General features: G+C 71.2%; 48 protein-coding genes (1 of these 48 running past the window's edge). 36 read left to right on the top strand and 12 right to left on the bottom strand.

Features of this window, described 5'->3' with window-relative positions:
• The 3 genes from ppc to AC07PU_RS35675 all read left to right on the top strand — a co-directional run.
• On the top strand, positions 1 to 2078 hold the 3' portion of the coding sequence (gene ppc, locus AC07PU_RS35685; protein WP_093348623.1) for a phosphoenolpyruvate carboxylase. Its footprint begins 769 nt before the window's first position; the window shows 2078 of its 2847 coding nt (coding positions 770-2847); its start codon lies off the left edge, out of view; it ends in the stop codon at positions 2076 to 2078.
• Between the two features lie 10 nt (positions 2079 to 2088).
• A complete protein-coding gene (locus tag AC07PU_RS35680) occupies positions 2089 to 2493 on the top strand; it encodes a GFA family protein (RefSeq protein ID WP_495322850.1) in 405 nt (134 codons plus the stop codon).
• 211 nt (positions 2494 to 2704) lie between these two features.
• The gene (locus tag AC07PU_RS35675) at positions 2705 to 3928 is read left to right on the top strand and encodes an MFS transporter (protein WP_495322849.1); all 1224 of its coding nucleotides are present in this window, start codon (positions 2705 to 2707) and stop codon (positions 3926 to 3928) included.
• 15 nt (positions 3929 to 3943) lie between these two features.
• Here AC07PU_RS35675 and AC07PU_RS35670 read toward each other — a convergent pair whose 3' ends face one another.
• Positions 3944 to 4909: a LysR family transcriptional regulator gene (locus AC07PU_RS35670; RefSeq protein ID WP_495322848.1), complete on the bottom strand. Its 966-nt coding sequence runs from the start codon at positions 4907 to 4909 to the stop codon at positions 3944 to 3946.
• Between the two features lie 48 nt (positions 4910 to 4957).
• Between AC07PU_RS35670 and AC07PU_RS35665 the strand changes: the two genes are divergently transcribed.
• Together AC07PU_RS35665 and AC07PU_RS35660 are read left to right on the top strand one after the other, a co-directional pair.
• Positions 4958 to 5488 carry a GNAT family N-acetyltransferase gene (locus AC07PU_RS35665; protein WP_495322846.1) on the top strand — a complete coding sequence of 177 codons (531 nt, stop codon included), beginning with the start codon at positions 4958 to 4960 and terminating at the stop codon, positions 5486 to 5488.
• Positions 5488 to 6732, top strand: a complete 1245-nt coding sequence (locus AC07PU_RS35660; RefSeq protein ID WP_495322845.1) for an MFS transporter — start codon at positions 5488 to 5490, stop codon at positions 6730 to 6732. Before AC07PU_RS35665 ends, AC07PU_RS35660 begins: the two co-directional genes overlap by 1 nt.
• A gap of 6 nt (positions 6733 to 6738) precedes the next feature.
• On the opposite strand, the gene AC07PU_RS35655 is transcribed toward AC07PU_RS35660, so the two are convergent.
• From AC07PU_RS35655 to AC07PU_RS35645, 3 genes are read right to left on the bottom strand one after another with little or no spacing between them, the layout of a single operon-like run.
• Positions 6739 to 7131, bottom strand: coding sequence for a tautomerase (locus tag AC07PU_RS35655; protein ID WP_296792649.1), 393 nt, complete (start codon positions 7129 to 7131; stop codon positions 6739 to 6741).
• Position 7132: 1 nt separating this feature from the next.
• Positions 7133 to 8470, bottom strand: coding sequence for an amidase (locus AC07PU_RS35650; RefSeq protein WP_495322844.1), 1338 nt, complete (start codon positions 8468 to 8470; stop codon positions 7133 to 7135).
• On the bottom strand, positions 8467 to 9420 hold the full coding sequence (locus AC07PU_RS35645; protein WP_495322843.1) for a nitrilase family protein: 954 nt from the start codon (positions 9418 to 9420) through the stop codon (positions 8467 to 8469). The genes AC07PU_RS35650 and AC07PU_RS35645 overlap by 4 nt, the downstream gene beginning before the upstream one ends.
• A 210-nt stretch (positions 9421 to 9630) precedes the next feature.
• On the opposite strand from AC07PU_RS35645, the gene AC07PU_RS35640 reads away from it, so the two are divergent.
• A complete protein-coding gene (locus AC07PU_RS35640; RefSeq protein WP_093348600.1) occupies positions 9631 to 10122 on the top strand; it encodes a winged helix-turn-helix transcriptional regulator in 492 nt (163 codons plus the stop codon).
• A gap of 4 nt (positions 10123 to 10126) precedes the next feature.
• Here AC07PU_RS35640 and AC07PU_RS35635 read toward each other — a convergent pair whose 3' ends face one another.
• The 3 genes from AC07PU_RS35635 to AC07PU_RS35625 are packed head-to-tail and all read right to left on the bottom strand — an operon-like array spanning position 10127 to position 13234.
• Positions 10127 to 11404, bottom strand: a complete 1278-nt coding sequence (locus tag AC07PU_RS35635) for an AI-2E family transporter (RefSeq protein ID WP_296792660.1) — start codon at positions 11402 to 11404, stop codon at positions 10127 to 10129.
• Positions 11401 to 12141 carry a LytR/AlgR family response regulator transcription factor gene (locus tag AC07PU_RS35630; RefSeq protein WP_057592325.1) on the bottom strand — a complete coding sequence of 247 codons (741 nt, stop codon included), beginning with the start codon at positions 12139 to 12141 and terminating at the stop codon, positions 11401 to 11403. Before AC07PU_RS35630 ends, AC07PU_RS35635 begins: the two co-directional genes overlap by 4 nt.
• 28 nt (positions 12142 to 12169) lie before the next feature.
• Complete coding sequence (locus tag AC07PU_RS35625; protein ID WP_495322888.1) at positions 12170 to 13234, bottom strand: sensor histidine kinase; 1065 nt, start codon at positions 13232 to 13234, stop codon at positions 12170 to 12172.
• Between the two features lie 50 nt (positions 13235 to 13284).
• Here AC07PU_RS35625 and argH point away from each other — a divergent pair, with 50 nt between their 5' ends.
• The 5 genes from argH (at position 13285) to AC07PU_RS35600 (ending at position 22327) form a co-directional block, all read left to right on the top strand.
• On the top strand, positions 13285 to 14682 hold the full coding sequence (gene argH / locus AC07PU_RS35620; protein WP_093348594.1) for an argininosuccinate lyase: 1398 nt from the start codon (positions 13285 to 13287) through the stop codon (positions 14680 to 14682).
• A 42-nt stretch (positions 14683 to 14724) separates the two neighbouring features.
• On the top strand, positions 14725 to 16218 hold the full coding sequence (locus tag AC07PU_RS35615; protein ID WP_495322842.1) for a rhomboid family intramembrane serine protease: 1494 nt from the start codon (positions 14725 to 14727) through the stop codon (positions 16216 to 16218).
• Positions 16219 to 16457: 239 nt separating this feature from the next.
• A complete protein-coding gene (locus AC07PU_RS35610) occupies positions 16458 to 17693 on the top strand; it encodes an efflux RND transporter periplasmic adaptor subunit (protein ID WP_296780014.1) in 1236 nt (411 codons plus the stop codon).
• A 9-nt stretch (positions 17694 to 17702) separates the two neighbouring features.
• A complete protein-coding gene (locus AC07PU_RS35605) occupies positions 17703 to 20876 on the top strand; it encodes an efflux RND transporter permease subunit (protein WP_495322841.1) in 3174 nt (1057 codons plus the stop codon).
• Positions 20876 to 22327, top strand: a complete 1452-nt coding sequence (locus tag AC07PU_RS35600) for an efflux transporter outer membrane subunit (RefSeq protein WP_495322840.1) — start codon at positions 20876 to 20878, stop codon at positions 22325 to 22327. The genes AC07PU_RS35605 and AC07PU_RS35600 overlap by 1 nt, the downstream gene beginning before the upstream one ends.
• A 6-nt stretch (positions 22328 to 22333) precedes the next feature.
• Here the strand turns inward: AC07PU_RS35600 and AC07PU_RS35595 are convergent, their stop codons facing one another.
• From AC07PU_RS35595 to AC07PU_RS35585, 3 genes are all read right to left on the bottom strand, one after another.
• Positions 22334 to 23671: a hypothetical protein gene (locus AC07PU_RS35595; protein WP_093348581.1), complete on the bottom strand. Its 1338-nt coding sequence runs from the start codon at positions 23669 to 23671 to the stop codon at positions 22334 to 22336.
• Between the two features lie 10 nt (positions 23672 to 23681).
• Entirely contained in the window at positions 23682 to 24221 is a 540-nt protein-coding gene (locus AC07PU_RS35590) for a hypothetical protein (RefSeq protein ID WP_495322839.1), read from the bottom strand.
• Between the two features lie 158 nt (positions 24222 to 24379).
• Positions 24380 to 24937 carry a DUF3455 domain-containing protein gene (locus AC07PU_RS35585; RefSeq protein WP_093348576.1) on the bottom strand — a complete coding sequence of 186 codons (558 nt, stop codon included), beginning with the start codon at positions 24935 to 24937 and terminating at the stop codon, positions 24380 to 24382.
• Positions 24938 to 25135: 198 nt separating this feature from the next.
• On the opposite strand from AC07PU_RS35585, the gene AC07PU_RS35580 reads away from it, so the two are divergent.
• The 9 genes from AC07PU_RS35580 (at position 25136) to AC07PU_RS35540 (ending at position 34187) form a co-directional block, all read left to right on the top strand.
• On the top strand, positions 25136 to 25711 hold the full coding sequence (locus AC07PU_RS35580; RefSeq protein ID WP_256222759.1) for an RNA polymerase sigma factor: 576 nt from the start codon (positions 25136 to 25138) through the stop codon (positions 25709 to 25711).
• A 22-nt stretch (positions 25712 to 25733) separates the two neighbouring features.
• Entirely contained in the window at positions 25734 to 26492 is a 759-nt protein-coding gene (locus tag AC07PU_RS35575; RefSeq protein WP_296792684.1) for an anti-sigma factor, read from the top strand.
• Positions 26493 to 26580: 88 nt separating this feature from the next.
• A complete protein-coding gene (locus AC07PU_RS35570) occupies positions 26581 to 27321 on the top strand; it encodes an SGNH/GDSL hydrolase family protein (protein WP_495322838.1) in 741 nt (246 codons plus the stop codon).
• A gap of 208 nt (positions 27322 to 27529) precedes the next feature.
• Positions 27530 to 29572 carry a type VI secretion system Vgr family protein gene (locus AC07PU_RS35565; protein WP_495322837.1) on the top strand — a complete coding sequence of 681 codons (2043 nt, stop codon included), beginning with the start codon at positions 27530 to 27532 and terminating at the stop codon, positions 29570 to 29572.
• Between the two features lie 2 nt (positions 29573 to 29574).
• On the top strand, positions 29575 to 31224 hold the full coding sequence (locus AC07PU_RS35560; RefSeq protein ID WP_495322836.1) for a DUF4150 domain-containing protein: 1650 nt from the start codon (positions 29575 to 29577) through the stop codon (positions 31222 to 31224).
• A 25-nt stretch (positions 31225 to 31249) separates the two neighbouring features.
• On the top strand, positions 31250 to 32242 hold the full coding sequence (locus AC07PU_RS35555; protein ID WP_495322835.1) for a beta propeller repeat protein: 993 nt from the start codon (positions 31250 to 31252) through the stop codon (positions 32240 to 32242).
• Between the two features lie 6 nt (positions 32243 to 32248).
• On the top strand, positions 32249 to 32782 hold the full coding sequence (locus AC07PU_RS35550) for a hypothetical protein (protein WP_495322834.1): 534 nt from the start codon (positions 32249 to 32251) through the stop codon (positions 32780 to 32782).
• The gene (locus AC07PU_RS35545; protein WP_495322833.1) at positions 32779 to 33075 is read left to right on the top strand and encodes a sulfurtransferase TusA family protein; all 297 of its coding nucleotides are present in this window, start codon (positions 32779 to 32781) and stop codon (positions 33073 to 33075) included. The genes AC07PU_RS35550 and AC07PU_RS35545 overlap by 4 nt, the downstream gene beginning before the upstream one ends.
• 2 nt (positions 33076 to 33077) lie before the next feature.
• A complete protein-coding gene (locus AC07PU_RS35540) occupies positions 33078 to 34187 on the top strand; it encodes a DUF2169 family type VI secretion system accessory protein (RefSeq protein ID WP_495322832.1) in 1110 nt (369 codons plus the stop codon).
• Here the strand turns inward: AC07PU_RS35540 and opgC are convergent.
• Positions 34184 to 35326: an OpgC domain-containing protein gene (gene opgC / locus AC07PU_RS35535; RefSeq protein WP_431511908.1), complete on the bottom strand. Its 1143-nt coding sequence runs from the start codon at positions 35324 to 35326 to the stop codon at positions 34184 to 34186. The genes AC07PU_RS35540 and opgC overlap by 4 nt on opposite strands.
• Positions 35327 to 35510: 184 nt before the next feature.
• Here opgC and AC07PU_RS35530 point away from each other — a divergent pair, with 184 nt between their 5' ends.
• The 5 genes from AC07PU_RS35530 (at position 35511) to AC07PU_RS35510 (ending at position 43759) form a co-directional block, all read left to right on the top strand.
• The gene (locus AC07PU_RS35530) at positions 35511 to 41528 is read left to right on the top strand and encodes an alpha-2-macroglobulin family protein (RefSeq protein WP_495322831.1); all 6018 of its coding nucleotides are present in this window, start codon (positions 35511 to 35513) and stop codon (positions 41526 to 41528) included.
• Between the two features lie 104 nt (positions 41529 to 41632).
• Positions 41633 to 42394, top strand: a complete 762-nt coding sequence (locus tag AC07PU_RS35525) for a putative DNA-mimic protein (RefSeq protein WP_057596396.1) — start codon at positions 41633 to 41635, stop codon at positions 42392 to 42394.
• Between the two features lie 70 nt (positions 42395 to 42464).
• On the top strand, positions 42465 to 42812 hold the full coding sequence (locus AC07PU_RS35520; RefSeq protein ID WP_495322830.1) for an NIPSNAP family protein: 348 nt from the start codon (positions 42465 to 42467) through the stop codon (positions 42810 to 42812).
• 139 nt (positions 42813 to 42951) lie between these two features.
• A complete protein-coding gene (locus AC07PU_RS35515) occupies positions 42952 to 43314 on the top strand; it encodes a nuclear transport factor 2 family protein (protein WP_057596403.1) in 363 nt (120 codons plus the stop codon).
• 4 nt (positions 43315 to 43318) lie between these two features.
• Positions 43319 to 43759 (top strand): GNAT family N-acetyltransferase, encoded by a 441-nt coding sequence (locus AC07PU_RS35510; protein ID WP_495322829.1) that lies wholly within the window; start codon positions 43319 to 43321, stop codon positions 43757 to 43759.
• A gap of 6 nt (positions 43760 to 43765) precedes the next feature.
• Here the strand turns inward: AC07PU_RS35510 and AC07PU_RS35505 are convergent, their stop codons facing one another.
• Positions 43766 to 44794, bottom strand: a complete 1029-nt coding sequence (locus AC07PU_RS35505; protein ID WP_495322828.1) for a LacI family DNA-binding transcriptional regulator — start codon at positions 44792 to 44794, stop codon at positions 43766 to 43768.
• Between the two features lie 69 nt (positions 44795 to 44863).
• On the opposite strand from AC07PU_RS35505, the gene AC07PU_RS35500 reads away from it, so the two are divergent.
• The 11 genes from AC07PU_RS35500 (at position 44864) to AC07PU_RS35450 (ending at position 56258) form a co-directional block, all read left to right on the top strand.
• Positions 44864 to 45685: an SDR family NAD(P)-dependent oxidoreductase gene (locus AC07PU_RS35500; protein WP_495322827.1), complete on the top strand. Its 822-nt coding sequence runs from the start codon at positions 44864 to 44866 to the stop codon at positions 45683 to 45685.
• A 40-nt stretch (positions 45686 to 45725) separates the two neighbouring features.
• Entirely contained in the window at positions 45726 to 46703 is a 978-nt protein-coding gene (locus AC07PU_RS35495) for a tripartite tricarboxylate transporter substrate binding protein (RefSeq protein WP_256222758.1), read from the top strand.
• A 4-nt stretch (positions 46704 to 46707) separates the two neighbouring features.
• On the top strand, positions 46708 to 48264 hold the full coding sequence (locus AC07PU_RS35490; protein ID WP_495322826.1) for a class I adenylate-forming enzyme family protein: 1557 nt from the start codon (positions 46708 to 46710) through the stop codon (positions 48262 to 48264).
• Positions 48261 to 48995, top strand: coding sequence for an SDR family oxidoreductase (locus tag AC07PU_RS35485; protein WP_495322825.1), 735 nt, complete (start codon positions 48261 to 48263; stop codon positions 48993 to 48995). Before AC07PU_RS35490 ends, AC07PU_RS35485 begins: the two co-directional genes overlap by 4 nt.
• Positions 48996 to 49005: 10 nt before the next feature.
• Positions 49006 to 49791 carry a citryl-CoA lyase gene (locus AC07PU_RS35480; RefSeq protein ID WP_495322824.1) on the top strand — a complete coding sequence of 262 codons (786 nt, stop codon included), beginning with the start codon at positions 49006 to 49008 and terminating at the stop codon, positions 49789 to 49791.
• Between the two features lie 102 nt (positions 49792 to 49893).
• A complete protein-coding gene (locus AC07PU_RS35475; RefSeq protein ID WP_495322823.1) occupies positions 49894 to 50997 on the top strand; it encodes a serine hydrolase domain-containing protein in 1104 nt (367 codons plus the stop codon).
• Positions 50998 to 51062: 65 nt separating this feature from the next.
• Positions 51063 to 51980: a LysR family transcriptional regulator gene (locus AC07PU_RS35470; RefSeq protein ID WP_208512148.1), complete on the top strand. Its 918-nt coding sequence runs from the start codon at positions 51063 to 51065 to the stop codon at positions 51978 to 51980.
• Between the two features lie 144 nt (positions 51981 to 52124).
• Positions 52125 to 52808 carry a hypothetical protein gene (locus tag AC07PU_RS35465; RefSeq protein WP_495322822.1) on the top strand — a complete coding sequence of 228 codons (684 nt, stop codon included), beginning with the start codon at positions 52125 to 52127 and terminating at the stop codon, positions 52806 to 52808.
• Between the two features lie 41 nt (positions 52809 to 52849).
• Entirely contained in the window at positions 52850 to 54166 is a 1317-nt protein-coding gene (locus tag AC07PU_RS35460) for an MFS transporter (RefSeq protein ID WP_093348525.1), read from the top strand.
• Between the two features lie 4 nt (positions 54167 to 54170).
• Positions 54171 to 54893 (top strand): DUF2848 domain-containing protein, encoded by a 723-nt coding sequence (locus AC07PU_RS35455; protein ID WP_495322821.1) that lies wholly within the window; start codon positions 54171 to 54173, stop codon positions 54891 to 54893.
• A gap of 18 nt (positions 54894 to 54911) precedes the next feature.
• Positions 54912 to 56258, top strand: a complete 1347-nt coding sequence (locus AC07PU_RS35450) for an amidase (protein ID WP_495322820.1) — start codon at positions 54912 to 54914, stop codon at positions 56256 to 56258.
• Positions 56259 to 56363 lie beyond the last annotated feature (105 nt).

Below are 56363 nucleotides of genomic sequence, written 5' to 3'. Positions count from 1 at the left end.
TGGCGCAGGGCGGCCAGACGCCCTCGGTCGCGACCTTCCTGCGCATGGGCCAGTGGATCGGCGGCGACCGCGACGGCAACCCCAACGTGACGGCCGAGACCCTCGAGTACGCGCTGCGCCGGCAGGCCGAACTGGCGCTGCGCCACTACCTCACCGAGGTGCACTACCTGGGCGGCGAGCTCTCGCTGTCGGCCACCCTGATCGACGTGTCGGTCGAGATGCAGGCGCTGGCCGAGCGTTCGCCCGACACCAGCGAGCACCGCAAGGACGAGCCCTACCGCCGCGCGCTGACCGGCGTGTACTCGCGGCTCGCGGCCACGCTGCGCGAACTCACGGGCGGCGAGGCCGCGCGCCACGCGGTGGCGCCGCAGAACCCCTACGCCTCGGCTGAGGAGTTCCTGGCCGACCTGCGCACCATCGACGACTCGCTCGGCGAGAAGCACAGCAGCCTGCTGGCCGCGCCGCGCCTGAAGCCGCTGATCCGCGCGGTCGAGGTGTTCGGCTTCCATCTCGCCACGGTCGACCTGCGCCAGAGCTCCGACAAGCACGAGGCCGTGATCGCCGAGCTGCTGGCCACCGCGCGCATCGAGCCCGCCTATGCCTCGCTGGCCGAGGAGGCCAAGCAGACGCTGCTGCTCAAGCTGCTCGACGACGCGCGCCCGCTGCGCGTGCCCGATGCCGACTACTCGCCGCTCGCCCGCAGCGAGCTCGCGATCTTCGCGGCCGCGCGCGTGGCCCGCGCGCGCTACGGCAACGCGGCGATCCGCCACTACATCATCAGCCACACCGAGACCGTGAGCGACCTGCTCGAGGCGCTGCTGCTGCAGAAGGAAGTGGGCCTGCTGCGCGGCGCGATGGACAAGGACGCCACCTGCGACCTGATCGTGGTGCCGCTGTTCGAGACCATCGAGGACCTGCGCAATGCCGCGCCGATCGTGCGCGCCTTCTATGCGCTGCCGAACATCCAGGCGCTGATCGAGCGCTCGGGCGCCGAGCAGGACGTGATGCTCGGCTACAGCGACAGCAACAAGGACGGCGGCATCTTCACGAGCAACTGGGAGCTGTACCGCGCCGGCATCGCGCTGGTGGCGCTGTTCGACGAGCTCAACAAGAAGAAGGCCAACCCCATCCGCCTGCGCATGTTCCATGGCCGTGGCGGCACGGTGGGACGCGGCGGCGGCCCGAGCTACCAGGCGATCCTCGCGCAGCCCCCGGGCACGGTGCGCGGCCAGATCCGCCTGACCGAGCAGGGCGAGGTCATCGGCTCGAAGTACGCCAACCGCGAGATCGGCCGGCGCAACCTCGAGACCCTGGTGGCCGCCACGCTCGAGGCCACGCTGCTGCCGCAGGGCAAGTCGGCGCCCGCCACCTTCCTGTCGGCGGCCGGCGAACTCTCGAGCGCGAGCATGGCCGCCTACCGCAAGCTGGTCTACGAGACCCCGGGCTTCGGCGAGTACTTCTTCAGCGCCACGCCGATCCGCGAGATCGCCGAGCTCAACATCGGCTCGCGCCCCGCCTCGCGCAACCCCAGCCACAAGATCGACGACCTGCGCGCCGTGCCCTGGAGCTTCAGCTGGGGCCAGTGCCGCCTCACCATCCCGGGCTGGTTCGGCTTCGGCGCGGGCGTGGAGCAGTTCCTCGCGGCCGCCGGCAATGCCGCGGGCCGCAAGGAGCGCCAGGCGCTGCTGCAGCGCATGTACGCGCAGTGGCCCTTCTTCCGCACGCTGCTGTCGAACATGGACATGGTGCTCGCCAAGAGCGACCTCGCGCTGGCCTCGCGCTATGCCGAACTGGTGAGCGACCGCAAGCTGCGCCAGAAGGTGTTCTCGATGATCGATGCCGAATGGCACCGCACCTCGGATGCGCTCACGCTGATCACCGGCGCCAAGCAGCGGCTCGAGGGCAATGCCGAGATGCAGCGCTCGGTGCGCCACCGCTTCCCCTACATCGACCCGCTGCACCACCTGCAGGTCGAGCTGATGCGGCGCTACCGCGCGGGCGACGGCGGCGAGCGGCTGCAGCGCGGCATCCACATCTCGATCAACGGCGTGGCCGCGGGCCTGCGCAACACCGGCTGAGGCGGCGCGCATGCAAGGCTCCTGTCTCTGCGGCGCCGTGGCCTACGAGGCCGCGAAGCTCGCGGGCCCGATCGGCCACTGCCACTGCCGGACCTGCCGCAAGGCGCATTCGGCCGCCTTCGCGAGCACGGCCCGCGTGGACCGCGCCGACTTCCGCTGGCTGCGCGGCCAGGACGACGCGCTCGCGGCCTTCGAGTCGACGCCCGGCAAGCTGCGCCACTTCTGCCGCCGCTGCGGCAGCCACCTCGTGGCCGAGTGGGTGGCCCAGCCGCAGGTGATCCTGCGCGTGGGCTCGCTCGACGACGATCCCGGCGTGCGGCCCAGCCAGCACATCTGGCGCTCGCACGACGTGCCATGGATGGCCTGCGGCGAGGACCTCCCCTCGTTCGCCGAGGCCGCGCCGCCCAAGCCCTGAGCGCGCCCTTGCCGTCGATGGACGGCAGGGCGCCGCTCCCGGGCACCTGCGTGCGGCCGAAAGCACGCAAACCCCTCGATTGTTCGCCCTGGGGAAACTGACAACTGCCGCGCGCCCCCTTTGTCGCGGGCGCCCCGGCGACCACACTGCGAAGCCCTTTGCAACAAGCATCGACCGCCGTGCCGGCCGATGCCCACCGGACTTCCTTCCCATGATGAACGCTCCCAGCGGCGCCCCCTGCATCGACGCGCTGCCGCCCGATTCCGCGAAGACCTCGCGCTCGACCTGGCTCGCGGTCGGCTCGCTCTCGGTCGGTTCCTTCGCCATGGTCTCGACCGAGTTCATGCCGATCGGCCTGCTCACCGACATCGCCAGCACGCTCAACGTCTCGAACGGCACCGCGGGCCTGATGATCACCATGCCCGGCATCCTCGCGGCCTTCGCGGGACCGGGCCTGATCGTGGCCTCGGGCCGGCTCGACCGCCGCACCCTGCTGATCGGGCTCACCGTGGCGCTGATCGCCTCGAACCTGCTCGCGGCCTTCGCGCCCAACTTCGCCACCATGCTGATCGCGCGGCTGATCCTCGGCCTGTGCGTGGGCGGCTTCTGGACCTTCGCGCCGCCGGCCGCCACGCAACTGGTGCCGCCGGCCCAGCAGGCGCGCGCGATGTCGCTGGTGCTGGCCGGCGTGTCGGCCGCCACCGTGCTCGGCGTGCCGGCCGGTGCCTTCCTCGGCACCACCTTCGGCTGGCGCGCCTCCTTCGCCGCCACCGGCGCGCTGGCCGGGGCCGTGCTGCTGGTGCAGCTGTGGCTGCTGCCACCGCTGCCCTCGGCACGCGCCATCGGCGCGCGCGACCTGCTGATCCCGCTGACGCGGCGCATGGCGCAGGTCGGCCTGCTCGCGGTGCTGTTCTTCATCGCCGGCCACTTCGCCGCCTACACCTACCTCAAGCCGCTGCTGCAGCAGGTCTTCGGCCTCGACCCCAACGGCGTGACCACGCTGCTGCTGGTCTACGGCGCCGTAGGCTTCTTCGGCACCTTCCTCGGCGGCAGCATGGTGGCGCGCAGCGTGCGCGGCACCACCCTGCTGGCCGCGCTGCTGCTGGCCACGGCGCTGATCCTGTCGACGCTGCTCGGCACCGGCATGGTGGCCGGCGCGGTGGTGGTCGTGATCTGGGGCGTGGCCTTCGGCCTGATCCCGGTGGCGCTCACGGGCTGGATGCTCGAGGCCGTGCCCGATGCGCCCGAGGCCGGCCAGGCGCTGCTGGTCAGCGGCTTCCAGGTGGCGATCGCCTCGGGCGCGCTGCTCGGCGGCCGCGTGGTCGACGGCTGGGGCATCTCGAGCACCATGGTGATGAGCGGCGGACTGGTGCTGATCGCGGCGCTGATCGTGGTCACGCTGGGCCGTGCGCGCGGCGCCGCCGTGGCGGCCTGAGCGGCAGCTTCTGCTTCAACGGCCGGGACGCCCGCGTGGCGCGCCCGGCCTTTTGCTTTCGGCCCCGGCCCGCGCGATCGCATCGAGCACCACGCGCAGGCCCTTGCCCACCGGCTTGTCGCGCCGCAGCACGATCGCCAAAGTGCGCGACATGGGCGGCACCAGCCGGCTGATCTTCAGCTCGGGATGGGCGCCACGGCCACGCATCGCCATGCCCGGCACGATGGCGTAGCCCAGCCCCGCGGCCACCATCTCCTTCATCGCCTCGACGCTGCCGAGCTCCATCACCGGCTGCGGCTGCAGCCCTTCGGCCGCGAACCAGCGGTCGACCAGCCGGCGCGTGTTGGCCGCGGGTTCGAACAGCACCAGCGGCAGCGGCGCCAGGTCGGCCGGTCCCACGCGCGCCTTCAGCGGCGCGAGGTCGGCGCGGCCGATGGCCACGAACTCGTCGTCGAGCACCGGCGTCACCTCGAGCGAACGCCCCGTGGCCGGCAAGGTGACGAGCGCGAGATCGATGCTGTTCTCCTCCACCTTGCGCACGCAGTCGTCGGTGTTGCCGGTGCTCACCACCACGCTGAGCGCGGGGTACTGCTCGCGCAGCGCGCGCAGCAGCGGCGGCAGCAGGTGCAGGCAGGCGGTGGCGCCGGTGCCCAGCCGCACGCGGCCCGCGACCGCGCTCGCATGGTCGGCCAGCGCCTCGATCGCGTTCTCGACCGCCGCATCGATGTGCTGCGCATGCCGCAGCAGCTCGCTGCCGGCCGCCGTGGCCCGCGCGTGCCGGCCCACACGCTCCACCAGCCGCACCGCGAGGCGGCGCTCGAGCTGGCGCACCTGCAGGCTCACCGCGGGCTGGCTCAGGCCCAGGCGTTCGGCCGCGGCCGAGAAGCTGCCGGTCTCGACCACCAGGCCGAAGGCGCGCAGCTGGTCGAGGTTGAGCGAGCGCTGCACAGGCTTTTCCAAAGTTTTTCTCATGGCTTGCATAGGTGATCGAAGCTTCATTTATCGAAAGCCGCGCGTCAAGATCGCGCCATGCCTTCCTCCGACCTTTCTCCCTCTTCCGCCGCGTTCGAGATCGCCGACGCCGAGCCCCATCACCTGGACCAGATCCAGGCCATCTACAGCCACTACGTGCTGCACGACCTCTGCTCCTTCGAGGAGCAGGTGCCGACCGTGGCGCAGATGCTGTCGCGCCGCCTCGAGGTGCTGCGCCTGGGCCTGCCCTACCTGGTCGCGCTGCGCGAGGGCCGCGTGGTCGGCTATGCCTATGCCGGCGCCTATCGCGCGCGCTCCGCCTACCGCCACACGGTCGAGGACTCGATCTACGTCGCGCAGGGCGAACACGGCCGCGGCATCGGCAAGGCGCTGCTCGCGGCACTGATCGAGCGCTGCGCCGCGCGGGGCCTGCGCCAGATGGTCGCTGTGGTCGGCCACAGCGGCAACGCGGGCTCGACGCGGCTGCATGAGAGCCTGGGTTTCGAACGGGTCGGCGTGCTGCGCGACGTGGGCTTCAAGTTCGGCCGCTGGGTCGACACTGTGCTGATGCAGCGCGCACTGGCCTGATGGCGGCGCCGGCCACCCTGCCTGCGCCGGGCTGGCTCGCGATGCTCTGCGCGAGCCGGCTGCTGCAGGCCATGATCGTCACGGCCTATGCCGGCGTGCTGCCCTTCACCATGGTCGACTGGCAGATGAGCGCCGCGCAGGCCGGCTCGACCCAGAGCGCCTGGCACGTGGGCTACATGAGTTCGCTGTTCGCCGTGGGCCTGCTCGCGGACCGCTTCGGCGCGCACCGCGTGTTCCTGCTCGGCAGCGCGGTCAGCGCGATCGCGGCGCTGGGCTTCGCGCTGTTCGCGAGCGGCCATCGCTCGGCGCTGCTGCTGTACGGGCTCGCGGGGCTGTGCGCCGGTGCCTCGTACACGCCGGGGCTGCAGCTGCTCGCGCGCAATGCCGAACCCGCCGTGCGCGGCCGCGCGATGGGGCTGTTCCTCGGCGCCTCGTCGCTCGGCTATGCGCTCTCGCTCGCGGTGGTGGCCGCGCTCGCGAGCCTCGCGCACTGGCGCCACGGCCTGATCGCGGCCGCGCTGTGCACCGCGATGGGCGCGCTGCTCACCGTGCCGGCACTGCGCCGCATGCAACTGCCCACGGCACCGCCACAGGCCACGCGCGAGAGCACGCTGCGCGCGCTGGCCGAGACGGTGCGCGACAAGCCCGCGATGGCCGGCAACTGGGCCTATGCCTTCCATTGCTGGGAGCTGATGGCGCTGTGGGCCTGGCTGCCCGCCTACCTCGTGGCCGCGTCGGGCGATGTGCCCGCGGCGTGGAAGGGCGCGGGCATCGCGCTCGCGGCGCTGGCGCACCTGGTCAGCGTGTTCGGCAGCATCGCGGGCGGTGCCGCCTCCGACCGCTGGGGCCGCGCGCGCGTGATGATGGTCGCCACCCTCGCGAGCCTGTGCATGTCCTTCGCCTTCGGCTGGATGTGGAGCTGGCCGCTGTGGCTGCTGGCGGCGGCGGCCGCGCTCTACAACCTGTTCGCCATCGCCGATTCCTCGGTCTACTCGACCGCGCTGGCCGACGTGGTGGCACCGCATCGCCTGGGCGTGGCCTATTCGGTGCGCTCGGTGATGGGCTTCGGCGCGGGCGCGATCAGCCCCTGGGTGTTCGGCCTCGCGCTCGACTGGGGCCAGGCGCGCTTCGGCGCGGGCAGCACCCACGGCTGGGTGGCGGCGTGGACCACGGTCGGGCTCGGCGCGCTGCTCGGGCCGCTGATGATCGCGCGCTTCGCGCGGCTGGCCAGGCCACCGCGCTGAGCGTCCTCAGCCGCCCTCGCCCTGCGCCCACTCGGGGCTGTAGCCACCCAATGTCGGGTGGTACATCTCGTCGCCCGCATGCTGGGTGAACTCGACGTTGAGCCGGTCCTCGCGCAGCCCGAGGATCTCCGCGCAGTCGCGGCACAGCGCCTTCGCGACCGCGAGCCGCAATTCGGCCGAGCGGCCGCGCCGGATGTCGCACATCAGCACCGACACTTCCACCGGCTCGCCATCGACCATGCGCCACACGCCGCCCTCGCCCGCCTCGCGCACCGCGACGCTGATGCGCCGGATGTCCACGCTCATCATCGCGGCATAGGTTTCGCAGAGGCGCTGGGCAAGGCGCCGCTTGTCGGTGGCCGCATGGCGGCCATTCACGTCGAGTTGCAGATAGGGCATGTCAGGCGCCTCCTTCGAGGGTGGCGGCGAGGCGGAACAGCGCGGCCTCCCTGCCGGCCGCGGCCACCAGTTGCAGCGCGATCGGCAGGCCGTCGATGCGGCCCACGGGCACGCTGACCGCGGGCAGCCCGACCAGGTTCCACGGGCTCGTGAGCGACAGCAGCGCGGCGCGCACCTCGACGGCCGCGCCATCGATGCGGGGCATTCTTTCGCCGATGGTGGGTGCGAGCATCGGCACGGTCGGCAGCGCCAGCACCTCGTGCCGCCGCAGCAGGTCGGCCACGGCGCGCGCCACGGCCTCGCGCTGCGCGAGCGCGCGCACATAGCGCCAGGCCGGGATCGCCTCGCCGCGGCGCAGGCGCTGCAGCACCTCGGCATCGATGGCCTCGTCGCCGCGCGCCACGTCCTCCGCATGCACCGCGAAGGCCTCGCTGGCCTGCAGCGTGGAGAAGATCTCGAACAGTTCGTGCGCCTGCGGCAGTTGCGCGGGCAGGTCCACCTCGTCGACCGGCAGGCCGGCGGCACCGAGGCGTTCGCGCACGGCGCGCGCGATGCGCGGGTCGGTGCGCGCGAGCAGCGAAGGAACGATCCAGCCGATGCGCGCCGCGGGCGCCACGGCCGCATCGAGTGGCGCCAGGCAGCCATAGGCCAGCGCCACGTCCTCGGCGTTGCGCGCGAACAGCCCCACGTGGTCGAGCGACGCGGCCAGCGGCCGCACGCCCTCGCACGAGATCGCGCCCCAGGCCGGCTTGAAGCCCGCCACGCCGCACAGCGCCGCCGGCACGCGCACCGACCCCGCGGTGTCGGTGCCGAGCGCCAGCGGCACCATGCCCGCGGCCACCGCGACCGCGCTGCCGCCGCTGCTGCCGCCCGACATGCGCGCGGGCGCATGCGGATTGCGCGCCGCGCCCTGCACCGAGCGGTCGCCGGTGGCGCCGTAGGCGAACTCGTGCAGCGTGGTCTTGCCGACCGGCACCGCGCCGGCCGCGCGCAACTGCCGCACGCAGGCCGCGTCGTCGCGCGCCACGTGCTCGAGGTACAGCGCCGAGCCCTGCGTGGTGGGCTGGCCCGCGATGTCGATCAGGTCCTTGATCGCCACCGGCATGCCGTGCAGCGGGCCGCGGTCGATGCCTTGCCGCAGCTCGTCGTCGGCACGCAGCGCGGCGGCGCGCGCGCCCTGCGCATCCACGCGCACGAAGGCATTGAGCCGCGGGTTCCGAGACTCGATCGCGGCCAGCGAGGCCTCGATCAACTGCGCCGAGGTGCGGCGGCCCGCGCGCAGGTCGTTCGCGAGCGCGGCGATCGTCTGCCGCGCGAAAAAGCCGAAGGTCTCGCTCATCGCGGCAGCGCCCGCGCACCGACGTAGCCGAGCAGCGGGTCGTAGAGGTCGGTGCGGCGGTCGCGGTGCAGGTCGTTGAGCGGCGTCCAGATCGGTGCCGAGCGCGCCGCGCCGATGTCGACGTCGGCGTAGAGGATGGTGTCCTCGTCGGGGCCCGCGATGCGGCCGATCGGCCAGCCGTTGGTGCCCGCGATCAGCGAGTTGCCCATGAAACCCGCGCCGCGCTCGGTGCCGATGCGGTCGGCCGTCGCGATGAAGATGCCGTTGGCATGGGCCGCCGTCATCGTGAGGTAGGCCGCCATGCAGGTGCCGCTGGCGTCGTACAGCGGCGGCGGCGTCCAGACCCAGTTGGTGGGCGCGCAGACGATGTCGGCGCCCAGCTGCGCGAGGATGCGCGGCACCTCGGGGAACCAGATGTCCCAGCACACCAGCAGGCCGATGCGGCCGATCTTCGTCTCGAACACCGGATAGCCCTCGTCGCCGGGCGTGAACCACAGCTTCTCGTTGTTCCACAGGTGGGTCTTGCGGTAGCGGCCGATGTAGCCCTCGGGCCCGACCAGCACCGCGGTGTCGAACAGCTGCAACCCGTCCTGCTCGACCAGGCAACCGACGATGTAGATGCAGTGCTTGGCCGCATACGACACCCAGCCCTGCACCGCGGCCCCGCCGGGCACGGGCTCGGCATGGGCATAGGCCTCGGCGCGGCCGCTGAAGCAGTAGCCGGTGGTCGCGAGCTCGGGCAGCACCACGAGTTGCGCACCGTTGGCGACCGCGGCATCGAGCCGCTGGTAGATCGCCGCGCTGTTGCGCGCGAGGTTCTCCACGCCGACCTGCGGGTCGAACTGGACCACGGCCACGCGCACGGGGCTGGCGCGCAGGCCGGGAATGGCATCGGCGCCGCGGACGATGTCGGCGGCGGGGGACGGTTGCGTATCGGATGAAGTGGTCATGGATGGCTTTCTGCGCGCTGGCAAAGGGAGGGATCGAATCGGCTATCTGGTTTTTATTTGAAACCTGATTGATCCTAAGCAGATCGGTTTTTATTTGCAACCTGATGGGCCGGACAGCCCCGCCGCGCCGCAAGGTCTTGCGACAGCGCGCATGCAGGCAGCGCCGAAATGGTTTAATCCTGCAACCACATCCACCCGCAACGCATCGCCATGGCCCGCCGCAAAAGCCTCAAGGAAGACGCCTGTCCCATGGCGCGCACGCTCGACATCCTGGGCGACCGCTGGTCGCTGCTGATCGTGCGCGACGCCTTCGACGGCATGAAGCGCTTCGGCGAGTTCCAGCAGAGCCTGGGCGTGGCGAAGAACATCCTCGCGGACCGCCTGAAGAACCTGGTGAACGAGGGCGTGCTGAGCCAGGCGCCGGCCTCCGACGGCTCGCTCTACCAGGAGTACCTGCTGACGCCCAGGGGCGAGGGGCTTTTCCCGGTGGTGGTGGGGCTGCGCCACTGGGGCGAGCAGCACCTCTATGCCAAGGGCGAGCCGCACTCGGTGCTGGTCGAGCGCGAGAGCGGCAAACCGGTGAAGCGCATCGATCTGCGCACGCACGACGGCAAGCCGCTGGCGCCGGCGGCGACCTTCGTGAAGAAGCTGCCCGAGAAGCCGGCGCCGAGCGGCCGGCCGGCCTTCAAGTCGGCGGGCTGAGCCGCTACTCGCCCAGCAATTCGCCGATCGGCTGCAGGTCCTCGACCCGGTCGCAGATGGCCTTGATCACCATGGTGATCGGGATGCCCAGCAGCAGTCCCCAGACGCCCCAGAGCCAACCCCAGAAGATCACGCCGACGAACACCGCGACCGGGTTCATGCGGCTGGTGCGGCTGGTGAGCCAGGGCATCAGCAGGTTGCCGACCAGGGTGTGGATCAGCAGCGAGGTGCCGGCCACCAGGATGCCCATCTCGAGGGTATTGAACTGCAGGAAGGCCACCAGGCCCGCGGCCGAGAGCACGATCACCGAGCCGATGTAGGGGATGAGGTTGGTGACCCCGGCCACGATGCCCCAGACGGCCGCGTTCTGCAGCCCGAGGGCCCAGAAGGCCAGGCCGGTGGCGACGCCCACGAGCACGCTGGTGAAGATCTGCACCAGCAGGTAGCGCTCGATGTTGCGCGTGATGTCGTCGAGCACGTGCACGGTGATCTTCTTCTTCTCGAGGCTGGAGCCCGAGATCTTGATCAGCTTGCGCCGGAAGGTGGAGCCCGAACAGAGCGCGAAGTAGGTGAGGAAGGCCACCAGCGTGAGCTGCCCGGCCGCGCCGAGCAGGCCGACGGTGCCGGTCCAGAGGTAGTCGCGCACGTTGAACGGCGGCCGCTCGATCACCACGCGCGCGACGCCGCGGCGGGCCAGCGCGCGCGAGTTCTCCTCGGCTGCGCGCTCGAGCTGCGAGGCCGCCTGCTGCACGCTGTCGAGCGTGCCGCCGGTGCTCTTGTCGGTGCGCGTGGCCTGGCGCAGCTTCTGCGCCGCGGCCGGCAGCGAATCGAGCAGGGACGAGGCGCTGCCCGAGAGCGAATAGCCGGTCCAGCCGATGGCGCCGCACAGGCCGAGCAGGATGACGGCGGCACCGATCCAGCGCGGCAGCCACCAGCGCTCGAGCCGGTCGACCAGCGGCGACAGCGCATAGCTCAGCAGCAGGCTCAGCATCAGCGGGATGAACACCGACTGCGCCCACTGCAGCGCGAACACGCTGGCCAGCACCGCGAGCACCACCAGCGAGAAGCTGCGCACGTCGACCGGCACGCGCAGCACCGGCAGGTCGCGCTCGGCGTCGGCCTCGGACTTCGGCGCGGGCGGCGGCTCGGGGCGCAGCGCGGGCGCGGGAACGGCGGCGGCCGTCACCGGTTCCTCGGGCGCCGGCGCCAGCTCGGGCGCGGGCACCTCCTCCTGCGCGGGCGGCGGCCGCGGTGCGTCGTCCTCGCGCGCCTTGTCGTTCATCGTGCGTCCTTGATGACCTCGCGCACCGCCGCCAGCTGCCGGCGCGATACCGCGACCAGCTCGGGCACGGTCGACAGGCGCAGCGCCCAGCCTTCGGCGTCCTCGCCATCGTCGTAGCGCTCGAGCGCGCGGATCGCGCTGCGCGCCACCAGCGCATTGCGGTGCACGCGCAGGAAGCGCTGGGGATAGCGCTCCTCGAAATCGTTGAGCGAGCCGTCGAGGATGTGGCTGCGCGCGGCCGTGCGCACCGTGAGGTACTTGTACTCGGACTTCAGGTAGACGATCTCCGCCAGCGGCACGCGCTCGGCGCGGCCGCGGTCCTGGATCAGCACGCTCTCCTGCGCCACCTTGTCGCTGGCACGCTCCTTGAGATAGCGCTCGGCCTTCTGCAGCGCCTGCTGCAGCCGCTCGGCGCGCACGGGCTTGGTGAGGTAGTCGACCGCGTCGAGCTCGAAGGCGGTGACGGCATGCGCCGCATGGGCGGTCACGAACACCACGGCCGGCGCGTCGGCGCGCTCGCGCAGCGCGCGCGCCACCTCGATGCCGTCGATGCCGGGCATGTGCACGTCGAGCAGCACCACGTCGAGCTTCATCGAGGCCAGCTGCGCCTGCGCCTCGGCGCCCTGCGCGGCCTCGGCCACCACCTCGGCCGCGGGCGCGCTGCAGTCGCGCAGCAGGGTGCGCAGCCGCGAGCGGGCCAGCGCTTCATCGTCGACGATCAATGTCCTCAGGCTCATTCATGTCCCCCCACGCAATGGCATGCGTTCATGATTCGGCGGGTATCGCGATGCGCACCCGGTAGCTCTTCTGATCCATGCCGGCGCTGAACTGCATGCGCATGTCGTGCAGCAGCCGCAGCCGGTCCCTCACGTTCGCCAGCGCGATGCCGTGGCCGCGCGGCAGCGGTTCGTCGGCCCAGCGCAGCGGCGGCAGGCTGTTGACCACCTCGATCACCACCATCGAGCCGCGCCGCTCGGTGCGGATGCGCAGCTTGGCACCGTCCGGGCTCGGTTCCACGCCGTGCTTGATCGCATTCTCGACCAAGGGCTGCAGCAAGAGCGGCGGCAGCCGCGCGTCGCTGGCCGCGGCATCGAGGTCCCAGCGGATGCGCAGCCGCTCGCCGAAGCGCACCTGCTCGATCGCGAGGTAGCGCTCGGCCAGCGCGATCTCGTCGGCCAGGGTGCCCGATTCGCCGGGATCGGCCAGCGCCTGGCGGAACAGCTCGCTCAGGTCCTCCAGCATGGTCTCGGCCTTGGCGGGCTCCTCGCGCACCAGCGCGATGGCGCTGTTGAGCGTGTTGAACAGGAAGTGCGGCCGGATCCGCGACTGCAGCTCCTCGAGCCGCGCGGTGGTGGCGGCCGGCGTCTGGCCGCGTGCGCGCAGCACCATCGCCGCCATCACCATGCCCGCGAAGAAGGCACCGGCCAGCGCACTCGCGAACCAGGGCGCGCTGACCAGCACGCCCGTGAGCCGCAGCAGCCCGCAGCCGTAGAGCGCCGAGATGGCGCCCAGCGCCGCGCCCACCGCGTACTGCCACGGCACCGGCAGCCGCCGCAGCGGCTTCTTGAGTCCGCAGGCCGCGACCAGCCACAGCAGGGTGGCCGGCAAGGCGCCGCCCGTGACGGTGGCGGCCTGCACCAGCCACTCGCCGGGCGAGCCCGAGACGAACATCGCGGCCACGCCCACCACCGCCTCGACGAAGACCACGGTGCGCAGCACCACGCCGATCTGGCAGGCGTCGAACAGCACGGCCTGCGCGCGCGCGGGCGGGCGGGCGCGGTCGGAGGACGCGGCGGGTGGGGTGGCCGATAAAATCGCCGGCTTGCGCATTCGCAGATACATTGGGTAACCAGCCCATTATTGCCTCCCGAACGGCTCCCATGACCCAAAACCAACTCGACAAGAAATCCGAAGCCTGGTCCGCCCTGTTCTCGGAACCCATGAGCGACCTCGTGAAGCGCTACACCGCCAGCGTCTTCTTCGACAAGCGCCTGTGGCAGGCCGACATCGAAGGCTCGCTCGCCCATGCCGGCATGCTGGCCGCGCAGGGGATCATCACCATGCAGGACCACGCCGAGATCGAGCGTGGGATGGCGCAGATCCGCGCCGAGATCGAATCCGGCGCCTTCGAGTGGAAGCTCGACCTGGAAGACGTGCACCTGAACATCGAGGCCCGCCTGACCCAGCTCGTGGGCGACGCCGGCAAGCGGCTGCACACCGGCCGCAGCCGCAACGACCAGGTCGCGACCGACGTGCGCCTGTGGCTGCGCGGCGAGATCGACCTGATCGCCGAGCTGCTGGTCACCCTGCAGAAGTCGCTGGTCGACATCGCCGAGAAGAACGTCGAGGTGATCCTGCCGGGCTTCACCCACCTGCAGGTGGCGCAGCCCGTGAGCTTCGGCCACCACATGCTGGCCTACGTCGAGATGTTCAGCCGCGACGCCGAGCGCCTGGCCGACGTGCGCCGCCGCGTCAACCGCCTGCCGCTGGGCGCCGCCGCGCTGGCCGGCACCAGCTACCCGCTCGACCGCGAGCTGGTCGCCAGGACGCTGAACATGGAAGGCGTGTGCCAGAACAGCCTGGATGCCGTGAGCGACCGCGACTTCGCGATCGAGTTCAGCGCCGCCGCCAGCCTGTGCATGGTGCACATCAGCCGCATGAGCGAGGAGCTGATCCTCTGGATGAGCCAGAACTTCGCCTTCATCCAGATCGCCGACCGCTTCACCACGGGTTCGTCGATCATGCCGCAGAAGAAGAACCCCGACGTGCCCGAACTGGCGCGCGGCAAGACCGGCCGCGTGGTCGGCCACCTGATGGCGCTGATCACGCTGATGAAGGGCCAGCCGCTGGCCTACAACAAGGACAACCAGGAAGACAAGGAGCCGCTGTTCGACACCGTCGACACGCTCAAGGACACGCTGCGCATCTTCGCCGAGATGATCGGCGGCATCACGGTCAAGCCCGAGGCGATGGAACTGGCCGCGCTGCGCGGCTACGCCACCGCCACCGACCTGGCCGACTACCTGGTGAAGAAGGGCCTGCCGTTCCGCGACGCGCACGAGATCGTGGCCCACGCGGTCAAGGCCGCGACCTCGCACAAGGTCGATCTGGCCGAACTGCCGCTGGCGGTGCTGCAGCAGTTCAACCCGAAGATCGAGAAGGACGTGTACGACGTGCTGAGCCTGCGCGGCTCGCTCAACGCACGCAACATCCTCGGCGGCACGGCGCCCGCGCAGGTCAAGGCGCAGATCGCGCGCCACCGCGCCCGCCTCGGCTGATCGCGCCGGCCCTCGGCAGCGCAGCGACCCGCAGGGCCCGCCATGTTCTACGCCATCCCGCTCGAGAACCGCCCGAGCTGGCGCAACCCGCCGTGGATGACGGTGCTGCTGATCCTCGTGAACATGCTGGTGTTCTGGGGCCCGCAGCGCAGCGAGGAGAACGCGCAGGAACGCGCCGCGCGCTACTACGCGAAGAGCGCGTTGCCGGCGCTCGAGCTACCGGCCTTCGTCGACTGGCTCGAGCGCACGCAGTCGCCGCGTGCCGAGGCCGCGCGGCAGCTGCTCAAGCTCAAGCGCACCGACGAGCTGCTCGAGGGCCTGCAGCACGAGCGCGTCTTCCTGCGCCAGCTGCGCGCCGACGAGGTGATCACGCCCGCGCATCCGCGCTTCGACGAGTGGAAGCGCGAGCGCCAGCAGTTCGATGCCCAGTGGCCCGCGCCCTTCACCGAGCGCTGGGCGCAGGACTATGCGAAGGACGCCGAGTTCAAGCCCTGGACCTGGATCACTGCCGCCTTCCTGCACGGCAGCACCGGCCACCTGCTGGGCAACATGCTGTTCCTGTTCCTGTTCGGCTTCTCGGTCGAACTGGCGCTCGGGCGCACCACCTTCCTGAGCTTCTACCTCCTCGGCGCCGTCGGTGCCTCGGCGCTGGCCGACTGGGCCTATGCGGGCAAGGGCAGCTACGGGCTCGGCGCCTCGGGCGCGGTGTCGGCGCTGATGGGCATGTATGCCGTGATGTACCGGCTGCGGCGCATCCGCTTCTTCTACCAGCTGTTCTTCTACTTCAACTACGTCACGGCGCCGGCCCTGCTGCTGCTGCCGGCCTGGATCGCCAACGAGCTGCTGCAGCACCTGGTGGGCGGCCAGGGCATCGCCTACATGGCGCACCTGGGCGGGCTGTTGAGCGGCGCGGCGCTGATGGCCTGCGCCACGACGCTGAAGCGCGTGAAGGCGCCCGAGACGCTGGCGGCCGAGCGCGCGAGCGCGCGCGACCACGACGGCGGCGACGGCGAGTTCCAGCGCCGCGTCGCCAACGCGCGGCGGCTGGGCGCGGCGATGAAGTTCGAGTCGGCCAGCAGCGAGTGGCGCGCCGCCGCCGCGCTGCGCCCGAACGACGCCGACACCTTGCGCGCCTGGTTCAACACCGCGCGGCTGCAACCGGCCGGCGACGACTTCCATGCCGCGGCGCGGCGCATCTTCCGCCTGAGTGCCACCGACCCTGACACGCTGGCGCTGCAGCACGCGAGCTTCACCACCTACCTCGACCAGGCGAAGCCCGGCGTGCGCCTCAAGCCCGACGACCTGGCACGGCTGGCGCGCCGCTTCGTGCGCATCCGCCAGTTCGAGGACGCGCGCCGGCTCTGCACCATCCTCTTGAAGACCGCGCCCGACCATCCCGAGCTGGCCGACACGCTGTCGGTGTGCGCCAACGGGCTGCTGCATGCGGGCGAGCGCGACAAGGCGGTGGGCCTTTTGCCGCACCTGCTGCGGCTCGCGCCCGACGACATGGTCACGCGCGCGCTGCAGCGCGCCTGAGCGTTCCGCGGTTTCCGGCCGCCGGTCGGAGACCCACACAGTTCGCAAGGACTTGCTCGGCAAACGCTAGCGATACTTAACTTTGCATTCCAGCCAAGCGGCTGTCACACGACTTTGTCATGGTTGGCATCGCACTTGCAGGGCTTTCTCTCTGTAAAGCTCGCTCCGGGTCTCCTCCTGCATTGAACTCGGGAGCGCCCGTTCGCTCCATTTGGGGCCCTCGTCACTTCCCCCTGCCCATGCCCGCTCACACACGCCGTCCCTTCCCGCTGCTCATGACCGCCCTCGCGCTGGCCGCCGCCATCACGCTCGCCGGCTGCTCGCGCAACGAGGCCGCCACGCCCAAGGCAGGGGCCGCCGCGCCGGAACGGGAAGTCGGCACCGTCACGCTCAAGCACGAGACGCTGGCGCTGAGCACCGAGCTGCCGGGCCGCACCGCGGCACCGGTCATCGCCGAGATCCGGCCGCAGGTCGGCGGCATCCTCAAGGAGCGGCTGTTCACCGAAGGCTCGCAGGTCAAGGCCGGCCAGGTGCTCTACCAGCTCGACCCGGCCTCGCTGCAGGCGGCCCATGCCAGCGCGCAGGCCAGCGTGCGCAAGGCCGAGTCGGCGCTCGCCACCTCGCGCACCGTGGCGCGCCGCAATGCCGAGCTGGTGAAGATCGACGCCATCAGCCGCCAGGTGTTCGACGAGACGCAGGCCGCCGAGCAGCAGGCCGAGGCCGACCTCGGCGTGGCGCGCGCGGCCGAGCAGACCGCGCGCATCCAGCTCGGCTACACCCGCATCACCTCCCCGATCAGCGGCTGGGCCGAGCTCTCGAGCGTCACGCCGGGCGCGCTGGTCACGGCCAACCAGGCCACCGCGATGACCACGGTGCAGCAGCTCGACCCGATCCACGTGCACGTCACCCAGTCGAGCAGCGAGCTGCTGCGCCTGAAGCGCGAACTCGCCAGCGGCCGGCTGCAGCGCGCCAGCGATGCCGAGGCGCGCATCCAGCTGGTGCTCGAGGACGGCAGCAAGTACCCGCACCCCGGTCGGCTGACCTTCAGCGGCGTCACCGTCGATGCCGGCACCGGCAGCGTGACCCTGCGCGCGGTGGTGCCCAACCCCGACCGGCTGCTGATGCCCGGCATGTACGTGCGCGCGGTGCTGCAGGAGGGCGTGAACGCCGCCGCGCTGCTGGTGCCGCAGCAGGCCGTGACGCGCGCGCCCGACGGCAGCGCCTCGGCACTGGTGATCGATGCCGAGAACAAGGTCGCGAAGCGCCCGATCCAGGTCGGCCGCGCGATCGGCACGCGCTGGCAGGTGCTCGACGGCCTCGCCCCGGGCGACCGCGTGATGACCGAGGGCTCGCAGCGCGTGAAGGTCGGCGACAAGGTCAAGGTGGTCGACCTGGGCGCGCGCGCCGCGGCCGGCCCGGTGGCCGCCGTCGCGCCCGACGCGGCCGATGCCGCCACCGATCCCGTGGCGCGCTGAGATCGGGCCATGGCGCAGTTCTTCATCGACCGACCCATCTTCGCGTGGGTGCTCTCCATCGTCGTCATGCTCGCGGGCCTGATGGCGATCCGCACGCTGCCGCTCGAGCAGTACCCCGACATCGCGCCGCCGCGCGTGTCGATCAACGCCACCTACACCGGCGCCTCGGCCAAGACGGTCGAGGACTCGGTCACGCAGGTGATCGAGCAGCAGCTCAAGGGGCTGGACAACCTGCTCTACATGCAGTCGACCAGCAACTCCTCGGGCGTGGCCCGGCTGTCGCTGACCTTCAACCCCGGCACCAGCATCGACGTGGCGCAGATGCAGGTGCAGAACAAGCTGCAGCAGGCCATGTCGCGGCTGCCGCAGCAGGTGCAGAGCCGCGGCGTCACCGTCACCAAGGGCGGCAACGACTTCCTGATGATCGTCTCGATGTTCTCGGCCGACGGCAGCGCCTCGGCCGTGGACGTGGGCGACTACATCAGCAGCAACCTGGTCGACGTGATCAGCCGCATCGACGGCGTGGGCGAGGTCCAGACCCTGGGCACCGGCTACGCCATGCGGCTGTGGCTCGACCCCGACAAGCTGCGCAAGTACGCGCTGATGCCCTCGGACGTGAACGCCGCCATCACGGCGCAGAACGCGCAGGTGTCGGCCGGCCAGCTCGGCGCGCTGCCGGCGGCCGCGCAGCAGCAGCTCAACGCCACCATCACGGCGCGCAGCAAGCTGCAGACCGCGGAGCAGTTCGAGAACGTGGTGCTGCGCGTGACGCCCGACGGCGCGGTGGTGCGGCTGAAGGACGTGGCGCGCGTCGAGCTGGGCGCCGAGAACCTCACGGTGCGCTCGCAGCTCGACGGCCGGCCCGGCGCCGGCCTCGGCGTGGTGCTGGCCGACGGCGCCAACGCGGTGCAGGTGGCCGAGGCGGTGAATGCCAAGGTCGAGGAGCTCAAGCCGCTGTTTCCGAACCAGTTGCAGACCTTCGTGAGCTACGACACCACGCCCTTCGTCAGCGCCTCGATCGACGAGGTGGTGAAGGCGCTGCTCGAGGCCATGCTGCTGGTGGTGCTGGTGATGTATGTGTTCCTGCAGAACTTCCGCGCCACGCTGATCCCCGCGATCGCCGTGCCGGTGGTGCTGCTGGGCACCTTCGGCGTGCTGTCGATGGCCGGCTACTCGATCAACACGCTCACCATGTTCGGCATGGTGCTGGCGATCGGCCTGCTGGTGGACGACGCCATCGTGGTGGTCGAGAACGTCGAGCGCGTGATGCACGAGGAAGGGCTCTCGCCCAAGGAGGCCACGCGCAAGTCGATGGCCGAGATCACGCCCGCGCTGGTGGGCATCGCGCTGGTGCTGTCGGCGGTGTTCGTGCCGATGGCCTTCTTCGGCGGCTCCACCGGCGTGATCTACCGCCAGTTCTCGATCACCATCGTCTCGGCGATGGCGCTGTCGGTGTTCGTGGCGCTCACGCTCACGCCCGCGCTGTGCGCCACGCTGCTCAAGCCGGTGGCCAAGGGCGGCCATGCGGCACCGCGCGCCGGCCTGCTGGGCCGGGTCGACCGCTTCTTCGCGGCCTTCAACCGCGGCTTCGACCGCAATGCCGCGCGCTACGAGGGCGTGGTCGGCGGCATCGTGCGGCGCGGCAAGCGCAGCATCGTGGTCTACCTGCTGATCGCGGGCGTGATGGCGCTGCTCTTCATGCGCCTGCCCACCTCCTTCCTGCCCGACGAGGACCAGGCCTTCCTGCAGGTGCAGGTGACCCTGCCGCCGGGCGCCTCGAACGCGCGGCTGCAGCCCGTGACCGAGCAGGTGCAGCAGTACTTCGCCAAGCAGCCCGAGGTGCTGAGCGTGAACATCCTCACCGGCCAGAACGGCGACCAGAGCTCGGCGCGCGCCTTCGTCAAGCTCAAGGACTGGGACGAGCGCACCGGCAAGGGCCAGTCGGCCGCCGAACTCGCGCGGCGCGCCAACAAGGACCTGTCGACGGTGCGCGACGCGCGCGTCTTCGTGCTGCTGCCGCCGGCCGTGCGCGGCCTGGGCGCTAACGCCGGCTTCAACTTCCATCTGAAGGACATCAATGGCCTGGGCCACGACGCGCTGGTGAAGGCGCGCGACCAGGCCATCGACCTGCTGAGCCGCCGGCCCGAGGTGATGAACGTGCGCAGCAACAACCTCGACGACACGCCCGAGTTCGCGGTCGACATCGACGACGCGCGCGCCGGCGCGCTGAGCCTGGCCACCGCCGACATCGACAGCACGCTGTCGAGCGCCATGGGCGGCACCTACATCAACGACTTCCTCGACAAGGGCCGCGTGAAGCGCGTCTACATGCAGGGCGACACCGACTTCCGCATGCTGCCCTCGGACATCGACCGCTGGAGCGTGCGCAATAGCCTGGGCCAGATGGTCTCGTTCCCGGCCTTCTCGAGCTCGCGCTGGAGCTACGGCTCGCCGCAGCTGCAGCGCTACAACGGCAGCCCGAGCTACGAGTTCGTGGGCGACGCCGCGCCGGGCGTGAGCTCGGGCGACGCGATGGCCGCGGTCGAGGAGGTGATGAAGCAGATGCCGCCGGGCATCGGCTACGAATGGACCGGCGCCTCGTTCCAGGAACGGCTGTCGGGCGCGCAGGCGCCGCTGCTCTACGCGATCTCGATCCTGTTCGTGTTCCTGTGCCTCGCCGCGCTCTACGAGAGCTGGTCGGTGCCGTTCTCGGTGATCCTGGTGGTGCCGCTGGGCATCGTGGGCGCGCTGCTGTTCACCAGCCTGCGCGGCCTGAGCAACGACGTGTACTTCCAGGTCGGCCTGCTGACCACCGTGGGGCTGTCGTCGAAGAACGCGATCCTGATCGTGGAGTTCGCCAAGCAGCTGCAGGAACAGGGCAGGAGCGTGCTCGACGCCACGCTGCAGGCGGTGCGCCTGCGGCTGCGCCCGATTCTGATGACCTCGCTGGCCTTCGGCTTCGGCGTGCTGCCGCTGGCCATCGGCACCGGCGCCGGCGCGGGTGGCCGCCAGTCGATCGGCACCGCGGTGCTCGGCGGCATGGTGGTCGGCACCGCGCTCGGCATCTTCTTCGTGCCGCTGTTCTTCGCGCTGATCCGCGGCTGGCTCGCGGGGCGGCGCAAGGCGGCGCCGAAGGACGAGCCCCTCGCACCCGCGCAGACCGCCGAGCAAGGAGGCCACTGATGCAACGCGCCCTCCCCTTGCGTTCGCTGACGCTCGTCGCCGCCGCCGTGCTCGCGGGCTGCGTCAACCTCGCGCCCGACTACCAAGCGCCCGCGCTGCCGGTGCCGCAGACCCTGCCCTCGGCCAACGTCGAAGCCGGCACGCCGCTCGATGCGGGCTGGCGCGACTTCTTCGTCGAGCCGAAGCTGCGCGGCACCATCGAGCTCGCGCTCGCCAACAACCGCGACCTGCGCGTGGCCGCGCTCAACATCGAGCGCGCGCGCGCCCAGTACGGCATCGCGCGCGCCGGCCTCTTTCCCACCATCGACGCCGGCGCCGGCGGCAGCCGCTCGCGCACGCCGGGCAGCCTCTTGACCGGCGGCGAGCCGCGCTACGCCACGCAGTACAGCGCCGACCTCGGCCTCACGAGCTACGAGATCGACCTGTTCGGCCGCGTGCGCAATCTCAGCGAGGCGGCGCTGCAGAGCTTCTTCCAGACCGAGGCCACGCAGCGCGGCACGCAGATCAGCCTGGTGGCCTCGGTCGCCACCGCCTGGCTGCAGCTCGCGGCCGACGAGCAGCGGCTGCAGCTCGCGCGCCACACGCTCGAGAGCCAGCGCCGCTCCTTCGACCTGATCCAGCGCGGCCATGGCCTGGGCGCGCAGTCGGGCCTCGCGCTCGCGCAGGCGCAGAGCACGGTCGATGCGGCGCGCGCCGACGCGGCCGCCTTCGACAGCCAGGTCGAGCAGGACCGCAATGCGCTCGCGCTGCTGGTCGGCGCCACGCCGCCGGCCGAGCTGCTGCCCACGCCGGCCGCGACCGACCCGGGCACCGCCACGGCGAGCGCCGCCACCGCCGAACCCGCGCCCGCCGCGCGGCTGCTGGTGCCGCCGGCCGGCCTGCCCTCGAGCGTGCTGCAGCAGCGGCCCGACGTGCTCGCGGCCGAGCATGCGCTGCGCGCGAGCAACGCCGACATCGGCGCCGCGCGCGCCGCCTTCTTCCCGCGCATCGCGCTCACCGCCTCGGCGGGCACGGCCAGCAGCACGCTGTCGGGCCTGTTCGCCAGCGGCAGCAGCGCCTGGAGCTTCGCGCCCTCGATCAGCGTGCCGATCTTCGACGGCGGCGCCAACCGCGCCAACCTGCGCGTGGCCGAGGCGCAGCAGAAGATCCAGCTCGCGAGCTACGAGAAGACGGTGCAGACCGCGTTCCGCGAAGTGGCCGATGCGCTGGCCGAGCGCCGCACGCTGGCCGAGCGGCTGGACGCGCAGCGCTCGCTGCTCGACGCCACCTCGCGCAGCTTCTCGCTGTCGCAGTCGCTGTTCCGCAGCGGCGCCAGCAGCTACCTCGACGTGCTCGACGCGCAGCGCGCCTACTACGCCGCGCAGCAGACGCTGATCGGCCTGCAGCTGACCGAGCAGACCAACCGGCTCACGATCTACAAGGTGCTGGGCGGGGGCTGGAAGGAGAGCTGAGGCGCCTCAGGCCGAAGCCGCCACGCCCGGCGCCGGCCGCAGCAGCCAGCGCACTTCCTTCGTCTGCTCGCTGTCCGGATAGCGGTTCTCGAGCGTGGTCAGGATCGGCTGCGCCATGTCCGAGCGGCCCAGCCCCTGCACCAGCACGCGCGCGGCCAGCTCGTAGGCCTGCGGGATCGCGGCATGGCCGCGGAAGCGCCGGTCGAAGCCCGACAGCAGCGCCAGGGTGCCGTGGGCATCGCCGCCGCGCCATTCGGCGCGCGCCATCGCGATCACCATCGCGGCGTCCTCGAGCGCGAAGGCCTTGTCCTTCTCGCGGCAGGTCTTGAACACCTTGAGCGCCTCGGACGCGAGGTCGCGCCGCATCAGCAGCGGGATGAAGCGGCGCGCCTGGTCGAGCATCGTGTCCTTCTTGTCGGGCACGAGCGCCAGCACGCGGTGGTAGCGGCGCTGCGCCGCGAGGTCGTCCGAAGGCGCGGTGCGCTGCGCCTCGTAGGCGAGGCCGAGCGCGGCCGCGAGGTCGCCGTCGGTGATGCACTGCGCGACCTCGGCGTCGAGGCGCTGCGCCGCGATCTGCTCGGGCGTGCGGCGGTCCACCGGCGCGCCGTCGTCCACGCCGCCGCCGGGCAGCAGGTCGATGCCCAGCGCCGCATGGTGCTGGTACATCACGTAGCCCAGCAGGCTGGCCATCACCCAGCCGAAATAGATGAAGGCGAAGTTGATGATCGGCAGCGCGATGCGCCCGTTCATCACCGGCAGCAGCATGGCGATCGCGATCTGCGCGCCGGTGCTCAGCAGGAACAGGAAGAAGCACAGCAGCGCATAAGGCCAGCCGATGATGCGCATCGTCTCCCACACGTAGCCGGGGTTCATCGCCTGGAAGAAGCTGCACGACTGCACCAGCACGATCACCGCGGCCGGGAAGGTAAAGGACATGACGAACACGCCGACCGTGGCGAGCATCGGGTCGAGCTTGGCCAGCGCGCCGATCGCGATGCCCTGCACCAGCGAGATCGCGAACAGCTTCCACGGCAGGTTGACCCATTCGTCGTCGAGCGTGCGCGGGAAGTCGGCCGAGCGCCAGATGCCGCGCGAGCCCAGCGCCACCACCTTGAAGCCGTAGCGGCTCGCGGCCAGCACGATGCCCAGCTCGATCAGCAGGATCGCCAGCACGTCGGGCAGGAAGAAGACCGCCTCGAACAGCAGGCTGCACAGCGCGAGCGCCAGCCCGTACATCAGCGGGCGCATCTGGAACGGGAAGGCGAAGAAGCTGTTGAGGCGGTGCCAGAACGGCGGCGGCGCGGGCCGGTCGTCGTCCTCGCGGATGCGGTCACGGGTGCTCATGGCACGGCCCTCACTTCTTGAAGAAATCGCTCTGCCGCATCGCGCCGGCGCCCTGCATGCGCACCAGCGTGCTCTGGTCGGAACGCACCAGCCGCACCTGGCCGAGCTCGCGCTCGATGCGCTGCTCGAAGCTGGAGGCGAACTGCATCGCCTGCTCGCCCATCTTGAGCCGGCTGGTGCCCTTGACGATGGCGCTCTTGCGGTCGGAGGCGAGCTCGACCGAATCGAGGTGGTAGTCGTACTCGATGGTCAGGATGCCGCCCATGGCCTCGCCGATCGCCTCGAAGGTCTTGAAGCTGTCGCGCGCGGCATCGCAGGCCTGGGCGCGGTTCAGGGTGCTGTCCTGCGACTGGCCGAGCACGGTGGTGCGGTCCTGCACCACGGCCCGGCTGCTGAGCTGCTTGCACAGCCGCTCGGGATCGCGCGAGAGGATGGCGTGCGCCTCCTGCTCGTAGTACTGGCGGACCAGCGGTTCATCGAGCTTGCGACCGCCGATGAAGTAATACCACGCGCCCACGCAGAGCGCGATCACGATCGCGATGTTCCTCATGCTCCGCCCCGCGCGCCGCAGCGCCCCGCTCCTGTTATGTGCGGGGCAGTATACGTTCACAAATGTTTCAAACGACCCACCCAAAAGGGGGGCCGCGCGGAGGCAGGAGGCAACGGAAAACCGGGGTCGCGGCCCCGGTCTTCAAGGCGCGCGAGAGCTCAGCCCGCGCGGTAGAAGATGTAGTCGGCCTGGTACTTCACGACCTGCTTCTGGCCCATGTTCGAGGCACCGCAGGCCGCGCCCGGCGCCACGCCGCCCTGGGTCGCCACGCGCTGGATGTAGCTCACGTTCTGCATGGCACCGGCGCCCGTGGCGGGGTTGGCCTTCACGAGCTGGTGCGGGATGTTGCCGGTGCCGTTCGGAGCGACCGCGACCTGCGTGGCCGTGACCTTCGAGCCGTCGGCGCTTTCCCAGGTGGCGGGCGGGCCGTAGTACTTGCCGACCTGCTTGCCGGCGCGGTCCCACAGCTTCGCATCGGGGCCGACGAAGAACCACTCGTACTGGCCGGCGGCGTTGGCCTTGACGCGGCATTCGTAGGTGATGTCGCCGGTGCCCACGGTTTCCATGGCCACCGTGTGGCCGGCCGGCACCTTCACCGCGTCGGGCAGGGAGGCCTGCGAGAACGTCGCGGCGGGCTTGGCGCCCATGCCGGAGCAGGCGGCGAGCCCAACCACGGCCAGCGCGGCGGCCAGGGCGTTCAGGGTGCGGATGTGCATGATCGTTTCCTTTTTCAGATCGGCTTCGGGAGAGGTGAAAGAAGAAGCGGTCCGTTGTTGTCGTGAGTTTCGACGGCCTCTTGTGCCTGTACGCGCGCGGTGGGCCGATGGATTCAGCCGGCGCCAGAAACCGGTTGAATCCGGCGCCGCGGCGCGGGCGTATTCCAGGGATGGAAAGCGATGCCCCACAATCCGCGCATGACCGCACCCAGCCCCGACGCCGAGCTGATGGCGCTGATCGACCGGATCGGCCATCGCGACGAAGCCGCCCTGCGCATCCTGTACGACCGGACCGCCCCCAAGCTCATGGGCCTCGCGATGCGCGTGGTACGCCAGCGCGAATGGGCCGAGGACGTGCTGCAGGAGAGCTTTCTCACCGTCTGGCGCGTGGCCGGCGATTACCGCGCCAGCCTGAGCCCGCCGCTGGCCTGGCTCGGCCTGATCGTGCGCAGCCGCGCGCTCGACCTGCTGCGCCGCCGCACCGCCGACCGGGCCCAGCTCACGCAGGAATTCGACGAGCTGCTGGCCGACACCCTCGAATCCGATGCACCGAACCCGGCCGACACGGCCGATGCCAGCGAGCAGGCCTGGGCGCTGCACCAGTGCCTGAGCCAGCTCGAGGGCCGGCAGCGCGAGGTGGTCAGCCTGGCCTACCTGCGCGAGCTCAGCCATGGCGAACTGGCCGACCAGCTCAAGCTGCCGCTGGGCACGGTCAAGACCTGGATCCGGCGCGGCCTGGAGAAACTGCGCGTCTGCATGGGACGCTTCGCGTAGGCGCAGAGAAAGTAGCCCCGCCATGAAACTCACCGCCCATCCCGAACTGCTGGAGCTGCTGGCCGCGAGCCACGCGCTCGGCACCCTGCGCGGCGGCGCGCGCCGCCGCTTCGAGACCCTCGCGCGCGAACAGGCGCCGGTGCGCGCCGCCGCGCTGGTCTGGCAGGGCCGCCTGGCCAGCATGACCGAGCTGCAGAGCCCGGTCGTGCCCGATCCGGCCGTGTGGACCCGCATCCGCAACATGATCGACGCCGAGCAGGCCCAGCTCGCGCTGGCCCGCCAGCGCGAAGCGGCCAGCGCCGCCCAGCAGCGCAAGCCCGCGGGCGGGTGGCTCGGCAGCCTCGCGCTGTGGCGCGGCGCGACCGCGGCCGGCGCGCTGGCCACGGTGCTCGCGGTCACGGTCGGCCTGAACCTGCGCGACCAGCTGCTGAATGCACCCGCGGTGCAGTACGTGGCGGTGCTGTCCGACGACAAGGACGCGGCCTCGATGCTCGTGACCTTCGATCCGAAGAAGCGCCAGCTGGTGCTGCAGCGCGTGGGCGGCTTCAGCGAAGGCGCCGACAAGTCGCTGCAGCTGTGGGCCCTGCCGCCGGGCGGCGCGCCGCGCTCGCTGGGCGTGCTCGACCGCGCGCCGGGCCTGCGGCTGCCGGCCAGCGAAGCCGATGTGCGCGCGGTGCCCACGCTCGCGATCAGCCTCGAGCCGAAGGGCGGCGTGCCGAGCGAAGGCGGGCCGACCGGCCCGGTGCTCTTCAAGGGCGCGCTGATCGAGAAGACAATCTGAGGCCTGGCGGGCGCCGCGCGCGGCGCCCGTTCCTTGCCCAGCTTCGGCTTTTCCGATGGTCCGCCTGCCCGCTTTTCCTTCCCGCCCCATGTTCTCGATGAAGACCGCGCTCGCCGCGCTGGCCCTGCTGGCGGCCTCGCTCGCCGCCCAGGCCCAGGTACCCGTCACCGCCCCGGCACCCGCCGCCAGCTTCGACCCGGTCGTCTCCTCGGCCGACTACCTCGCCGCGCGCGTGCGCTGGCACCGCGAGCTCGAGGCCTTCGCGCGCGCCGACCAGGACGGCCTGCCGCCGCCCGGCGGCGTGGTGTTCGTGGGCAGCTCCACGGTGCGCATGTGGACCCGCCTCTCGCAGGACTTCGCCGGCGTGCCGGGCATCGTCAACCGCGGCTTCGGCGGCTCCACCCTGGCCGACTGCAGCCTGTTCGCGCACGACCTGGTGGTGCGCTACCGGCCGCGCCAGGTGATCGTCTACGCGGGCGACAACGACCTCGCCGAGGGCCGCACGCCGCTGCAGGTGCTCGATGCCTTCGTGCGCTTCGCCAACGCGGTGCGCAACGAGCTGCCCGATGCGCGCATCAGCTTCGTCTCGGTCAAGCCCAGCCCCTCGCGCGAGCACCTGATGCCGCTGATCCGCGAGACCAACCACATGGTCTCGGCCTACCTCAACCGGCTGCCCAACAGCGAGTACATCGACATCTTCACGCCGATGCTCGGTGCCGACGGCAAGCCGCGCCCCGAGCTGTTCCGCGGCGACCGGCTGCACATGACCGACGAGGGCTACCGGCTGTGGCAGTCGGTGATCGCCTCGCACCTCGTGCCGGCGCACTGAAGCCGCCGAAACCCGGCCGGGCCATTTCGAATTCTTTCGACTCCATTTCTCGCCCTTCCCTGCCTCGGCACGGCCTTGTCCTACAGCGCGACTGAGGGAAACGGTCTTCGAAGTTTCATGACGGCTCGGTAGAAAGGGGGCCTGTTCCACGCCTGCCGCGCCGGTGCGCGGCCGTGGCGGCGGCGACGACTTCAGGGAGATCGAATCCATGCCGAGCGCATCGCGAGCCACGCGCGTCCTGCGAGTCACCTCGAGCGCCATGCCGCAATGGGGCAACGCGCCGGCGCTCGAGCCGGTGGCCATCGAGGGCAGCGAGGGACTGAGCCAGCTCTACGCCTACACGCTCACGCTGACCACGCCCGAGCAGCCGGGCTTCAACGAGCGCCAGGCCGCCAACGTCGCGATCAAGCAGCTGGTGGGCGAGCCGCTCGCGGTGCACATCCTGCTCGACGGCCGGCCCGGCGCGGGCGGTGGCGAGCGCCACATCGCGGGCCTGGTCACGCGCGTGCGCTTCCTGCGGCTGGAGAACCGCCGCGCGCTTTACGAGGCGGTGATCGAGCCCTGGCTCACGCTCGCCACGCGCAGCAGCGACTACCGCATCTTCCAGCACAAGACCGTGCTCGACATCGTGCGCGAGGTGCTCTCGCCCTACGGCTTGCCGCTCGACATCCGCAGCTCGCAGAGCTATCCGCCGCGCGACTTCCAGGTGCAGTACGGCGAGACCGACTTCGACTTCGTCGCGCGGCTGCTGCACGAGTGGGGCCTGTACTTCTGGTTCGAGCATGCGCAGGACAAGCACACGCTGGTGATCGTCGACGAGATGGGCGCGCACCAGCCGTTCGCGAACGCGGCCTACGAGAAGATCCCGTTCCACGCCGCCGAGGACACGGTGCGCGAGGAGCATTGCGACAGCTTCTGCGCCTTCGAGGCGCTGCAGAGCGGGCGCTGGGTGACCGACGACTTCGACTTCGAGCGGCCCAAGGCGCGGCTGCAGCAGGTCAGCGCGATGCCGCGCAAGACCGCGCAGAACGAGCGCGAGCGCTACGCCTGGCCCGGCGACTACACGGCCGAGTCCGAGGGCGAGCAGCTGGTGCGCCGGCGCATGGAGGAGACCGGCAGCCGCGGCGAACGCGCGAGCGGCTCGGGCAATCTGCGCGCCGTGGTGCCGGGCTGCACCTTCACGCTCGAGCGCCATCCGCAGAACGAGGCCAACCGCGCCTACCTCGTCACCGCCGCGCGGCTGCGCCTGCAGGAGCCCGGCGAGGCCTCGGGGCAGGAGCAGTTCGAGTGCCGCGTCGACTTCGAGGTGATCCCCACCAGCAAGGTCTACCGCGCCGACGCGCCCACCGTGCCGCGCCCGCGCACCACGGGCCCGCAGACCGCCATCGTCACCGGACCGGCCGGGCGCGAGCTCTGGACCGACCAGTACGGCCGCGTGAAGCTGAGCTTCCACTGGAACCGCTACTGCCCGAAGGACGAGAACAGCTCGTGCTGGGTCCGCGTCTCCTCGCCCTGGGCCGGCACCAACTTCGGCGGCATCCAGATCCCGCGCATCGGCCAGGAGGTGATCGTCGATTTCGAGAACGGCGACCCCGACCGGCCGATCGTCACCGGCCGCGTCTACAACGCTGACAACATGCCGCCGTGGGACCTGCCGGCCAACGCCACGCAGAGCGGCCTGCTGTCGCGCAGTTCCGAGGGCGCGACCGATGCCAATGCCAACGCCTTCCGCTTCGAGGACAAGAAGGGCGCCGAGCAGGTGTGGCTGCATGCCGAGCGCAACCAGGACATCGAGGTCGAGAACGACGAGACGCACTGGGTCGGCCATGACCGCGCCAAGACCATCGACCACGACGAGACCGTGCAGGTGGGCCACGACCGCACCGAGAACGTCGGCCACGACGAGACCATCACCATCGGCAACAACCGCGTCGAGACGATCAAGGCCAACGAGCTGCTGACGGTGCTGCAGAACATGAACCGCTTCGTCGCGCTGACCTCCTCCGAGGAGGTCGGCATCGCCAAGACCTCGCTGGTCGGCCTGACGCAGACGGTGGCGGTCGGCAAGAGCAAGACCGAGACCATCGGCGAGGACTTTTCGCTCGACGTGGGCGAGACACTGGTGATCACCGTCGGCAAGAGCCGGCTCGAGATGACCAAGGACGGCCAGGTGACCCTGACCGGCACGCGCTTCGACTTCCGCGCCGCGGGGCCGGTGCGCATCAACGGCCACGTCATCGACCTCTGCTGAGCATGGCGCTCGACCCCAAGGCCGGTGCCTCGCTTGCCAAGCCCGCCGGGCTCGATGGCCTCGGGGCCGCGCTGCCCTCGGGCGCGACGGGGCGTATCGCGCGCGTCGCGGTGATCGTGGGCAAGCCCCGGCCGCAGACGCCGGCCAGCGATCCGCCGCCCGAGGCGGGCCGCGACGTCGGCCAGGCGCTGGTGGTGTGCACCTCGCCCGACGTCTGCAAGACGCCGATCGGCTCGTCCACGCCGCCCATCCCCTACCAGATCACCGGCCGGCTCGGTGACGACGCCAACGCCTCGCGCAACGTCTTCCTCACTTCGCTCAAGGCCTTCAAGTTCGACAGCCAGGTCACGCACGTCACGGGCGACGAGCCGGGCGCGGCCAAGGGCATCAGTTCGGGCACGGTGGGCGACATCGCCGAGCCCAAGACCGCCTCGACGGTGGTGCGGGTCAACGGCCAGTGGCTGGTGCGCGATGGCGACAGCTTCTGGATGAACAAGCGCAACACCGGCGGCGAGCTGATCTACAAGAAGGACCGCGGCAAGCGCTGGCCGCCCGAGGACCGGCCGGCGATCGACGACAGCGAGGCCGAGGCCCTGCTGGCCAAGGCGCAGGCCGATGGCGCCGAGATCGCCTACTACGGCAGCGACGACGAGAAGACCGGCAAGGCGAAGATCGCCAGCGCCGCCAACCTGTCGGGCTACAGCTCGCTGCTGCGCGCCTCGCTGGGCGAGCAGCCGGTGCAGCTGGCCTTCCTCGACACCGGCAAGACGCCGACCGTCACCGACATGCCCAAGTGGCGCCCGCCGGCGACCATGCCGCGCCCCCGGCTGCCCAAGCCCACGGGCGGCGGCAAGGGCAACCTGATCGCGGTCATCGTGCTGGTGGTGATGCCGATCGGCGACCACTACGCGGCCATTTACGAGGCGAAGAAGGCGCTGACCGGCATCACGCCGCAGACCCCGCGCGAACAGTCGCTCTACGACCAGGCGGTGGACCAGCTCGCCGCCTACAAGCAGCACTACGCCAGCAGCAACTTCCTCGAGTCGCTGCTGCCGTGGGAATCGAAGGGCTTCCATGCCTACGACGCCAAGGTGCGCGATTCGCTCGAGCAGCAGATCGCCGAGGAACGCGCCCGCGCCAAGGAGACCACCACCGCTCCCGCGCCGGCTACCGACACCAGCGGCGGCGGCGGCAAGGACGGCACCCGCATCACCGGCGACAAGGACGACTGCGAGCCCGAGCCCTACGACGAGAACAAGTGCGGCGACGGCGAGGCCGCGCACCACGTCGTGCCCGACTTCATCCTGCGCGTGGGCACCCGCCTCGACCCGGGCGTGCGCATGCCCGGCGCGCCCTCGCTCGACAAGGGGCCATCGATCTGCCTGAACAAGGACGACCATGCCGAAGTCCATCGGAAGATCTCCGAAGGCATGCGCGCGAAAATAGGCAGCAACGGCACGGTCACGCTGAAGGATGTCCTGGACATCTCGATCGACGCGCTGGACGAGGTCAAGCCCGATTGCAAGCGGCAGTTCGAGCAGCCGATCCGGGACGCCTTCAAGACCATCCCCGACGAAATGCTCGGACGGGGCCTGACGAAGACCTCCGCCGAACTGCGCGAACTGCTGCAGAACGCGTGGCGCGTGGAATGACGACGAGAAAGCACCGAGCACGACGATGACGCCCCTGACCCAACCCGACCGGATACGGCTGCAGATCGAGGCCGCGGCGCCGCGCGGACGCGACGACCTCTTCCTGGCCTGCTCCAACGCCGACGCGCGCTTCGAGGGCTTTGCGCGCCTGTGCCAGTACCGCGCGGGCCACGATCCGCTCTGGCGCTCCACCGACCTGCCGGCCACGGTCGTCGACGGCCTCTTCTTCTCGCCCTCGCCCGGCGACCCCGGCGCGGCCGCGGCCTTCGTCTTCCTCACCGAGGAAGGCGACGTGATGCAGCTGCCGCCCGGCGGCGAGGCCATGACCGAGCGCATCGAAGGCGCCGGCCTGTGGAGCGACGACTCCGAAGGCTGGGGCAGCATGATCGCGCTGGCCCAGATCGGCGGGCGGCTCCATGCCTGCGGCGGCGGCGGCCAGATCTATCGCCGGACGAAGCCGGGGGCCTGGGAACACATGGACACCGGGCTGCTGCGCGAGAAGGGCGAGAAGAAGAGCATCAGCTTCAAGACGATCGCCGGCGCGAACGAACGAGAGGTCTACGCGGGCGGCTGGTTCCAGAACGTGAACGACGGCGTGCTGTACTGCGGCGACGGCCGGCGCCCGTGGAAAGCCGTCGCCAGCGGCATGCCGGCCATCTCGCGCATCCATGTCGAGCGCGAGGACTCGGTCTGGGCCTGCGGCCGCGGCGGCACGCTGCTGCACGGCAACCATGTCGACGGCTTCCAGGACGTCTCGGCGCTCGACGACACGCGCGCCTATGTCGACGTGACGAGCTACGACGGCCAGATCTTCCTGGCCACCGAGACCGGCCTCTACCTGCATGCCAACGGCGCGACGCACCGCATCCGCACCCGGCTCGACCCCGAGTACGAGGACGGCCACCTGCTGCGCGTGGTCGACGGCGTGCTCTGGTCGATCGGCTATGCCGACATCGCGCGCTTCGACGGCACGGCCTGGGAGCGCATCCCCTTCCCCGGCAATCCGCCGATCCGCTGAGGCGCCATGGCCATGGCCTTGTGGAAGCGCGAGATCGACTGGATGGACGAGGCCGCGCAGCGCATCGGCTGCTGCGGCATCGCCGAGTGGCTGGCCGGCTTCGCGGCCTGGGCGCAGCTCGCGCCCACCGGATGCCCGCCGGCCGGGCTCGCGGCCCGGGCCGACTACGCGAGCGCGTCGAACGGCTTGCGGGTGGCGCTGGTCCATCCCTTCGCCGATCGCGTCGCCCAGGCCGACCCGCAGGCCTGGGTGCTCTACGACCTGCAGCTCGATGCCGCCGCGCTGCCGCTGCCCTTCGGCCTCGACGCGCGCGGCGAAACGCCGCAGGGCGCGCGCCGCAAGCTCTCGGCCGACACCGCCTTCGGCCGCCCGATCGACCTGCGCGACGGCAACCACCGCATCGTCCACTACCTGCCCGACGGCCGCGTGGTGGGCGTGATCTTCAAGCCGGCGATGGTCGGCATCGAGGGGCTGCACCTGCAGCGCCTCGGGGCCATGCCGGACTTCCGCACGCTGGCGACGCCGGGCGCCACGCCATGAGCGATCCGCACGCCGCCTTCCTGCCGGCCCGGCCCGCGCCCACCGCGGACGGCATCGACGACAGCCAGGGCCCGGCCCTGCGCATCGACACCCGCGGCACGCATTGCCCGCAGCCCATGCTGCGGCTGCGCAAGGCGATCGCGCGCAGCGCGCCGGGCCAGCTGCTGGTGCTCGCGGTCGACGATCCCGTGGCCTTCGAGAGCCTGGCCGACGCGCTGCCCGCGCTGCCGGTCCAGCTGCTGGGCAGCCAGCGCGACGGCGCCTGCCGCATCTACACGCTGCTGCGACGCTGAGCATGGCGCCCGACCTCGACAACCACACGCCCTTTTCCGCGCTCGCCTTCTCCCAGTTCCACCGCGACGGCACCGACATGGCCGTGCTCGCGGTGCGCGGCAGCTTCCACCTGGTGCCGGGCCAGCCGCTCGCGCTGGCGCCGCGCCAGGCCGCGCTGGAACTGGCCGACCGCTACGACGGCGACCCGGCCGAGGGCCTGCTGATGCGCTGCTGCGACCTGGTGCCGCACAAGCCGGCGGCCGATCTCACGATCCTCGGCACGGGCTGGGCGCCGCGCGGCGAGGCGGCCGCGTCGTGGCTCGTGGGCGCGCGGCTGGGGCGGCTCGAGAAGCTGGTGCGCGTGCATGGGCCGAGGCGCTGGTGTCCCGTTCGGCGCGATCCGCCCGAGGACGACGAGAAGCGCGAAGCCGACTGGACGCTGTCGGCACCGCAGCCCGCGCGCGCCGTGCCGCTGGCCTGGCGCGAGGCCTTCGGCGGCCCGGTCCCCGGCAGCACGCCCCCGGACGTGCACCGCGCCAATCCGCTGGGCCGCGGCATCGTCGATGCCGCGCATTGCGACGCCGCGGCCGAGTGGCCCGCGCCCGCGATCGAGGATCCCGCCGACCCGATCGCCGACTGGCGCCGCCACGACCACGTGCCGCAGGGCTTCGCGCCGCTGCCGCCGGTGTGGCGCCCGCGCCAGCGGCATGCGGGCCGCTACGACGACGACTGGCTCGCGCGCAAGCATCCGCTGCTGCCCGACGACTTCGACTACCGCTTCTACCAATACGCCGCGCCGGGCCTGGTGCACGAGGCGCCGCTCGCGGGCGACGAGGAGCTGCAGCTGCTGCACATGCATCCCGACCATGCGCACGTGCAGGTCTGGCTGCCCGGCGTGCGGCTGAGCACGACCGTGCAGCGCGAGGACGGGAAGTCCGAGAGCGTGCCGCTGATGCTCGACGGCGTGCATGTCGACCTGCGCGGCGGCCTCGCGCAGGTGTTCCTGACCTGGCGCTGCTGGGTGCCCAAGCGCGAGGGCGTCGCCCACATGGCGCTGCACGCGGTGGCCCCCGACGTCCTGCTCGCCGCGGCGAGCCGGTCGGCCAGGCATGAACCGTTGACGGGGTACTAGGCTCGGGCGGGTTCCGTCGGCACCTCGTCGGCCGGCGGCGGCACGTCGGCGCCGCGCGAGACGCGCGCCACCAGGTACATGCCCGTGAACACCGCCGCCAGCAGCAGCGCGTCGCCCCACCAGGGCCGCGCGGTCTGGCTGTCGCCGTAGAAGGCCAGCACCAGCAAGACGGCCACCAGGTGGGCGCAGAACACCGGCAGCGAGGCCGAGCCCATGGCCTCGAGCCAGCCCAGGCGCGGCAGCTTGCGCATCAGCCAGGGACCGAAGCGCACCGCGAGGATGCCCAGCGCCACCAGGTTCACGAGCCGCAGCGGCCCGAGCAGCCACTTGTCGAACAGCAGGTTGCGCTCCACGTCGCCGCCGAACGGCGCCTGGCCGTTGATGCCGGTGTGGCGCCAGTAGAAGCAGTACAGCGCCACGCCCGCCGCCAGCACCAGCAGCCAGGCCGGAAAGCGCAGCGGCCGCATGCCCGGCGCATTGCGGCTGGCGCCGATGGCCAGCCCCGAGAACCAGAGGAACTGCCAGGCGTAGGTGTTGAAGGCGCCCATCTCGTGGTACGGCACCGGCAGGCCCAGGTGGCGCACCGCCAGCCCGTAGACCCATTCGCTGAAGCCGAACTGCGCCGCCGCCCACAGCGCCGCGCTCACCGCCATCACCGGCAGCCAGCCATGGCGCATCGCGAAGGCCAGCACCCAAGGGCTCATGAGCATGAAAAAGATGTACATCGGCAGGATGTCGAGCAGCGCCGGCTCGTACACCAGCAGCAGCCCGTAGAGGAAGCCGTCGCGCGGCGCCGCCAGGTAGTAGGAGACCAGGTTCTTCACCGCCGGCTGGTCGATGTGCAGGCCCACGCCGGTGATCACGGTGAACAGGAACAGCAGGGTGGCCGCATGGCAGAGGTAGACCTTGACCACGCGGCGCCAGAACGCGCTGCGCATCGACTCGACGCCGCGCACATGGCCGATGCGGCTGTAGACCAGTCCCGCGACGAAGGCCGACAGCAGCACGAAGCCCTCGGCCGCCGAGACGAAGCCGAAGGGCTGGCCCAGCGGGTCCGTCAGCCGTGTCGGCAGGTGGGTGACGGTCATCAGCACGAGCATCAGCCCGCGCAAGGCGTCGATTTCCCAGTAGCGTTTCATCGGTTGGCGGCGGTTTCCTGACTTCGTCCGCGCGACGCTCGCCCGGGGTGAGCGATTGTAAGAAGAAGGGGCGACTTCGCAGGCTTCGGGCCCCCGGCCTATGACGGACGGCACTGCCGTGGCGCCATGCAAATCGGCTACCCTCGTGCGCTGTCCTCAGGAGGAGTTAGTTGTGAACAGTTCGATGAGTGCGCGATCCCTCTGGCTGGCCATCGGCGCGGCGGCACTGGCCGCCCCCGCGTTCGCGCTGCAGATCACCAGCCTCACGCCCCAGGGCGAGGTCTCGCGCGTGCGGCAGGTGGTCGCCAAGTTCGACCAGGCCGCGGTCAACTTCGGCGATCCGAAGGCACCGGCCCCGCTGTCCGTGAGCTGCACCGACGCGCAGGCCGGCAAGGGCCAGGGCCGCTGGACCGACGCCAAGCAGTGGGTCTACGACTTCGAGAACGACCTGCCGCCCGGCGTGCGCTGCACGATCAGCCGCATCGCCTCGTTCAAGCCCGCCAGCGGCGAGCTGACCGGCCCCGAGCGCTACCAGTTCTCCACCGGCGGTCCCTTCATCCGCGACTTCGAGCCCGGCAGCTACGCCAAGATCGACGAACAACAGATGTTCATGCTCGAGCTCAACGGCCCGGCCACGCTCGACAGCGTGCGCGAGAACGTCTGGTGCGCGGCCGACGGCGTCGGCGAGCGCGTGCCCGTGAAGCTGATCGAAGGCGCCCAGCGCACCGAGCTGCTCAAGGCCCATGGCCGCGACAAGGCCGCCGCCAAGACGCCGCTGCGCTTCGTCACCCTGCAGTGCAACCGCACGCTGACGCCCGGCAGCAAGCTGCAGATCGTCTACGGCAAGGGCGTGGCCACGCCCTCGGGCATCGCCAACAGCGTCGAGCGCCGGCTGAGCTTCACGGTGCGCGAACCGTTCGCGGTCTCCTTCACCTGCGAGCGCGAGAACGCGCAGGCCGCCTGCCTGCCGCTGCGCCCGATGACGCTGCAGTTCAACGCGCCGGTCACGCGCAAGGTGGCCGCGGCGATCCAGCTCAAGGGCGGCGGCAAGACGCTTTCGCCCAAGTTCGACGACGAGGGCTCGGCCCAGAACGCCGACGACGTGGTGAGCTCGATCGAGTTCGCGCCGCCGCTGGCCGAGAGCACCTCCTTCAGCATCGAGCTGCCCTCGAAGTTCGAGGACGCCTCGGGCCGGCCGCTGGCCTCGCCCGACAGCTTCCCGCTGAAAGTAGCGACCGGCGCCATGCCGCCGCTGGCCAAGTTCGCGGCCTCGCCCTTCGGCGTGATCGAGCGCCTGGCCGAGCCCGACACCCCGGCCATGATGCCGGTGACGGTGCGCCGCGTGGAGCCGCAGCTGATGGTGCAGGCGCTCACGCCCGGCAAGGTCAGCGACATCAACCCGAAGACCGACGCCGAGATCATCGAGTGGCTGCGCAAGGTGCGCCGCTACGACAGCTACACGATCGCGCGCACCGAGGCGCGCAAGGACCTGCGCACGCCGCTGCCGCCGGTGCTCGACAGCAGCGACAAGAGCTACGTGCAGACCCGCACGCTGTCGCTGCTCTCGGGCCAGCCGGGCGTGAAGTCGCTCGACATGCCCAAGGCCGAGAGCGGCGACCCGCGCCCCTTCGAGGTCATCGGCATCCCGCTGACGCCGGGCTTCCACGTGCTGGAGATCGCCTCGCAGAAGCTCGGCGACGCGCTGCTCGACGAGCGCCTGGGCGCCAACCGCACGATGTACGTGCGCACCAGCGCGCTGGCCACCAACCTCGCGGTGCACTTCAAGCTGGGCCGCGAGAACTCGATGGCCTGGGTCACCACGCTCGACAAGGGCAAGGTGGTGGCGGGCGCTCAGGTGCGCGTGTCCGACTGCCGCGGCAAGGCCGTGGCCTCGGGCACCACCGGCGCCGACGGCACCGTGATGTTCGAGGGCGTGCCCTCGAAGGCGCCCAACTGCAACGGCGAGGACGAGTACGGCGAGGGCTTCTGGTTCGTCAGCGCGCGCGCCAAGGACGAGAAGGGCGTGGAAGACCTCGCCTTCACCCAGAGCGACTGGCAGCGCGGCATCGAGCCCTGGCGCTTCAACGTGCCCACCAGCCTGCAGCCCGAGCCCGACCGCATCGCCCATACCATCTTCGACCGCACGCTGCTGCGCGCCGGCGAGACGGTGTCGATGAAGAGCCTGATCCGCACCCAGACCCGCAAGGGTTTCGGCCTGCCCGACGGCACGCCCGACACGCTGGTCATCACCCACCAGGGCAGCGGCCAGCAGTTCACCCAGCCGCTGGCCTGGCGCAAGACCGCCACCGGCGGCCTGAGCGCCGAGAACAGCTTCGCCATTCCGGCCGCGGCCAAGCTCGGCGTGTACGAGGTGCAGCTGCGCAGCGGCGGCGCGAAGAAGAACAACGACGAGAGCGACGACGAGGAGGACGGCGGCGGACGCAGCTTCGCGACCGGCATCTTCCGCGTCGAGGAATTCCGCCTGCCGGTGCTCGAGGGCCGCATCGCGCCCAGCGACAAGAAGCCGCTGGTGGCGGCCACTGCCGTGCCCACCGACGTGCAGATCAACTACGTGGCCGGCGGCGGCGCGGCCAACCTGCCGGTGCGCGTGTCGGCCATGGTGCGCGGCAAGAGCCTGAGCTTCTCCGACTACGACGCCTTCAGCTTCAGCCCGCCGCGGCCGGTGGAGGCCGCGGGCCTGCAGGCGGCCACCGCGGCCGGCCCCGAGGCCACGGGCGGCGAGGAAGACCTCAACAGTGTCAGCGACACCCGCGTGATCGCCGACAAGCTGCCGCTCACGCTCAACAAGGACGGCGCCGGCAAGCTCACGATCGACAAGGTGCCCAAGGTCAAGGCCGCGCGCGAGCTGCTGCTGGAAGCCACCTACGCCGACCCGAACGGCGAGGTGCAGACCATCCGCAGCACGCAGACGCTGTGGCCCGCGGGCGTGATCGCCGGCATCAAGACCGAGGGCTGGGTCTCGACCGCGCAGAAGGTCAAGTTCCAGGCGCTCGCGCTCGACCTCGCGGGCAAGCCCCAGGCCGGCGTGACGCTCAACGTGCGCGCCGTGGCGCGCATCACCACCACCAGCCGCAAGCGCATGGTGGGCGGCTTCTACACCTACGACAACAAGACCGAGACCAAGGACATCGGCACCGTCTGCAGCGGCAAGAGCGACGCGCGCGGCCTGCTGCTGTGCGAGACCGAGCTCAAGGACGCCGGCGAGGTGGAGCTGGTCGCCAGCGCCACCGACAGCGAGGGCCGCGACGCCCGCGCCGCCAGCTCGGTCTACGTGACCAAGCAGGGCGAACTCTGGTTCGGCGGCGAGGACAACGACCGCATCGACGTGCTGCCCGAGAAGAAGAGCTACCAGCCCGGCGAGATCGCCAAGTTCCAGGTGCGCAGCCCGTTCCGCTTCGCGACCGCGCTGGTGTCGGTCGAGCGCGAGGGCGTGATCGAGACCCACGTGGTGCAGCTCAACGGCCAGGACCCGACGGTCACGCTGCAGGTCAAGCCCGAGTGGGGCCCGAACGCCTACGTGAGCGTGCTCGCGCTGCGCGGGCGCCTGCGCGAGGTGCCGTGGTACAGCTTCTTCAGCTGGGGCTGGAAGGCGCCGCGCGAATGGTGGACCGCCTTCTGGTACGAGGGCAAGGAGTACGTGGCGCCGACCGCCATGGTCGACCTCAGCAAGCCCGCCTACCGCCTCGGCATGGCCGAGATCCGCGTCGGCACGCGCGCCCACCAGCTCGACGTGACGGTGGCCAGCGACAAGCCCAGCTACCCGGTGCGCGGCAAGGCGCAGGTCACGATCACCGCCAAGCTGCCCGACGGCAAGCCGGCCGCCGGCGCCGAGGTGGCGCTGGCCGCGGTCGACCAGGCGCTGCTCGAGCTGATGCCCAACGACAGCTGGGACCTGCTCAACGCGATGCTGCAGCGGCGCAGCTGGGGTGTCAGCACCTCGACCGCGCAGATGGAGATCGTCGGCCGGCGCCACTACGGGCGCAAGGCCGTGCCCGCGGGCGGCGGCGGCGGCAAGGGCCAGACGCGCGAGCTGCTCGAGACCCTGCTGATCTGGAACCCGCGCGTGGTGCTCGATGCCAACGGCCAGGCCGTGGTGACGGTGCCGCTCAACGACGCGCTGACCACCTTCAAGATCGTGGCGGTGGCCGACTCGGGCACCGACCTGTTCGGCACCGGCCAGGCCAGCATCCAGGCCACGCAGGACCTGCAGATCATCAGCGGCCTGCCGCCGCTGGTGCGCGAGGACGACCAGTTCCGCGCCCAGATCACGCTGCGCAACACCACGCAGAAGGCGATGAAGGTGGAAGCCACGCCGCGCGCCACCCTGCTCACGCTGCAGCCGCAGACGGTGGACATCCCCGCCGGCGAGGCGCGCGAGGTGGCCTGGAACGTGACCGCGCCGGCGCAGCTCGCGCAGACGCGCGCCGAGGCGATCCTGTGGGAGATCGAGGCCAAGGACACGCTGGGCGGCGCGCGCGACGCGCTCAAGGTGCGCCAGCGCATCGTGCCCTCGGTGCCGCTCACGGTGCAGCAGGCCACGCTGGTGCAGGTCGACGGCCCGTTCACCATCGACGTGGCGCCACCGGCCGACGCCCTGCCCGGCCGCGGCGGCCTGAAGCTGTCGCTGCAGCCCAAGCTGGCCGAAGGCCTGCCGGGCGTGCGCGACTGGTTCGCCAACTACCCCTTCGTCTGCCTCGAGCAGAAGACCAGCAAGTCGGTCGGCCTGCGCGACGCGAAGATGTGGCAGGGCGTGCTCGCGCAACTGCCCACCTACCTCGACAGCGACGGCCTGGCGAGCTACTTCCCGCCGCGCGACGGCGAGGCCAACGGCGGCAGCGACATCCTGACCTCGTACCTGCTGGCGGCCACGAACGAAGCGGCTTCGCTCGACCCCGCCTTCGCGCTCGCCGACGACGTGCGCGCGCCGATGGAGGCCGGCCTGATCGCCTTCGTCGAAGGCCGCCTCACGCGCGACTTCTGGAGCCCGCGCAAGGACCTGGACGTGCGCAAGCTGGCCGCGCTCGAGGCGCTGTCGCGCTACGGCAAGGCCTCGGGCGCCATGCTCGGCAGCATCACCATCGCGCCGAACCAGTGGCCCACCAGCGCGGTGATCGACTGGCTCAACATCCTGAAGCGCGTGCAGGACGTGCCGCAGCGCCAGCAGCGCATGGACGAGGCCAACAACGTGCTCAAGGCGCGGCTGTCCTACCAGGGCACCAAGCTGATCTTCAGCACCGAGCGCGACGACTACTGGTGGTGGCTGATGACCAACGGCGACGTCAACACCGCGCGCCTGCTGCTGACGGTGATGGACGACCCGGCCTGGAAGGACGACATCGGCAAGCTCGCCAACGGCTTCATCGGCCGGCAGCAGAACGGCGCCTGGCACACCACCACCGCCAACCTCTGGGGCGGGCTGGCGCTCGAGAAGTTCAGCAAGGTGTTCGAGAGCACGCCGGTGGCCGGCATCACCGCCGCCACCCTGGGCGCGGCCAAGGCGCAGGTCGACTGGAGCAAGGTCGAGCGCGTGAAGGCCAGCGATCCGGGTGGCGCGCCGAACCAGACCACCTTCTTCGGCGCCCCGGCCTCGCCGGGCAACCTGCGCAACAACAGCATGTTCCTGCCGTGGGCGGCCTCGCCCGGCGGCGCGCCGGTGCGCGACACCCTGCTCGTGACCCAGCAGGGCACGGGCAAGCCCTGGCTCACGATGCAGTCGATCGCGGCGGTGCAGCTCAAGGCGCCGTTCGCGGCCGGCTATGCGATCAAGAAGACCGTGACGCCGGTCGAGCAGGCGGTGGCCGGCAAGTACACGCGCGGCGACGTGCTGCGCGTGAGCCTGGAGGTCAACGCCAGCGCCGACATGACCTGGGTCGTCATCAGCGACCCGGTGCCCGGCGGCGCCACCATCCTCGGCAGCGGCCTGGGCCGCGACTCGCAGATCGCCACCCAGGGCGAGAAGAAGTCGGGCGCCGGCTGGCCGGCCTTCGAGGAACGCAGCTTCGAGGCCTTCCGCAGCTACTACCAGTACCTGCCCAAGGGCGTGGTGAAGATGGAGTACACGGTGCGCCTGAACAACGTCGGCGACTTCGCGCTGCCGCCGAGCCGCGTCGAGGCGATGTACGCGCCCGAGATGTTCGGCGAGGTGCCGAACGAGCGCATCAAGGTCGAAGCGGCGCGCTGAAGCCGCCCGCGCGGATGACGGTTCGGCGCAACGCGCGGCCGGCCGTCATCCCGCCTTCATCTGGGTTCGTCACCATCGCCGCCACGAACCACGAGGAGTGATCCATGGGCCTGGCCATCTGCGTCGGCATGCTTGCCGAGCTGCTCGAAGACGACCCCGAGGGCGCCGAGGCGTTCGAGGAGGACCTGGCGGAAGTCAACCGCGTGCTGGCGGCCGCCGGCCTGCCGCCGCACACCGAGCCGCGCGAGGCGATCGAATTCGACTCGCGCGCTTCGATCGAGAGCTTCCCCTACTCCTTCATCCATTACCTGCGCCGCGCCTACGCGCACCGCGTGCTCGCGCCCGACTGGGTGGCCACGCCGCTGGCCGACGACGTCGATCCCACGGCCGACCCGAAGATCCAGACCCTGCTCGACAGCGAGGACAGCCACCTGCTGTGCCACTCGGATGCCGAGGGCTTCTACGTGCCGGTGGACTTCAAGGAAGTGCTGTTCGACGAGCGCGACGAGGACGATGAAGCCGAGGAAGAGGACGAGGAAGAGGACGACGAGGACGTCGACCTCTCGCGCGGCCCCGAGGAAGACGACATCGAGGACGAGGAAGAGGACGAGGAGGACGACGAAGCCCTGGGCCTGCCCGGCGGCATGCTCGGCTCCTCGTACCGCCTGCTCGAGGAACTGGTCTACGTGGCGCCCGCGCTGGGCATCCACCTGAACAACGGCAAGCTCGGCGACGAGGAGGCCGAGCGCATCGACGCCCTGATCGAGGACGACAACGGCCTCTACCGCGAGTACGCGGCCTGGCTGCTGCTGTACGAGGCTGCGCGACTGAGCATCGCGCATCGCACGGCGATCGTGTTCTGCTGAAGCACGCCGCGCTGGCTCGCCGGCGCGGCACGCGGTACAACGGTGGCCGGCATCCAGGAAGGACCTCTTCATGACCCGGCGACTGCTCGAAATCCGCACCTACCGCCTCAAGCCCGGCACCCTCGCGGCCTTCCACGAGGCCATGCACGCGCGCGCCGTGCCCATGCTGCGCGCCAGGGGCATGGACGTGGTGAGCTACGGCCGCGGCGACCACGAGGAAGAGAGCTACCACCTCGTGCGCGCCTATGCGAGCCGCGAGGCGCTCGAGGCCGAGCAGTCGGCCTTCTACGGCTCGACCGAATGGCGCGAGGGGCCGCGCGCCGCGCTGGTGGACCGCATCGAGACCTACCTCAACACGCTGCTCTGGGCCTCGGGCGAGGCGGTGGACAGCATGCGCGCGCTCAACGCGCCGGACTGAGTCCGGCCCGGCGCGCTTGTCATTCCCGGTCTTTCCCGATGGGCGCCGCGCGGCCGGCGGCCTACACTGACTCCAGCCGTTCCCATTCCCCCCAACCCCGTTGCTGCGATCCGCAGAAAGGCCGCTACCCATGACCACGATGGACACGATGGAAATCGCCAACACGCTCGTCGAGCTGTGCCGCCAGGGCGCCTACGAGGAGGCGCTGGCGCTCTATGCGAGCGACGCGGTGAGCGTCGAGGCCGGCGGCCCGCCCGACATGGCGCGCGAGGTGCGCGGCATCGAGGCGATCCGCGGCAAGGGCGAATGGTGGACCTCGAACCACGAGGTGCACGGCATGATCGTCGCGGGCCCGTGGCCGCACGACGACCGCTTCATCGTCGGCTTCAAGATCGACGCCACCTTCAAGACCAGCGGCGAGCGCTTCACCATGGAGGAGATGGCGCTCTACACGGTGGAAGACGGCAAGATCGTGCGCGAGGAATTCTTCTACGCAGCCTGAGCCCATGGCCCTCGAGTGGCGCCACGCGATCGACGCGGTCAACGCGGTCGACTGGGACGAGCTGTCGCGGCTCTACGAGATCGCGCCGCTGGGCCACAAGCCGCCCGAGAGCCTGAAGCAGGTGTACGCCGCCAGCCTCTTCAAGTGCCTGGTCTATGAGGACGGCCGGCTGGTCGGCGCGGGCCGCGCGCTGGCCGACGGCCTCGACTGCTCCTACATCTGCGACGTGGCGGTGCACCCCGAACGCCAGGGCACCGGCCTGGGCCGCGAGATCGTCGCCCAACTGGTCGAGCGCTCGCGCGGCCACAAGAAGATCATCCTGTACGCGGTGGCCGGCAAGGAGCCGTTCTATCGCAAGCTCGGTTTCCGCCGCATGAAGACCGCGATGGCGATCTTCCGCGACGAGCCGCTCGCCATCGCGCGCGGCCTGGTCGAAGAGGACTGAGGCCGTTCAGCGCACGGGCGCCGCGCACGAGGCGCCGATGGTGAGCGCCAGCGGCACGTGCACGCTGCGCCGCGCCTCGGGCGCGCGCCCTTCCACCCGCTCGAGCATCAGTTCGGCCGCGGCATGCGCGGCGCCCTCGATGTCGAAGCGCAAGGTGGTCAGCGGCGGGTCCATCAGCGCGAAGGCATCGTCGGTGCCGATGCCCACCACCGACAGCTGCGCCGGAATGCGCAGGCCGCGCTCGCGCGCGCTGCGCAGCGCGCCCGACAGCAGCCGCGTGCCGAGCGCGATCAGCGCGGTGGGCGGCGCCGCGAGCGCGAGCATCGCGTCCATCTGCGCGGCCGAGGACTCGATGGCCGAGCTCAGCATGCACACCAGCGCCTCGTCGTAGCCGAGGCCCGCGCGCCGCAGGCCGTCGCGGTAGCCGAGCAGCTTCTCGCGCCCCGGCCGGATCGCGGGATTGGGGCCGAACAGCGCGATGCGCCGGTGGCCCAGCGACACCAGGTAGTCGACCGCCGTCGCCACGCCCTGGCGGTGGTCCTGGCAGACCGCGTCGGCCTCGAAGCCGGTCTCGCGGTCGAGCACCACCAGCGGCAGCTTGCAGCGCGCGAAGGCGTCCTGCGCCGCGGGCAGGTCCTCGCGGCTCGGCGAGACGAACACGCCCTCGAGCCGGCGGTTCTCGAACAGGTGCAGCAGCTGCGCCTCGCGCTGCGGCTGGTCGAAGGTGCTGCCGACCAGCACCGAGAAGCCCTCGGACTGCAGCCGCGCCTCGACCGCCGCGAAGAAGGCCGAGAGGAAGGGATTGGCCATGTTCGAGACCATGAAGCCGATCGCCTTGCTGCGCCCGGTCTTCAGGTGCCGCGCGCTGAAGTTGGGCACGTAGCCGATGCCCTGCGCGGCCTTCTCGACGCGCTTGCGCACCTCGGCGCTGACGTAGCCGCTGTGGTTGAGCACGCGCGACACGGTGGCCACCGAGGTCTCGGCGGCGCGCGCCACGTCGCGCAGCGAGACCGCCTGGCTGGGCGTTCGGCTCATAGTTTTCCCTTATGCAAACGTTCCATGGATTGCGGCCTCCTGGGCGCTCACTTTAACCTTGGAATCGATATGGAAACGTTCTCAGAAACAAGGCGCGATTTCGCCGGCCGCACGGTGCTGGTGGTGGGTGGCGGCCAGGCCGCCGGCGGCGATCCTCAGCTCGTGGGCAACGGCCGCGCGATCTGCCTGCGGCTCGCGCAGCGCGGCGCGCGCGTGGTGTGCGCCGACCGCGACCTCGAGGCCGCGCGACACACGGTGGCCGCGCTCGAGGCGCAGGCGCCCGGCGCGCGACACCTGGCCCTGGCCGCCGACATCGGCGACCCGGCCCAGGTGCGCGCGCTGTTCGCCACACTGGCCGAAGGCGGCATCGTGCTCGACGCGCTGGTGCTCAACGCCGGCATCAGCGACCGCCGGCCGCTGGCCGAGGTCACGCCCGAGAGCTGGGACGCGATCCTCGGCGTGAACCTGCGCGGCCACCTGCTGTGCGCGCAGGCGGCGCTGCCCGCCATGCGCAGCGGCGGCGCGATCGTGTTCGTCTCCTCGCTGGCCGCGCTGATGCCCGCGGGCCGCAACCCGGCCTACGAGAGCTCGAAGGCCGCGCTCTCGGCGCTGTGCCGCGCGGTCGCGCTCGAGGGCCATGGGCGCGACATCCGCGCCAACATCGTGCGCGCGGGCCTGATCGACACGCCCATGGGCCGCGCCGCCAGCGCCGCGCGCCCGGGCCGCGCGAGCGGGCCGCTGCCCTTCGGCCGCCAGGGCAGCGCCTGGGACATCGCCAACGCCGCCTGCTTCCTGCTCTCGGACGAGGCCGCCTACGTCAATGCCGCCGAGCTGCCGGTGGACGGCGGCCTGCGCCACGGCATCGCGCGCGCACCCGGCGCGTCGGCCTGAGTCCTTCCCTTCTTTTTCTTCCCGCTTCCGGAGACAAGCCTTGAAACGACGTTCCCTCCTGGGCGCCGGCGCCCTCGCGCTGGCCGCCCTCGCCACCGGCGCCATGGCGCAGACACCCGCCTGGCCCGCCAAGCCGCTGCGCCTGGTCGTGCCCTTCCCGCCCGGCGGCGCGGCCGACCTGTTCGCGCGCCTCGTGGGCACCGAGCTCGCGCAGGCGCTGGGCCAGCCGGTGATCGTGGACAACCGTCCCGGCGCCGGCGGCAACATCGGCGCGCGCGAGGTCGCCAACGCGCCGGCCGACGGCTACACGCTGATGCTCGGCACCGTCGGCACGCACGCCATCAATCCCACGCTCTACGGCAACCTGCCCTACGACACGCGCAAGGCCTTCGTGCCGGTGGCGATGGTGGGCTCGGTGCCCAACGTGCTGGTGGTGAACCCGGCGCTGCCCGCCAAGACCGTGGCCGAGCTCACGGCGCTCGCGAAGCGCTCGCCGGGCAAGCTCACGATGGGTTCCTCGGGCAACGGCAGCAGCATCCACCTCTCGGGCGAGCTCTACAAGCACCTCGCGCACGTGAGCATCCTGCACGTGCCCTACCGCGGCGGCGCGGCCGCGCTGACCGACCTGATCGGCGGCCAGATCGACCTGATGTTCGACAACCTGCCGACCTCGCTGCCGCACATCGCCAAGGGCTCGCTGCGCGCGCTGGCCGTGACCGGCGCGCAGCGCTCGCCGCTGCTGCCCGAGGTGCCGACCATGGCCGAGGCCGGCCTCGCGGGCTACGAGTCCACCGCCTGGTCGGGCCTGTTCGTTCCGGCCGGCGTGCCCGCGCCGGTGGTGGCGCGGCTGCACGACGAGGTCGACAAGGCGCTGCGCAGCGAGCGCGTGAAGGCGCGCTACCGCGACCTCGGCGCCGACATCCTGCCGATGCCGCAGCCGGCCTTCGACCAGTTCGTGCGCAAGGAGTACGACAAGTGGGCCGAGATCGTGCGCGTCTCGGGCGCGAAGGCGGAGTGAGCGGATGCGGCCGATCGATTTCCTGCTGCGCGCCGCGCGCCGCCATCCCGACAAGATCGCGCTCTCGGGCCCCGAGGGCGCGCTGAGTTACGCCGAACTGCTGGCCCACACCGAGGCGCTGGCCACCGCGTTCCAGGCACTGGTGCCCGATCCGCGCGGGCGCATCGCGATCTGCGCGGGCAACCACCTCGCGCACGTGGTGTCGCTGTTCGCGACCCTGCTCGCGGGCCGCATCTGGGTGCCGCTCAATCCGCGCGCCGGCGCCGACGAGCTGTGCCGCATCGTCGACTTCACCGAGGCCGCGCTGGTGATCGCCGAGCACGAACAGGCGCCCAAGCTCGAGGCCACCGGCGCGCCGCGCATCGTCTACCGGCCGGGCGCGCTCGGCACGGCGCCCACCGCTTGCGAACTCTCGGCGCTGCTGGCCGCGCACGCGGGCAGCCGGCCCGCGCCGGTGCGCCACGACCTGGCCGAGATCCAGGCGATCAAGTTCACCGGCGGCACCACCGGCGCGCCCAAGGGCGTGATGCAGAGCTACCGCGCGTGGAACACCACCATCGTCTCGATCATGCAGGCGATGCGGCTCGACGCCGACGAACGCTACCTCGCGGTGGCCTCGATCACGCACGGCACCTCGACCTTCCTGCTGCCGGTGCTCGGCAGCGGCGGCACGGTGCTGCTGCCGCGCTCGACGAAGCCGCGCGAGGTGCTCGACCAGCTCGAGCACGACCGCGTGACCGCGGTCTTCATGCCGCCAACGCTGATCTACAGCCTGCTCGAGGACCCGACCGCGCGCGGGCGCGACTGGAGCGCGCTGCGCCACTTCGTCTATGCGGCGGCGCCGATGCGCAGCGCGAAGATCGTGGAGGCGCAGCAGGTGTTCGGCCACGTCGAGACCGGCTACGGCCAGACCGAGGCGCCGGCCATCATCTCCTACATGCCGGTGGAGGACGCGCTCGATCCGCGCAACCTCGAGTCGGTGGGCCGCGCCGCGCTGATGACCGAGGTCGCGATCATGGACCCGGCCGGCGCGCTGCTGCCGCCGGGCCAGGGCGGCGAGGTGGTGGTGCGCGGCGACCTCGTGATGTCGGGCTACTGGAAGCAGCCCGAGAAGACCGCCGAGGCCTTCCACGACGGCTGGCTGCGCACCGGCGACGGCGGCTATCTCGACGAGCGCGGCTTCCTGTTCCTCAAGGACCGCATCCGCGACCTGATCATCACCGGCGGCTTCAACGTCTACCCGACCGACGTGGAGAACGTGCTGGGGCGGCATCCCGCCGTCTACGACTGCGTGGTGATCGGCATCGACGACGACAAGTGGGGCGAGGCCGTGCATGCCGCGGTGCAGCTGCGCGAGGGCGCGGCCTGCGAGGCCGCCGAGCTCGTCGCCTGGGTGCGCGAGCGGCTCGATCCCGTCAAGACGCCGAAGGCGGTGCACTTCTTCGACGCACTGCCGCGCACCGCGAACGGCAAGGCCTCGAAGAAGGACGCACGCATCGAAGTGCTGCGGCGCATGGGCGCCGGCAGCGAGACCTCCACACCGCATCACGCCACGCCATGAATCCGACCCCGCCATCCGACCGCCACGCCCTCGTCACCGGGGGCTCCTCGGGCATCGGCCTCGCGATCTGCCGCCGCCTCATCGAGAGCGGCTGGCAGGTCACCAGCCTCGACCTCCAGCCGCCGCCCGACGCGCGCAGCGGCGCGCACCTGCGCGTGGACATGGGCGACCGCGAGGCGCTCGCCGCCGCGCTCGCCGAAGCCTGCGGCCGCCACCGCTTCACCGGCCTGGTGAACAACGTGGCCGCGATCCGCCCGGCGCCGCTCGAGAACACCTCGCTCGACGACTTCGACCTGCAGATCGGCGTGACCGCGCGCGCCGCGCTGCAGTGCGTGCAGGCCGTGCTGCCCGCGATGCGCGCGGCCGGCGGCGGACGCATCGTCAACATCACGAGCCGCGCCGCGCTCGGCAAGGAACTGCGCAGCGGCTACTCGGCCGCCAAGGGCGCGCTCAACGCGCTCACGCGCACCTGGGCGCTCGAGCTCGCGGCGCAGGGCATCACGGTCAACGCGGTGGCGCCGGGCCCGATCGCCACCGAGGCCTTCAAGGCCGCGAACCCGGCCGACAGCCCGCGCACGCGGCGCATCGCCGAGGGCATCCCGGTGCAGCGCTTCGGCGAGCCCGCCGAGGTGGCGCACGCGGTCGACGCCTTCATGCACCCGATGGCCTCGTTCATGACGGGCCAGGTGCTCTACGTCTGCGGCGGCATCACCGTGGGCCTGGCGGGCTGAGGGGCAAGCGATGACGATCAGGACCGAGATCGGCTACACCACCCCCGACGCGATCCATGTGCGCGGCCTGAACCTCGCCACCGAGATCATCGGCAAGCTCGACTTCGTCGAGATGCTGTGGCTGCTCGCGATGGCGCGGCTGCCCGAGCCGCGCGAGAAGGCCATGGTCAACATGCTGCTGGTGACCGCGGCCGACCACGGCCTCACGCCGAGCGCGATCGCCACGCGCATGACCTGGCTCGGCGCGCCCGAATCGCTGCAGAGCGCGGTGGCCGCGGGCCTGCTGGGCGCGGGCTCGAACTTCCTCGGCACGGTGCAGAACGTCAGCGAGATGCTGCTCGCGGCCGCCGCGGATCTCACCGACGACGCGAGCGATGCCGAGCTGCGCGAGCGCGCGGCCGCGCTGGTGCGCGAGCGCCGGCAAGCGAAGCGCAGCATCCCGGGCATAGGGCATCCGATCCACGTCGACGGCGATCCGCGCGTGCCCACGCTCATGGCCGTGTCGAAGGCCAACGGCTACTTCGGGCGCCACTGGCGGCTCTCGCTCGCGCTGGTCGAGGTGCTGCGCGAGGACCATGGCCGCCACCTGCCGCTCAACGCGGCCGGCGCCAACGGCGCGGTGCTCGCCGACATGGGCCTCGACCCGCTGCTGGGCCGCGGCCTGGCGCTGGTCGGGCGTGCCGCCGGGCTGGTCGCGCATGTCTGCGAGGAATCGCGCGCGCCGACCGGGCAGCAGCTCTGGGACCTGGTGCTGCGGCAGGACCCGCGCAACGTGCTGCCCGCCGACAAGCGCTGACAAGCGCCGAGCCACGGGCCGTCGTTACGCGCGTTACGGCGGTGACGCGGCGGGCGCCGCCGCGCGTTGCCGCGGCGCCCGCGCGCTTCGAAGATGCGCGCCATGCGACATCTTCCCGCCACCCTCCTCGCGCTGTCTGCGCTGCTGCTGCCCCTGACCAGCCATGCCGAACCCGCCGGCTTCGACAGTCCTCCCGCATCGCTCGCCGCACAAGTCCTCGGCGACCGTCCCGGCACCATCGTCGCGGGCACCTGGCGCGGCGGCGCGGCGCGCTACGCGATCCAGCGCAATACGCTCAGGCACGTCGGCAAGGCGAAGGCGATGGCGCCCGGCGAGGCGCAACCGGTGTTCGAGATCGGCTCGATCAGCAAGGTCTTCACCGGCCTGCTGCTCGCGCAGGCGGTGGAGCGCGGCGACTTCTCGCTCGACGACACGCTGGGCCGGTTGCTCGCCGACAAGGCCACGCTGCCGCCGCCCGTGGCCGCGATCACGCTGCGCCAGCTCATCACCCACACGGCCTGCCTGCCGAACCTGCCCGCGCTGCCGGCGCGCCCGCCCGGGCCCGATTCCAATCCCTTCGCGAAGCCCACGCGTGCGCACCTGATGGTGGCGCTCTCCTCGCTCGAGCTCACGCAGGCGCCGCCCTGCGCGCCGCGCTACGGCAGCCTGGGCATCGCGCTGGTCGGGCAGCTGCTGTCGGACCGCTATGGCCAGCCCTGGGACCAGCTGGTGCGCGAGCGCATCGCCGTGCCGCTGGGCATGAAGGACACGGTGCAGCACCTCGATGCGGCGCGCGCCAAGCGGCTGCCCCAGGGCTACGCCGGCAACGCGGCGCGTGCGCCCTGGGATTTCGGCGCGCTGGCCGCGGCCGGCGCATTGCGCAGCACCGCGCCCGACCTGCTCTTGTTCGCACGCGCCTTGATGGCCGGCCGCGCAGGACCGCTGGGCGCCGCGGCCGAGCGACTGCGCGAGCCGCTGTCGGCGCAGGGCGAGTACGACGTCGGCTATGCGCTGCGCATGCGCGATCCGGCCGCGGGCGGCGCGCAACGGCGCATCTATTTCCACACCGGCCAGACCGGCGGCTACCGCGCGCTGCTCGCGTTCTCGCCGGCCACGAACGAGGCGCTGGTGCTGCTCGCGAGCAACGACGCGGCCGCGGTGGTGCCGGTGCTGGACGCGCTCACCCTCCCCCTCGCCGCGAAGTAGCCATGCGGGCCGTCCCGGGGTGGCCGCCGCGCGATTGCCGGCACAATCCCCGCGGACACACCTGCATGAACACACGATTCGTCGAAGCCTTTCTCTGGGCCGCGCGGCTGGGCAGCTTCCGGGCCGCGAGCGACCGGCTGCACATCACGCAGGCGGCCGTGTCGAACCGCGTCGCCTCGCTGGAAGAAGACATCGGCGCGCGCCTGTTCGAACGCGACGCGCGCGAGCTGCGGCTCACGCCCGTCGGCGTGCGCCTGATGGACTACGGCGAGCGGCTGCTCGAGTTGCGCCGCGAGATCGTCTCGCTGGGCCGCCCGCGCGAGGACCTGCTGGGCCTGGTGCGCATCGGCGCGATCGAGACCGTGGTCCACACCTGGCTGCTGGGCTTCCTCACCAACCTGCGCTCCACCTACCCGGGCATCGAGGTGCAGCTCACCTCCGAGACCACGCTCGCGCTGCACCGCGGCCTGCGCGAGGGCGCGCTCGACATCGCGCTGCAGACCGACCACATCGCGGGCGCGGGCATCGTGAGCACGCCCTGCCTGCCGATGCCCATGGGCTGGGTCGGGCAGATGAGCGCCGAAGGCACGCAGACGGTGGAACAGTTGCTGCGTCAGCCGGTGCTGACCATGAGCCCGGGCTCGCAGCCGCACGAGGCGCTCAAGAACCTCTACCGCGCGGTGGGCATCCCGCTGGGCAAGGTGCATTGCGTGAGCTCGATCTCGGCGCTCGCGCGGCTGGTGAAGGCCGGCTTCGGCAATGCGCTGGTGCCGCTGCCGCCGGTCTACGAATACGTGGCGGCCGGCGACGTGCGCATCATCGAATGCGATGCGCTGATCTCGCCGCAACGGCTGGTGGTGAGCCATCTGGAGGCCGCCGACTCCGATGCCATCCGGCTCGTGGCCGAGCTGGCCTGCCGGGCCTCCGACCAGTTCACGGCCGCGGCGGTCGCACCAATCTGGAGCGGAGCCATAGAGGGTTAACCCTCGAAACAGCGCATTTGCGCCCCATCGAGGGGCCAGTAATTCTTGTGGCTGTCGCCCAGAAAAACTCGTTTGTGACAGCCTGACCCCGCGGCGGAAGATCGCGCCTTCTTTTTTCGAAGGCCCGCTCCCGCTTCCGCCGCCATGACTTCCACCGCTTCCGTCACCGAACCTTCCGCCGCCGAGAACGGCCTGCTCTTCGTCGCCTGCGACGTCGATCCCGCGGCCGACGAGGCCGACTTCAACCGCTGGTACGACCGCGAGCACGTCGAGGAACGCGTGCGCATCCCGGGCTTCCTTTCCGGCGCGCGCTATGTCTCGCTCGAAGGCGGCCGCCGCTACCTCGGCCTCTACCGCACCGCCTCGCTCGAGGTGTTCCGCTCGGCCGGCTACCGCGCCGCCTTCGAGCGCCAGACGCCGTGGTCGATCGCCAACCTCGACCGCATGCGCGATCCGATCCGCCGCGTCTGCGCGGTGCGCGCCGTCACCGGCTTCGGCAGCGGCAGCCACATCGCGGTGCTGCCGCTGGCCGTGGCCAGCGATGCCGCGGCGCTCGCCGAACGCGCCGCCGAGGCCGGCCGCCGCCTCGCCGAGCAGCCGGGCTTCGTCCAGTCCTTCCTGCTGCAGCCCGACGTCGCGCTGAGCACGCCGCTGCCGCGCGAAAGCAGCGAAGGCCGCGTGCTGCAGTCGATGCTGGTGGTCGAGACCAGCGGCGCCGACGCGGCCCGCGCCGCGCGCGCCACGGCCGCCGCCGCGCTCGATGCCGATCCCGCGAGCGGCTGGCTGCTCGCGCTCGGCTGGAAGCTGCACGCCGGCGAGCTGGCCTGACCGACCGCCTCCTTCACCTTCTTCCTCATTCCAGGATCCTCATGACCGAACACGCTCTCCCGGCCGCGTCCGCCGCGCACGGCGCCAAGCCCGCCAAGATGGGCCGCCTCGCGATGGCCAGCTCCATCGGCACCACGCTCGAGTGGTACGACTTCACCGTCTACAACATCATGGCGGCGCTGGTCTTCAACGCGATCTTCTTCCCCTCCTTCGATCCGCTGACCGGCACCATCCTCGCCTTCTCGACCTACGCGGTCGGCTACATCTCGCGCCCGCTCGGCGGCGTCGTCTTCGGCCACCTCGGCGACCGGCTCGGCCGGCGCTTCGTGCTGGTCGCCACGCTGGTGATCATGGGCGTGTCGACCGGCCTCATGGGCCTGCTGCCCACCTACGCGAGCTGGGGCATCTGGGCACCGGTGGCGCTGGTCGCGCTGCGCTTCGTGCAGGGCGTGGCGCTCGGCGGCGAATGGGCCGGCGCGGTGCTGCTGTCGATGGAGCACGGCAAGCCGAACGAGCGCGGCCGCAACGCCTCGTTCACGCAGGTCGGCCCCTCGGCCGGCACGCTGATCGGCACCGGCTTCATCGCCGCCGTGTCGGCCTGGCTCAGCCCCGAGGACTTCCAGTCCTGGGGCTGGCGCATCCCCTTCGTCTCGAGCGTGGCGCTGGTGCTGTTCGGCCTGTGGCTGCGCCGCGGCGTCGAGGAAACGCCGGTGTTCCGCGAGATGGAGCAGAAGCAGGAGACCGCCAAGACCCCGATCAAGGAAGTGCTGGGCCAGCACTGGCGCCGCCTGCTGGTGGCCGGCGGCTCGCGCATCGGCTCCGACGTGCTCTATGCGCTGGTGGTGGTGTTCACCCTCACCTACGTGACCACCGTGCTGCACCTGTCGCGCCCGCTGGCGCTGACCGCGACCATGATCGGCGCGGCCTGCAACGCGATCTCGGTGCCCTGGTTCGGCAGCCTGTCGGACCGAATCGGCCGCCGTCCGGTTTACATCATCGGCGCGCTCTGCGGCATCGTCTGGGCCTTCGTGTTCTTCGTGCTGATGGACAGCGCCAAGCCGCTCGCGATCTGCGCCGCCGTGGTGGTCGGCCTCGTGATCCACGCCATGATGTACGGCCCGCAGGCCGCCTTCGTGACCGAGCAGTTCCCGAACCGCGTGCGCTATGCCGGCTCCTCGCTGGCCTACACGCTGGCCGGCATCCTCGGCGGCGGCTTCGCGCCGCTGATCATCGCCAGCCTGTTCAAGTCCTACGGCAGCACGCTCGCGGTCTCGCTCTACGTGACCGGCGCGCTGTGCCTCACGCTGGTCGCGCTGCTGGTGGCGCGCGAGACCGCGCACGAACCGCTGGAGGCCTGAAGCGATGACGCGCAACACCCTGCACATCGCCTGCGAAAGCATCGCCGAGGACGGCACCCGCAGCAGCGCGCTGCATGCCGTCGCGCCCAACGCGCTGGTGGTGGCCGGCTGGACCGGCCGCGACAGCGCCGCCATCGAGCACCACATCGAGGAGCTCGCCGCGCTCGGCGTGCCGCGCCCCTCGAGCGTGCCGCTGTACTACCGCATGGCCTCGCTGCTGCTCACGCAGTCCGCCGAGATCGAGGCGCTGGGCGACCAGAGCTCGGGCGAGGCCGAACCGCTGCTGTTCTTCTCGCGGGGCGAGTGGTGGCTCGGCGTGGCCTCGGACCACACCGACCGCCAGGTCGAGAGCTATTCGGTCGCCGTCTCCAAGCAGATGTGCGCCAAGCCGCTGGCCGCCTCGGCCTGGCGCTGGCGTGACGTGGAGGCGCACCAGGACGCCATCGAGCTGCGCTCGCGCATCTTCGAGGACGGCCGCTGGGTCGACTACCAGCGCGGCACCCTGGCCGCGATCCGCCCGCTGGCCGCGCTGCGCGACGGCCTGCCGGGTCTTGGCAAGGATCCCGAGGGACTTTTCATGACCTGCGGCACACTGGCGGCGCTGCCCAACGCGCGCGGCGAGGCCATCCGCCCCGCCGCGCAGATGGAAATCGAGTTGCATGACGCGCGCCTGCAGCGGCGCATCGTCCACCGCTATGCGGTGCGCGTCCTGCCCGTGATCGCCTGAACGCCCTTCTCCTCCTTCATGACACAGAACGACTCCACCATCGGCGCGCTGCGCGCGCGCATCGCCCGCGGCGAACTCACGCACGAGGCGCTGATCGAGCAGGTGCTAGCCGCCGCCGCGCAGCCCGCGGCCGCGAACGTCTTCACCCGCCTCTACGCCGACGCCGCCCTGGCCGCCGCGCGCCATGCCGATGCCGCGCGCAAGGCCGGCGTGCAGACCGCGCCGCTCGCCGGCCTGCCGGTCTCGATCAAGGACCTCTACGACGTGGCCGGCGAGACCACCCTGGCCGGCTCCATCGCCTGCCAGGGCGAGCCTCCGGCCGCGCGCGACGCGGCCATGGTGACGCGGCTGCGCACGCAGGGTGCCGCCATCGTGGGCCGCACCAACATGACCGAGTTCGCGTTCTCGGGCGTGGGCATCAACCCGCACTACGGCACGCCGCGCAACCCGGCCGACGCCGAGGTCGCGCGCATTCCCGGCGGCTCCTCGTCGGGTGCCGCTGTGTCGGTGGCGCTGGGCCTCGCGGTCGCGGGCTTGGGCTCGGACACCGGCGGCTCGATCCGCATTCCGGCCGCGCTGTGCGGCATCGTCGGCTTCAAGAGCACGCAGTCGCGCGTGCCGCGCACCGGCGCCTTCGAACTCGCGCGTTCGCTCGACACGGTGTGCGCGATGGCGCGCAGCGTCGAGGACTGCTTGGTCGCCGACGCCGCGATCGCCGATGCGCCGCTCGTGGTGCGGCGACGGCCGGCACAGGGGTTGCGGCTCGCGGTGCCGAAGACCTTGATGTTCGATGCGATCGAGCCTGGTGTGGCGCGGGCTTTCGAGCGGGCGGTGCAGGCGCTGTCCAAAGCCGGAGCGCAGATCGTGGAGATTGCGTTGAGTGAGCTGGCGGAGATCGGGACGGTCAATGCGCCGGGGGGGTTGTCGCCTATCGAGGCTTCGGCTGTGCATCGGGAACGGTTTGCTTCTAAGCGCGAGGCGTTTGATTCTCGGGTTGCGGCTCGGATTGCCCTGGGGACCGAGGTGCGGGCTGCCGATTACATCGCGTTGCTGGATCGGAGGCGGGAGTGGATCTCTCGGGTCGAAGGGCGTCTTGAAGGCTTCGATGCGCTGCTGTGTCCTACGGTGCCTATCGTGGCGCCTGCCATCGATTCGCTGGCTGAGGATTCGGCGTTCTTCCAGGCGAACGGGTTGCTGTTGCGGAATACGTTTGCGATCAATTTGATGGATGGGTGTTCGTTCAGCTTGCCTTGTCATTCGGCTGGGGAGTTGCCTGTTGGGTTGATGCTCTCTTCTGTTCGGGGGGATGACTCGCGGTTGGCTGGGGTTGCTTTGGCTGTCGAGGACGTGCTTCGGGTGGGGTGAGGTTTTTCTTGGGGCTTTCTCTTTGCTTAGGCCGTAGGCCGGGTCCCGCCCCGGCGGGCGGCTCACTTTCTTTGTCTCGCCAAAGAAAGTAAGCAAAGAAAGGCG

Source organism: Variovorax sp. GW821-FHT10D07, assembly GCF_059415325.1.
This window is presented reverse-complemented; position numbering and strand designations above follow the sequence as displayed.

Excerpts from the sequence above, each read along its gene's own strand:
- argH (WP_093348594.1), top strand. The coding sequence starts at position 13,285 with ATGACCCAAAACCAACTCGACAAGAAATCCGAAGCCTGGTCCGCCCTG.
- AC07PU_RS35450 (WP_495322820.1), top strand. The coding sequence starts at position 54,912 with ATGACACAGAACGACTCCACCATCGGCGCGCTGCGCGCGCGCATCGCC.
- AC07PU_RS35580 (WP_256222759.1), top strand. The coding sequence starts at position 25,136 with ATGACCGCACCCAGCCCCGACGCCGAGCTGATGGCGCTGATCGACCGG.
- AC07PU_RS35680 (WP_495322850.1), top strand. The coding sequence starts at position 2,089 with ATGCAAGGCTCCTGTCTCTGCGGCGCCGTGGCCTACGAGGCCGCGAAG.
- AC07PU_RS35635 (WP_296792660.1), bottom strand. The coding sequence starts at position 11,404 with ATGAACGACAAGGCGCGCGAGGACGACGCACCGCGGCCGCCGCCCGCG.
- AC07PU_RS35605 (WP_495322841.1), top strand. The coding sequence starts at position 17,703 with ATGGCGCAGTTCTTCATCGACCGACCCATCTTCGCGTGGGTGCTCTCC.
- AC07PU_RS35470 (WP_208512148.1), top strand. The coding sequence starts at position 51,063 with ATGAACACACGATTCGTCGAAGCCTTTCTCTGGGCCGCGCGGCTGGGC.
- AC07PU_RS35650 (WP_495322844.1), bottom strand. The coding sequence starts at position 8,470 with ATGAGCGAGACCTTCGGCTTTTTCGCGCGGCAGACGATCGCCGCGCTC.
- AC07PU_RS35610 (WP_296780014.1), top strand. The coding sequence starts at position 16,458 with ATGCCCGCTCACACACGCCGTCCCTTCCCGCTGCTCATGACCGCCCTC.
- AC07PU_RS35510 (WP_495322829.1), top strand. The coding sequence starts at position 43,319 with ATGGCCCTCGAGTGGCGCCACGCGATCGACGCGGTCAACGCGGTCGAC.
- AC07PU_RS35545 (WP_495322833.1), top strand. The coding sequence starts at position 32,779 with ATGAGCGATCCGCACGCCGCCTTCCTGCCGGCCCGGCCCGCGCCCACC.
- AC07PU_RS35525 (WP_057596396.1), top strand. The coding sequence starts at position 41,633 with ATGGGCCTGGCCATCTGCGTCGGCATGCTTGCCGAGCTGCTCGAAGAC.
- AC07PU_RS35655 (WP_296792649.1), bottom strand. The coding sequence starts at position 7,131 with ATGCCCTATCTGCAACTCGACGTGAATGGCCGCCATGCGGCCACCGAC.
- AC07PU_RS35625 (WP_495322888.1), bottom strand. The coding sequence starts at position 13,234 with ATGCGCAAGCCGGCGATTTTATCGGCCACCCCACCCGCCGCGTCCTCC.
- AC07PU_RS35665 (WP_495322846.1), top strand. The coding sequence starts at position 4,958 with ATGCCTTCCTCCGACCTTTCTCCCTCTTCCGCCGCGTTCGAGATCGCC.
- opgC (WP_431511908.1), bottom strand. The coding sequence starts at position 35,326 with ATGAAACGCTACTGGGAAATCGACGCCTTGCGCGGGCTGATGCTCGTG.
- AC07PU_RS35640 (WP_093348600.1), top strand. The coding sequence starts at position 9,631 with ATGGCCCGCCGCAAAAGCCTCAAGGAAGACGCCTGTCCCATGGCGCGC.
- AC07PU_RS35480 (WP_495322824.1), top strand. The coding sequence starts at position 49,006 with ATGACGATCAGGACCGAGATCGGCTACACCACCCCCGACGCGATCCAT.
- AC07PU_RS35530 (WP_495322831.1), top strand. The coding sequence starts at position 35,511 with ATGAGTGCGCGATCCCTCTGGCTGGCCATCGGCGCGGCGGCACTGGCC.
- AC07PU_RS35515 (WP_057596403.1), top strand. The coding sequence starts at position 42,952 with ATGGACACGATGGAAATCGCCAACACGCTCGTCGAGCTGTGCCGCCAG.
- AC07PU_RS35670 (WP_495322848.1), bottom strand. The coding sequence starts at position 4,909 with ATGCAAGCCATGAGAAAAACTTTGGAAAAGCCTGTGCAGCGCTCGCTC.
- AC07PU_RS35540 (WP_495322832.1), top strand. The coding sequence starts at position 33,078 with ATGGCGCCCGACCTCGACAACCACACGCCCTTTTCCGCGCTCGCCTTC.
- AC07PU_RS35520 (WP_495322830.1), top strand. The coding sequence starts at position 42,465 with ATGACCCGGCGACTGCTCGAAATCCGCACCTACCGCCTCAAGCCCGGC.
- AC07PU_RS35490 (WP_495322826.1), top strand. The coding sequence starts at position 46,708 with ATGCGGCCGATCGATTTCCTGCTGCGCGCCGCGCGCCGCCATCCCGAC.
- AC07PU_RS35630 (WP_057592325.1), bottom strand. The coding sequence starts at position 12,141 with ATGAGCCTGAGGACATTGATCGTCGACGATGAAGCGCTGGCCCGCTCG.
- AC07PU_RS35555 (WP_495322835.1), top strand. The coding sequence starts at position 31,250 with ATGACGCCCCTGACCCAACCCGACCGGATACGGCTGCAGATCGAGGCC.
- AC07PU_RS35660 (WP_495322845.1), top strand. The coding sequence starts at position 5,488 with ATGGCGGCGCCGGCCACCCTGCCTGCGCCGGGCTGGCTCGCGATGCTC.
- AC07PU_RS35475 (WP_495322823.1), top strand. The coding sequence starts at position 49,894 with ATGCGACATCTTCCCGCCACCCTCCTCGCGCTGTCTGCGCTGCTGCTG.
- AC07PU_RS35575 (WP_296792684.1), top strand. The coding sequence starts at position 25,734 with ATGAAACTCACCGCCCATCCCGAACTGCTGGAGCTGCTGGCCGCGAGC.
- AC07PU_RS35615 (WP_495322842.1), top strand. The coding sequence starts at position 14,725 with ATGTTCTACGCCATCCCGCTCGAGAACCGCCCGAGCTGGCGCAACCCG.
- AC07PU_RS35675 (WP_495322849.1), top strand. The coding sequence starts at position 2,705 with ATGATGAACGCTCCCAGCGGCGCCCCCTGCATCGACGCGCTGCCGCCC.
- AC07PU_RS35460 (WP_093348525.1), top strand. The coding sequence starts at position 52,850 with ATGACCGAACACGCTCTCCCGGCCGCGTCCGCCGCGCACGGCGCCAAG.
- AC07PU_RS35570 (WP_495322838.1), top strand. The coding sequence starts at position 26,581 with ATGTTCTCGATGAAGACCGCGCTCGCCGCGCTGGCCCTGCTGGCGGCC.
- AC07PU_RS35485 (WP_495322825.1), top strand. The coding sequence starts at position 48,261 with ATGAATCCGACCCCGCCATCCGACCGCCACGCCCTCGTCACCGGGGGC.
- AC07PU_RS35585 (WP_093348576.1), bottom strand. The coding sequence starts at position 24,937 with ATGCACATCCGCACCCTGAACGCCCTGGCCGCCGCGCTGGCCGTGGTT.
- AC07PU_RS35505 (WP_495322828.1), bottom strand. The coding sequence starts at position 44,794 with ATGAGCCGAACGCCCAGCCAGGCGGTCTCGCTGCGCGACGTGGCGCGC.
- AC07PU_RS35645 (WP_495322843.1), bottom strand. The coding sequence starts at position 9,420 with ATGACCACTTCATCCGATACGCAACCGTCCCCCGCCGCCGACATCGTC.
- AC07PU_RS35500 (WP_495322827.1), top strand. The coding sequence starts at position 44,864 with ATGGAAACGTTCTCAGAAACAAGGCGCGATTTCGCCGGCCGCACGGTG.
- AC07PU_RS35455 (WP_495322821.1), top strand. The coding sequence starts at position 54,171 with ATGACGCGCAACACCCTGCACATCGCCTGCGAAAGCATCGCCGAGGAC.
- AC07PU_RS35550 (WP_495322834.1), top strand. The coding sequence starts at position 32,249 with ATGGCCATGGCCTTGTGGAAGCGCGAGATCGACTGGATGGACGAGGCC.
- AC07PU_RS35560 (WP_495322836.1), top strand. The coding sequence starts at position 29,575 with ATGGCGCTCGACCCCAAGGCCGGTGCCTCGCTTGCCAAGCCCGCCGGG.
- AC07PU_RS35565 (WP_495322837.1), top strand. The coding sequence starts at position 27,530 with ATGCCGAGCGCATCGCGAGCCACGCGCGTCCTGCGAGTCACCTCGAGC.
- AC07PU_RS35595 (WP_093348581.1), bottom strand. The coding sequence starts at position 23,671 with ATGAGCACCCGTGACCGCATCCGCGAGGACGACGACCGGCCCGCGCCG.
- AC07PU_RS35590 (WP_495322839.1), bottom strand. The coding sequence starts at position 24,221 with ATGAGGAACATCGCGATCGTGATCGCGCTCTGCGTGGGCGCGTGGTAT.
- AC07PU_RS35465 (WP_495322822.1), top strand. The coding sequence starts at position 52,125 with ATGACTTCCACCGCTTCCGTCACCGAACCTTCCGCCGCCGAGAACGGC.
- AC07PU_RS35600 (WP_495322840.1), top strand. The coding sequence starts at position 20,876 with ATGCAACGCGCCCTCCCCTTGCGTTCGCTGACGCTCGTCGCCGCCGCC.